This window comes from Pseudomonas cannabina (genome assembly GCF_900100365.1).
GTDB classification, from domain to species: Bacteria; Pseudomonadota; Gammaproteobacteria; order Pseudomonadales; family Pseudomonadaceae; genus Aquipseudomonas; species Aquipseudomonas cannabina.
On record NZ_FNKU01000001.1, the window covers coordinates 5,354,215 to 5,408,252 of the forward strand.

A 54,038-nucleotide genomic window follows, 5' to 3' on the forward strand; every position below is an offset into this window, starting at 1 on the left:
TGGTGGGCGCAGCGTGGCCGTCCGGCGCCGCTGATGCTCAATCAGCCGCAGGTCATGGCCCAGGCGACGCCGCCAGCGCTGTCCACGTCGACCGGCACCGTCGAACAGTACACGCCGCCGCCCCAGCAGCACGCAGCACCGGTCGTGCCGTTGCAGGTTGACGCAAAAAAAAACGCTTCAGGACAAGCCGCTGGGCTGTTTCTCCAGGTGGGAGCCTTCGCCAACCCGGACGCTGCGGAGCTCCTGAGGTCGAAGTTGAGCGGGATGGTTCGAGCGCCGGTTTTCGTCAGCTCGATAGCACGCAATCAGCAAACGCTATATCGGGTGCGGATGGGACCGATCGACACGCAGGGTGAAGCCCAGCAGCTGCAAAACAGCGTCAGGTCGGCCAATCTGGGCCAGCCGAGCGTTGTGACATCGGATCAGTAAACGTTTTTGACAGTCGCCCTCCGGCAACAATGGAGGGCGAGATGCAGTTGCAGGCAGCGGGATTTGCCATCGGGCAAGCGTTGCAGGCAACTGTCCACAAGGTCGTGTGTCGAACAGGCGACTTTGTCAGCCAGGGCTACAGCCTGGCGCCACGAGCCGTACCGAAGCGCTTTCGCTTCGCCGGTCTGTTCAGCTTTGCCCGCAAGGGCATGTTTGCCCATTAGGATTCTCGAGAGACGGATGAACATCACCACCTTTGCAAAACGCTTATGCCTGCTTGTACCACTGATAATCACCCCGGCTGCCTGGGCTGCAGAGCAGATGACGCCTGCCGCACCGCAACTGGCGGCCAAGGCCTACGTGCTGATGGACGCCACCAGCGGCAATGTACTGGTCGAAAACAACGGTGATCAGCGTCTGGCTCCGGCCAGCCTGACCAAGTTGATGACGGCGTACATCGCGACTCTGGAAATCCGTCGCGGCCAGATCGGCGAGAACGATCCGGTGACCATCAGTGAAAACGCCTGGCGCACAGGCGGTTCGCGGATGTTCATCAAGGTCGGCAGCCAAGTGACCGTTAGCGACCTGCTGCACGGCATCATCATTCAATCGGGCAACGACGCCAGCGTCGCGATCTCCGAGCATATTGCCGGCAGCGAAGATGCTTTTGCCGACATGATGAACAAGACGGCCGCCGATCTGGGTATGACCAACAGTCACTTCATGAACCCGACCGGTCTGCCGAACCCGGAGCACTACTCGTCGGCGCACGACATGGCGATCCTGGCCCGTGCGATCATCCATGAAGACCCGGCTCACTACGCGATCTACTCGCAGAAAGAGTTTTTCTGGAACGGCATCAAGCAGCCTAACCGCAACCTGCTGCTGTGGCGTGACAAGACCGTTGACGGTCTGAAAACCGGTCACACCGACGAAGCGGGCTACTGCATGGTGTCCTCGGCTGTGCGTGATGGCATGCGTCTGATTGCCGTGGTGTTCGGCACCAACAGCGAGCAGGCCCGTGCCGCTGAAACCCAGAAGCTGCTGACGTACGGCTTCCGTTTCTTCGAAACCCAGAACTTCTATCAGAAGGGCACCGAACTGGCCCAGGCGACCGTCTGGAAAGGCACCGAGCGTCAGGTCAAGGCCGGTCTGGCTGAAGATCTGAACATGACCATGCCTAAAGGCGACATGAAAAAGTTGTCGGCCAGCATGACCATGAACCCGCAGCTGGTTGCGCCAATCGCCAAGGGCGACGTGATCGGCAAGGTTGAAGTCAAGAAGGACGATCAGGTGGTTCACACCGCTAATCTGATCGCGCTTGAAGCGGTCGAGGAAGGTGGCATTTTCCGCCGCGTGTGGGATAGCATCCGCCTGTTCTTCTACGGCTTGTTCAACTGACCCTCCAGTAACTACTGCCGACCTTCTCGCGGCCTGCTCATGATCTGAGCGGGCTGCGTGTCCGTCGTCACGGCTTGTGAGACCTTTACTGCCATGACCGATACCGACGTCAAGTCGCACAAAATCGAATTTCCCTGCAATGACTACCCGATCAAGATTATCGGCGACACCAGTGTGGGCTTTACGGCTGCCGTGATGAAAGTGCTTGAAAAGCACGCCACGGTCGACCTCAAGACGCTGGCAGAGCGTCAGAGCAGCAACGGTAAATACACCACCGTCCAGCTGCACATCATCGCCACCGGCGAAGACCAGTTGCGCGACATCAATAGTGCCCTTCGCGCTACGGGTTTCGTGCACATGGTGCTCTGATGAGCGGTGCCCTGGGCTTTCGTGATCTGGGTCTGATCGATTACGAAACCGCCTGGCACGCCATGCAGCGCTTCACCGACGTGCGTGGCCGGAATGCGGCTGACGAAGTCTGGCTGGTCCAGCACCCGCCGGTCTTCACCCAGGGGCAGTCAGGTAAACCCGAGCATTTGCTGCTGCCGGGCAATATTCCTGTCGTACAGGTCGATCGTGGCGGCCAAGTGACTTATCATGGCCCGGGCCAACTGGTCGCTTACCTGATGCTGGATGTCAGGCGCCTTGGCTTCGGTGTGCGCGATCTGGTCACCCGGATCGAGAACACGCTCATTGGCTTGCTGGCCGATTATGGCGTGACGGCAGCGGCCAAGGCCGATGCGCCGGGCGTGTACGTCAACGGCGCGAAAATCGCGTCGCTCGGCCTGCGTATCCGCAACGGCTGCTCGTTTCACGGTCTGGCGCTGAACGTCGACATGGACCTGGAGCCGTTCCGCCGCATCAACCCGTGCGGCTACGCCGGGCTGGCCATGACCCAACTGAGCGATCAGGCAGGGCAGATAGAATTTTCCGAGGTTAGTGCCCGACTGCGTGCGCAGCTCGTCAACCACCTCGACTACGCTGAGCAGGCTACCCTTACGGGCGGAATAAACCATTATGACTGACACCGTGCAAACCCTGATCCCGACGCTTGACGTTTCCGAGCGTGTGGCCCGTCCGAAAGTCGAAGCCGGCGTCAAGCTGCGCGGAGCGGAGAAGGTTGCGCGCATCCCGGTCAAGATCATTCCGACCGTCGATCTGCCGAAGAAGCCCGACTGGATTCGCGTGCGTATCCCGGTTTCCCCGGAAGTCGACCGTATCAAGCAACTGCTGCGCAAGCACAAGCTGCACAGCGTTTGCGAAGAGGCATCCTGCCCTAACCTGGGCGAATGCTTCTCCGGCGGCACTGCAACGTTCATGATCATGGGCGACATCTGTACCCGTCGTTGCCCGTTCTGCGACGTGGGCCATGGCCGTCCGAAAGCACTCGACGCCGACGAACCGAAGAGCCTCGCCATCGCCATCGCCGACCTGCGTCTGAAGTACGTGGTCATCACCTCGGTAGACCGCGATGACCTGCGTGACGGCGGTGCTCAGCACTTCGCTGACTGCATCCGCGAGATCCGTCTGCTGTCGCCGGGCGTCCAGCTCGAAACGCTGGTGCCCGATTACCGTGGGCGCATGGACGTTGCGCTGGAAATCACCGCAGCGGAGCCGCCGGATGTGTTCAACCACAATCTGGAAACCGTGCCACGCTTGTACAAGGCTGCGCGTCCGGGTTCGGATTACCAGTGGTCGCTGACTCTGCTGCAACGCTTCAAGCAGATGGTCCCGCACGTACCGACCAAATCCGGCTTGATGCTGGGGCTGGGCGAGACCGACGAGGAAGTCATCGAAGTCATGAGGCGCATGCGTGAGCACGACATCGACATGCTGACCCTGGGCCAGTACTTGCAGCCATCGCGTAACCACTTGGCGGTGCAGCGCTTCGTCCATCCGGACACCTTCGCCTGGTTCGCCGAGGAAGGGTACAAGATGGGCTTCAAGAACGTCGCTTCGGGCCCGCTGGTCCGTTCCTCGTACCACGCCGACGAGCAGGCCAAGATCGCCAAATCGATGCTTTGATATCGATGCTTGCCATAAAACACAAAGGCACCCGATGAGGGTGCCTTTGTGTTTGTGGCGATTGAAGATGTGCAGGTCAGAATTTGTAACCCACGCCGACCATGTACACCCACGGGTCGATATCCACATCGACTTTGGTCCGGCCGACCGCCAGGGCAGACGGGCCGTCCACGGTGGCCTGGGTGTCGATGTCGACGTACCAGACCGAAGCGTTGACCAGCACCTTGTCGGTGATCATGTAGTCCATGCCCAGCTGCGCGGCCAGACCCACCGAGTCCTTGAGTTTGAGGTTGCTGAAACCCTGATTCTTGCGGTCGCTGGTCAGGTCGTTGTCGAAGAACGTGGTGTAGTTGATACCCACGCCCGCATACGGCTGAAATCTGGACGAAGGCTCCATCGGGTAGTACTGCAACGACAGAGTCGGCGGCAGATGTTTGACATCGGCCAGCTTGCCGTCCAGCCCAGGGCCCAGGCCTTTGACGGACACGGTATGGTTGAACGGCGTGGCGGCCAGCAATTCGATGCCGACATGGTTGGTCAGCATGTAAGCGAAGGTCAAGCCGAGCTGGGTGTCGCCATTCAGGGTCGCCTTGGTGCCGGAAACCCTGGCACCATCGAGCCGGACTTCGCCGCTGTCTTCATTGGGCTGAACGTGCGCGGCGCCGGCGCGAACGATGAAATCGCCTTTTTCGTAGGCCTGTGCCGCAACCGGGGCGGTGATGGCAAGCGCGACAACAGACGCGCGTAGCAAATGCTTGTTCATGGAGGCTCCAGAGATCATTCAAAATTTATGGGCGTAATGTTAAAGCGCTGTCGAGCGGCGACTTTGACTCAGCTCAATGAAATCACTGGGAACCTCGTCATCCTCATGAATCCGGCAACTCGTAGACAAGAATCTTGTCTGCCTGCATCTGATAACCCGCTTCTGCCAGTTCGCTGCTTGACGACTTGGCCTGCATCGGTCCTTCGATCCAGTACGGCTGATACAGCTCATCGACCTTCACGCCCAGCTCACTCGTGACATGCACGATCTGGTTCGCTGGTGGCGGCGGCACATGGATGCAGGCGCCGAAATACGGCACCAGCAAAAACTCCGTCACTCTGCCTTCCTCACTGACCTGAAGCGGCACGATATAGCCCGGTAAACGCACCAGTTTGCCATCCAGCGCCTTGACCACCGGTGCGTGCGGGGCCAATTGATGGGCCGCAGGCGCCGCTTCCATGGCCAGTGCATCGGACAGCTTCGACAGGTCGTGCAGTGGCGCCGTGACCGGCTTCACCACAGGTGCGTCGGGTGGAATCATCTCATTCCAAGTCAGTTCACGCGGCTCGGCGGCCCACACATGAGTGGTAACCGAGAGCAGCAGAGTGAGTAGCATGCGCCGCATCATGAAGGTCCTCATAAACGAATTGACAGTCCATCGGCCAGTGACTGCCTGTAGGCTCGCCACGCTGGCACGGTTCCCATCAACAGCGCGCAACCGAGAATACCACCCAGTAATGTCCATTCATATTGGCCAGGTGGCATAGATGAGAGGTACAGGCCGTAGTTTTCGAGCACATAGTCGCGGGCCGCGAAAATGCCGATATAGAGCAGTGCAAGGCCGCTGACGACACCGGCCAGCGCTAGCGCGAAAGCCTCCAGTATAAGCAGGCTGGCGATATGCCAAGGGCGCGCGCCGACCGAGCGCAGAATCGCCATTTCCCGGCGGCGCTCGTTGAGGCTGGTGAGAATCGCGGTAAGCATGCCGATCAGGCCGGTCAGCACCACGAACAGCGAAATCACGAACAAGGCCTTTTCGGCGGTGCCCATCAAACCCCACAGTTCCTGCAAGGCCACGCCCGGCAGAATCGCCAGCATCGGCTCGCCCCGGTATTCATTGATCTCGCGTTGCAGGCTGAACGTCGAAATCTTGCTGTTCAGGCCCAGCATGAAGGCGGTAATCGCACTGGGTGTCAGGTCCATGTTGCGTGCCTGATCGGCGGAAATGCGTTCATTGCCGCGTGCCGGCGCGCCGTTATGCCAATCGATATGAATGGCCTCCATGCCGCCCAGGCTGATGTGCAGCGTGCGGTCCACCGGCGTACCGGTCGGTTTGAGAATGCCGACCACGGTGAACGGTTTGTCGTCGTGCTTGACCAGGCTGATCGCCGCAACGCCGTGCGCCAGCACCAGCTTGTCGCCCAGCGTGTAATGCAGCGCCTTGGCGACTTCAGAGCCCAGCACCACTTCGAACGGGTCGGTCTGGAACTCGCGGCCCTCGGCCATTTCCAGGTGTAGCTGACGACCGAACTGGTAATGCTCGAAATACGCTTCGTTGGTGCCCATCACCCGATAGCCACGGTGCGAGTCGCCCAGCGAAATCGGGATCGCCCATTTGACCTGTTTGCTTTGCGCGAAATGCTCGAAGCTGTCCCAGCGTATGTTGTTGGTGGCATTGCCGATGCGGAACACCGAATACAGCAACAGGTTGATCGAGCCGGAGCGCGCGCCGACGATCAGGTCGGTGCCGCTGATGGTACTGGCGAAACTGGCACGGGCTTCGGTGCGCACGCGTTCCACGGCCAGCAGCAGGCAAACCGACAGGGCAATGGCGAAGGCGGTGAGAAAGGCGGTGAAGCGGCGGTTGGCCAGGCTGGCGATGGCCAGACGAAACAGATACATCTCAACTCTCCACAGCGACGGCAGCGCGATTCAGGTCGCTCAGCGACAGATTGCGATCAAACAAGGGGGCCAGGCTCTGGTCATGGCTGACGAACAGCAGGCTGGCCCCGGCCTCGCGGCATTCGGCGAACAGCAGGCGAATGAACGCTTCGCGCGAATCGGCATCCAGCGCGGATGTCGGCTCGTCGGCAATCACCAGTTCCGGCTGACCGATCAACGCTCTGGCGGCAGCCACGCGCTGCTGCTGGCCGATGGACAACGAGTCGGCGCGACGGGCGAGCATCGCCGGATCTTTCAGGCCCAGGTGGGCGAGCAGGGTGGTCGTAGCGTTTTCCACACTGCCATGGCGTTGCTTGGCACGCTCGGCGCGCACCTTGGAAAAGTGACAGGGCAGCTCGATGTTTTCTCGCACCGACAGGAACGGCAACAGGTTGAACTGCTGGAAGATGTAGCCGGTGTGATCGACACGAAAACGGTCACGCGCCGCTGACGACAGGCTCGATAGCTCCTGATTCAGCAGACGAATACTGCCGCTGACCGGCTTCTGCACGCCGCCGAGCAAGCCCAGCAGCGTGGTTTTGCCGCTGCCGCTGGGGCCTTTGAGGAACAGGGCCTCGCCGGTTTGCAGGCGGAAGCTGGGGATGTCCAGCAGTTGAGGATGGCCGGGCCAGTTGAAGCTCAGGTCCGATAGCTCGATCAGTGCTTGGGTCATGGCGTGACTCATGCTCGGTTGGAAATTAAAAGACAGGGCCAGGCCCGGTCATGGTGCCGCAGGGTGCGATCAGAATTTCAGGGTCGGATTCGCTGCAATCACTTCTGCGCCCGACTGGCCGCTCGGCGAAATCAGTTGTACCTGAAGCTTCTTGGTGTCGGGAAAGGTTTTGAAGATTTGCGACAGGTCGAGCTTGCGCAGTACCGCCGGTGCGTCGCAGACAAATTTGTAGTGGCCGTGGATTTCACTGTGCTCATGATGATCGGCGTCGCCTGCTTTGGCGTGCTCTTCGTGATCGTCATCCTTGTCGCCAAACAGCGGGCTTTCCAGCTTCACCGACGTGGCCGAGCAGTTGGCGGCATCGGCAATGCTGAACAGCGCATTAGGCTTGAGCAGCAATTCACGCGCCTTGGCGACCTTGGCCTTGTCTTCGTCTGACGTCGCAACGTGTTCGAAGCCCACAATGTTCATGGCCGGACTGTCGAATTCGAACTCCAGTGTCTTGCCTTCCAGCACCACATCCAGACGCCCGACACCGTGCTCGTGCGCGCCAAGGCTGCCGTGTTCGTCGCCATGATCATGATCGTGTTCTTCAGCCGCGTGGGCGGCAACCAGTGGCAACAGGGCAAAGGGCAGGGCAAGTAGCAGACGGCGCATAGCGAACTCCGGAGTATCATTCAAAAAACTGTTATGTGATCTTATAACAATCATGTCAGTGCGTGGACGTGTTTTTTACTCGTTGTGCGGATCATCGCGCCTCTGCGCATCGGCATTCGAACGTGTAATTCGGAATACCAGACCCGATGCTTATGCCGAACGGGTCTCACACTGTGCATCACCAAGTCCTACTCTGGAAAATGAAAATTGCTACGCCAGCGCCGGATGCGCCGGATGCGCCGGAAGGATTTTCATCGCCAGCCGGGACCTGCACTCGACCTGGATCGAGTGCACTATCAAGGAAGATACCCATGAACAAGCTCCATCCGAACAGGGAAATACTGCGTGCGGTGTACAAGGATCTGACACGCATCACCGAATTTGCCGATCCCGACATCGTGCTGCACAAAGCGGATCAGGGGGCGGGAGGCGGGTTATCCATCGCCATCGGTAAAGATGCGGTGCTTTCCCACGAGATCAATCTGCTCAGACGCACCCGTCAGACCTTGTACATGGACGTCCACGATATTGTCGCCAACGATCACTTCGGCTCGGTGGTGGGCGAGATGCGCGCCAGTTGCGAGGGGCGGAAAATCATCATGCCGTTCTGCGGCCTGTGGCGGTTTCGTGATGGCAGGATTGTCGAGCACTGGGAACACGTCTACAACGTGCGGGCGCTGGGCGACTTCATGAACGGCAAGGAACCGACCATCAGCCAGTGGCGTTACGCCTGAGCGATGGGCAGCGCGGTCAGCCTGTGGGAGCATGTACGCCTGATTGTCAGCAGGTACACATCATGTTGCGTATTCGTGGAAGCATAGGCCTGTGGCCGGTGGATTTGACCCTTGAACTGGACGAAGGCGACTGGGCCCGGCTGGGGGCGCAGCTCAAAGCGGTCGCGCCCGAGGTGTCGGCAGCGGTGGTCGAAAGCAAGCCGGTCAATCCGGACGACAGGCTGTGGCAGGTCGCTCAGGAATTGCTGCACAAGGCCGGCCACATGAGCGGGCCGGATCTGTTGGCGCAACTGGAAGGGCTGACCGGCAGCACGGCAGCCGGCAAGCATTTGCTGGTGCGCTTGCGTCATTCGGCCAACGTGAAAGTCGAGAGCGGCGGGGATGCGCCTTTGTACAGCTGGATCGAGACAGTCTGATCGGACGACCCGCGACAGGCACCGCTGTGATGCCTGTCGCCGGAGAGGTCAGTACAGCGCAGCGAACAGCTTGCGGCGGTAAGCGGTAACCAGCGGGTGATCATTGCCCAGCAGGTCGAACACTTGCAGCAACGTTTTGTGCGGCAGGCCTTCAGCGTAATTGCGGTTGCGGATGAACAGCTTGAGCAGTCCGTCGAGTGCGGCTTCGTACTGCTGACGCGACAGGTGCTGGATCGCCAGTTGGTGCGCGGCTTCGTCATCCTGTGGGTTCTGCGCCAGGCGGCTTTTCAGCTCGGCGGCATCCGGCAGGGTGGCAGCTTCAGCGAGAAAGGTCAGTTGCGCCTTGGCGCCGGCCAGCTCGGCTTTGTGCGCATCGCCCGTCACGGCGTCCAGCACCGCGTTGGCTTCGCTCAGCTCGCCACGCTCCGCCAGGCAGCGTGCGTACAGAATCAGCGCGGCCGCGTTGCTGTTGTCTTCGCCCAGCAGCACCTTGAGCACCGCCTCGGCCTCGGAGAAGCGGCTTTCGGCGAACAGCGTTTGCGCCTGCTTGAGCGGGTCGGCGGCTGGCGGTGGCGGCATGACGACGTGCTGCTCGAGAATCTTGCGGATCTCCGATTCCGGCTGGGCCCCGGCGAAACCATCCACCGGCTGGCCGTCCTTGAACAGCACCACGGTTGGCAGGCTGCGAATACCGAAGCGTGCGACGACATCCGGCTCTGCGTCGCAATCGACCTTGGCCAGCAACAGTTCGCCCTGATAGCTTTCGGTGATCTGCTGCAAGAGGGGCATCAAAACCTTGCAGGGCGCACACCACTCGGCCCAGAAATCGACCAGTACGGGCTGATCGAATGACTTGTCGATGACTAACTGATCGAAGGTCGCGGTGGTCGCGTCGAAGATGTAAGCAGTGTCCTGGCTCATTGCGCGTCTCGAAGATTCTGAATGCCGCCAACTATAAAGCCCGCAGGGCAATGCTGAAAGCGGCGTAACAGAGTCTCGCTCCGATGCTCTGCTTTGGCACGCCTGCTGGAGCGTGCGTAAGCAACTATCGTATGACGGGAAACGCATTCGCGTGCGGAACGATCACTTCAACTGTCGATCATGGCGCCTTGACGAACTGCAACTGCCCCAATGCCTGCGTGGTTGGCTGGTCGATACGCATCGACGGCAGGTGCAGGATCAACTGCCCGGACTGGCTGGCGCGGCCACGCAGTTCCACGCGTCCGCCCACCGGAAACGCTTCCGGATTGAAACGCAGCTGGAACGGCAGCGATTGGCCGTTGCCCTTGAGCAGGGTGTTGGTCAGCAGTTTCTGTGGACGACCCCGGTCGTCGATCACCAGCATCGCCAGCTCGACTTCGGCCCCGGCCGGTACACCCAGCAGTTGCCCGCTGATTTCACGCTGAAAAGGTTGCAGCGGACCTGGCCCGGCGGGCAGCTTGATCGACGGAGCAACCGGTGGCGGTGCAGCAGGTTTCGGGGCGTCATTGCTGCTGCATGCGGCCAGCAAACCGACGAGGCCTAGCAAAAACAGGGTTCGTAGCGTCATCAAAAGCTCCACAAGGCAAAAATCAAAAGGCTGCGCGACGCCAGAGCTGCAGTATTACCGAGTGCGGGCAATTTAACATCGCTTTAATGCGCGTCTATCTATATACCGTAAAGGCCCAGCCTTGTCTTGCCGACAGGATGCGCTAACATGGCGCTCCTCATTCTTTCGTTGCCAGCCACCATGCATTGTCCCTTCTGCGGTGCCAATGACACCAAAGTCATCGACTCCCGCCTCGTCGCCGAAGGCGAGCAAGTACGCCGCCGCCGCGAATGCCTGGCCTGTGTCGAGCGTTTCACCACGTTCGAGACTGCCGAGCTGGTCTTGCCGCGTCTGATCAAGCAGGACGGCAGCCGCCAGCCTTTCGATGAAGAAAAACTGCGCGCCGGCATGCAGCGCGCCCTTGAAAAGCGTCCGGTGAGTGTCGAGCGACTTGAAGCCGCGCTGGCGCATATCAAGCACAAGCTGCGGGCGACCGGCGAACGTGAAGTCAAATCGCTGGTCGTCGGCGAACTGGTCATGGCCGAACTGCAAAAACTCGACGAAGTGGCCTATATCCGTTTCGCGTCGGTGTACCGCCGTTTTCAGGATCTCAACGAATTTCGTGAAGAAATCGACCGTCTGGCCCGCGAGCCGGGTAAGGAATGAGTGCATTGTTGACTGAGCAGGCTGCCCTCGACGTTCATTACATGGCGCGTGCGCTGGAACTGGCGCGCAAAGGTCTGTATTCCACGCACCCCAACCCGCGAGTCGGCTGCGTCATCGTGCGTGATGGCCAGATCGTCGGCGAGGGCTGGCATGCGCGAGCAGGCGAGCCCCATGCTGAAGTGCATGCCTTGCGTCAGGCAGGAGAGCTGGCCAGAGGCGCGACCGCCTACGTCACGCTTGAGCCGTGCAGCCATCAGGGGCGTACGCCGCCCTGTGCCGATGCGCTGGTGGATGCCGGGCTGGCGCGCGTGGTTGCCGCGATGCAGGACCCCAATCCGGACGTTTCCGGTCGCGGCCTGCTGCGCCTGATGAATGCCGGCATCGGCGTTCAGTGCGGCGTGCTGGAAAGCGAAGCGCGGGCGCTGAACAAAGGCTTTCTCAAGCGCATGGAGACCGGTCGGCCCTATGTCCGGGTCAAACTTGCCATGAGTCTGGATGGTCGAACGGCCATGGCCAGCGGTGAAAGCCAGTGGATCACCGGCCCCGAAGCACGCTCTGCGGTGCAACGTCTGCGCGCGCAGTCAAGCGTGGTACTGACGGGCGCGGATACCGTGCTGGCAGACAACGCCCGCCTGACCGTGCGTCCTGATGAACTGGGGCTCAATGCCGAAATGAGCGCCTTGGCCGCCACGTGTCCACCCTTGCGCGTCCTGATTGACGGCCGCCTGCGTGTGCCGCTGGATGCGCCGTTCTTTCAGGCCGGCAGCGCGCTGGTGGTGACCTGTGCCGCCGCGTCGGCACGGGGCCGTTATCAGGAAGAAGGCCATGAAATGCTGGCGCTGGCCGACAGCGCGGGTCATGTGGACTTGCGCAAGCTTATGGGTGAACTGGCAAACCGTGGCGTCAACGAGGTGCTGGTCGAGGCCGGTCCGCGTCTGGCGGGTGCGTTTGCGCGTCTCGGGCTGGTCGACGAATTTCAGATTTTCATCGCCGGCAAGTTTCTCGGCTCATCGGCCCGGCCGCTGCTCGATCTGCCGCTGGCGCAGATGAGTGAAGCGCTGGAACTGCAGATCGTCGAAATGCGAGCCGTCGGCAATGACTGGCGAGTCATTGCTCTCCCTGTCTCTGCACCCGGCGTATAATTCCCGGCTTCGCCTAGCGCAGCCCTTGTTCTCCCGGAGGACCCATGTTTACCGGCATTATCGAATCAATCGGCAGCATCCGCGCCCTGACCCCCAAGGGTGGCGTCGTCCGCGTGTACGTGGAAACCGGCAAGCTCGACCTGAGTGACGTCAAACTCGGCGACAGCATCGCCGTGAATGGTGTGTGCCTGACCGCTGTCGAGTTGCCTGGCGACGGCTTCTGGGCTGACGTCAGCCGCGAAACCCTGACGGTTACCGCGTTCGTCGATCTCAAGAGCGGCAGCCGGGTCAATCTGGAGAAGGCCCTGACACCGACGACGCGTCTGGGCGGTCATCTGGTCAGCGGGCACGTCGACGGTGTCGGCGAAATCGTCTCCCGCGCCGAGAACGCCCGCGCCATTCAGTTTACGGTGCGTGCGCCGCGTGAACTGGCCAAATACATCGCTCACAAAGGCTCGATCACGGTCGACGGCACCAGCCTGACCGTCAACTCGGTCAATGGCGCCGAGTTCGAACTGACCATCGTGCCTCACACCTGGAGCGAAACCATCATGGCTGACTACCAGCCTGGCCGTAAGGTCAATCTGGAAGTGGATCTGCTGGCGCGCTATCTGGAGCGTCTGTTGCTGGGCGACAAGGCCGCCGAGCCGGGTCACGGCACGATCACCGAAAGCTTTCTGGCCGAGAACGGCTACCTGAAATCCTGAATCATGGGGGTGCCGCGTGGCGCTCAACAGTATCGAAGAACTGGTTGAAGACATTCGCCAAGGCAAGATGGTCATCCTCATGGATGACGAAGACCGCGAGAACGAAGGCGACCTGATCATGGCCGCCGAGTGTGTAAAACCCGAGCACATCAACTTCATGGCGCGTTTCGCCCGTGGTCTGATTTGCATGCCGATGACTCGCGAGCGTTGCGAAACCCTCAAGCTGCCGTTGATGGCGCCGCGTAATGGCTCCGGTTTCGGCACCAAGTTCACCGTTTCCATCGAAGCCGCCGAAGGCGTGACCACCGGTATTTCCGCCGCCGACCGCGCACGCACCGTGCAGGCTGCCGCAGCCAGGGAAGCCAAGGCCGAAGACATCGTCAGCCCGGGGCACATCTTCCCGCTGATGGCTCAGGCTGGTGGCACCCTGGCGCGCGCCGGTCATACCGAAGCGGCCTGTGATCTGGCGCGCATGGCCGGTTTCGAGCCGACCGGCCTGATCTGCGAAGTCATGAACGACGACGGCACCATGTCGCGTCGCGCCGAACTCGAAGCATTTGCACAGGAACACGACATCAAGATCGGCACCATCGCCGACCTGATTCACTACCGGATGATCCACGAACGTACCGTTCAGCGGATTGCCGAGCAGCCGATGGACAGCGAACTGGGCAGTTTCAACCTGGTGACTTACCGCGATTCGGTCGAGGGCGATGTGCATCTGGCGCTGACCCTGGGCAAAATTTGCGCAGAAGAACCGACGCTGGTTCGCGTCCACAATATGGACCCGCTGCGTGACCTGCTGATGGTCAAACAGCCCGGCCGCTGGAGTCTGCGCGCCGCCATGCGTGCGGTTAACGAGGCCGGCAGTGGCGTGGTGCTGTTGCTCGGTCACCCGCTGGATGGCGATGTGTTGCTGGCGCATATCCGGGAAACCGCCGGGCAACAACCGATCAAGATACCGACCACGTACAGCACGGTCGGTGCCGGTTCGCAGATCCTGCGTGACCTCGGTGTGCGCAAAATGCGCCTGATGAGTTCACCCATGAAGTTCAATGCGATATCCGGTTTCGATCTGGAAGTTGTAGAATACGTGCCCTCCGAATAAATATCGGCAGGTCGAGGCATGCGGAAGGCGGTTTTTTCGCGGGTTCCGGCCTGACGGTTGCGATTCGTGGCCTAATATCCCTCAAAGTTCGCCCCAAGGCGGGCTTGCTCTTTAATACGAGACTCACCGAATGACCTTGAAGACCATCGAAGGTACTTTCATCGCTCCCCAGGGCCGTTACGCTCTGGTGGTTGGCCGTTTCAACAGCTTCGTCGTGGAAAGCCTGGTTAGCGGTGCCGTTGATGCGCTGGTACGCCACGGCGTCAGCGAAAGCGACATCACCATCATCCGCGCGCCGGGTGCGTTCGAAATTCCGCTGGTCGTGCAGAAAGTTGCCCAGCGCAGCGAGTTCTCGGCCATCGTCGCGCTGGGCGCGGTGATTCGTGGCGGTACGCCGCACTTCGAATACGTGGCAGGCGAATGCGTCAAGGGCTTGTCTCAGGTGTCCATGGAATTCGGCATTCCGGTTGCCTTCGGTGTGTTGACGGTCGATTCGATCGAGCAGGCCATCGAGCGTTCCGGCACCAAGGCCGGCAACAAAGGCGCCGAAGCTGCGCTGTCCGCCATCGAAATGGTCAGTCTGCTGTCGCAGTTGGAGGCCAAGTGATTTCCGACGATACCGACCAGTTCAACCCGCGCGACGCCAAATCGCCGGAAATCGCCAAAGGCAAGAGCGCCAAACGTCGGGAAGCGCGTCAGATGGCAACCCAGGCCTTGTATCAACGGCACATGGCTGGCCACGCGCTGAACGAAATCGAAGCACAGTTTCGCGTCGACAACGACTTCAGCAATGTTGACGGCACCTACTTCCGTGAGCTGCTGCACGGTGTGGCGACCAACCAGACCGAGATCGACGCTGCGCTGGCGCCTTGTCTCGATCTGACTATCGAAGAGCTCGATCCGATTGAACTGGCGGTCTTGCGCCTGTCCACGTTCGAATTGCTCAAGCGCATCGACGTGCCTTATCGCGTGGTGATCAATGAAGGCATCGAGCTGGCCAAAGTCTACGGCTCCACTGACGGGCACAAGTTCGTCAACGGTGTGCTGGACAAGCTGGCACCGCGCCTGCGTGAAGTCGAAGTGAAGGCCTACAAGCGCTGATTTGCGCCTGACCTCATGGGAGAGTTCGAGCTGATCCGCAATTACTTCGCTGCCGCGCCCTGTGCGCAGGTGGGCGAGGACGTTGCACTGGGGATTGGCGACGACTGCGCGCTGCTGGCGGTGCCGCCCGGCGAACAGTTGGCGATCTCCACCGACACCCTGGTGGCCGGGGTGCACTTTCCTGATAGCTGCGACCCTTTTCTGCTTGGCCAGCGTGCTCTCGCAGTGTCTGCCAGTGATCTGGCGGCCATGGGCGCTCGTCCCGTTGCCTTTACCCTGGCCTTGACCCTGCCGCAGGTCGATGCCGACTGGTTGCAGGCGTTCGCGCGTGGTTTGAACCTGATGGCGCAAGGCTGCACGCTGCGCCTGATCGGGGGCGACACCACGCGTGGCCCCTTGAGCCTGACGCTGACGGTGTTCGGCGCTGTACCGGCCGGGCTTGCCCTGACGCGCAGCGGCGCTCGCGCAGGCGACCTGTTGTGTGTCGGCGGCCCACTTGGCGATGGCGCAGGGGCGTTGCCGCTGGTACTGAATCAGCGCTGCGCCGAGGTTTCGATTGCCGAGCCGCTGCTGGCGCGGTACTGGTCGCCGCAACCGCAATTGGCGCTGGGTCAGGCATTGCGCGGCAGGGCAACGTCGGCGCTGGACATCTCCGACGGTCTGCTCGCAGATTGCGGGCACATCGCCCGTGCGTCGGGCGTCCGGTTGTTGATCGAGCGCGACAGGTTGCCGATATCGCAGCCTCTGCTGGCATTGCTCGGCTTGCCCGCCGCGCGACACGCCGCGCTGAGCGGCGGTGACGATTACGTTCTGGCGTTCACCCTGCCGCCCGCGCGACTCCCCGATTTACAGGCGGCCGGCTGGCCCGTGCAGGTGATCGGGCGGGTTGAGGTCGGGCAGGGCGTGGTCCTGATCGACAGTGCCGGTGCAGATATCACCCCCGGCATTCGTGGCTACCAGCATTTCGGCGACGCGCAGTGAAGGGGGCGATTCACGTCTATCCATCGAACTTTATGATCTAAATGCTCGAGAATTCAGCCTGAGCGCCTGTAGGAACTTGCTGTTACAATGCAAATCTTGCGAATTTCCAGTCTTCATACTGATCAGGAGCACCCGATGCCCGTCGTATTTGTCGCCGCTTCCAAACTGCCTACACCTTTTGCAGAATTTGCCATGCACGGCTTTGTCGAGTCGGCAACTGGCCGTGAGCACGTTGTCCTGAGTCTGGGTGACGTCGCGGATGGCGCCCCGGTGCTTGGCCGCGTGCACTCCGAATGCCTGACGGGCGACGCCCTGTTCAGTCAGCGTTGCGATTGTGGCTCTCAGCTTGAGGCCGCTCTGCGCGCGATCGCCGCTGAAGGGCGTGGTGTATTGCTGTATCTGCGCCAGGAAGGGCGCGGTATCGGCCTGATGAACAAGATCCGCGCTTACGAGTTGCAGGACGGCGGCGCTGATACGGTCGAAGCCAACGAGCGTCTGGGCTTTGCGGCCGACCAGCGTGATTATGCGATTTGCCTGCCGATGCTTCAGCATCTGGGCGTCCAGTCATTGCGTTTGATGACCAACAACCCGCGCAAGGTCAAAGCACTGACCGACATGGGCATCAAGGTTGCCGAGCGAGTGCCGCTGCACACCGGGCAGAACCCGCATAATCGCCTTTATCTGGCGACCAAGGCCGGCAAGCTGGGACACATGATGGGCAATGAGCATCAAAGCGAGGTCGGCCCGGCGTGACACGCAGCGAGGTTCGCCAAAAGCTGGAAATGGCCTGGTGGCGTCAATTGGGTCTGACCCTGGCGCCGCTGCTGGTGGTCTGTCTGTTTTTCGGCTCCAGTGAACCGCTCATTCCGGTGCTGGCGATACCGCTGTTCATCGCAGGCATCGGCTCGATGTTTGTCAGTGTGAAGCCGTTCGGGGCTCACAGGCGTGCGTTGGCCGCCACCCAGGCCGCGATTGACACGCCCGAAGAGCCCGCCGCCTGGATCAAACTCGCCGCTGTGCGTCGCGTTGCATTTCTCGCTGCCGGGCTTCCCGCCTGGATTGCTGCAATCGCCGTACTGTTCGGCCTGCATCCGCTACCCGTTTGCCTGTTGGCGTTTTCCAGCGTGGTGCTGCTTTACCTGTATCGGCTGCCGACAGCCTGATACTGAGCATGCCTTGGGAATTCCGGAGAACGGCGCTTCTACAAAAACCGACGCATCAAGAACCCGAAGCGTCGTTCTGTGAGCTATCCACAGCAGCCTGGCGTGCCCCTTAATCGGGCTTCTGTCCGCAGGGCGTGGGAGCGGACTTGTCCGCGATAGGGTGCGTAGCGGCCCTGAAATCGGTTACCTCTGATGTACCTTGTGTACCGGTTCTGCTGCCGGTTCCCGGCAGTTCGCGGACAAGCGAAGCGTCGCCCGGTCTGCTCCCACACAAGCGAAGCGTCTGCCGGTCTGCTCCCACCCAGGCGAAGCGTCGCCCGGTCCGCTCTCACACAGCGAAGGGCTGCCCTGTCCGCTATCCATAGCAGCCTCGAGTGCCCATAAATCAGGCTTCTGCCCGAAGGGCGTAGGAGCGGACTTGTCCGCGATGGGCTGCGTAGCGGGCCCAAAGCCGGTGACCTTGGTTGTGTCTGATGTACCGTGTGTACCGGTTCTGCTGCCGGTTCCCGGCAGTTCGCGGACAAGCGAAGCGTCGCCCGGTCCGCTCCCACACAAGCGCGGCGGCACCTGTCCGCTTCACGGTTTGAGTCGGGAGCGGACTTGTATAGCCGTCAGCCCATCAAAACCAGTCGCTTATTGATCGCTGCTTCAATCCCTTCGGCATTCAGCCCGCATTCGGCGAGCATCTGCGCGGGTTTGGCGTGTTCGACGTAAACGTCCGGCAAGCCCAGGTGCAGCACTGACTTGAGGATGTTGGCGCGGGCCAGGAATTCGCTGACCGCCGCACCGGCACCGCCCATGACTGCGTTTTCTTCCAGTGTGACCAGCAGTTCGTGATGAGCGGCAGCTTCACGCACCAGCGTCTCGTCCAGCGGTTTGACGAAGCGCATGTCGATGACCGTCGCATCCAGTTTCTCGGCCACCACCAACGCCTCGGTAAGTTGCACGCCAAAGACCAGTATCGCAACGCCCTGGCCTTGTCGATGCACAACGCCCTTGCCGATTTCAACCGGCTCGAGGTCGGCTTCGATCACTGCGTTCGGGCCGGTGCCGCGCGGGTAGCGCACGGCCGCCGGTCCGTTGTGCAGATAACCGGTGCTGAGCAATTTGCGCAGTTCGTTTTCATCACTTGGCGTCATGACGACGATGCCGGGGATACAGCGCAGGTACGACAAATCGAAGCTGCCTGCGTGAGTCGGGCCGTCTTCGCCGACCAGTCCGGCGCGATCGATGGCGAACAGGACGTCGAGGTTCTGCACCGCAACGTCATGCACCAGTTGGTCATAGCCGCGTTGCAGGAAAGTCGAGTAAATCGCCACAACCGGCTTGCTGCCTTCGCAGGCCATACCCGCCGCCAGGGTCACGGCATGCTGTTCGGCAATGGCTACGTCAAAGTAACGTTCAGGAAAACGTTCGCTGAATTCAACCAGGTCCGAACCTTCCTTCATGGCTGGCGTAATGCCTACCAGACGGGAATCGGCAGCCGCCATGTCGCAGATCCACTGGCCGAACACGCCGGAATACTTCGGCGCGCTGACTTTTTTCTGGATGCTGACCGGCGCATTCGCCGGTTCGAGCTTGGTGATCGCATGGTAGCCAATCGGGTCGACCTCGGCTGGCGCGAAGCCTTTGCCTTTCTTGGTCACGACATGCAGAAACTGCGGGCCTTTCAGATCCCGCATGTTGCGCAGCGTGGCGATCAGGGTTGGCAGGTCGTGGCCGTCGATCGGGCCGATGTAATTCCAGCCCAGCTCTTCGAACAATGTGCCTGGGACCAGCATGCCCTTGGCGTACTCTTCGGTGCGCCGCGCGATTTCCCAGGCGCCGGGCAGGCGCGAAAGCACTTTCTTGCTGCCTTCACGCATGCTGGTGTAAGTGCGACTGGAGAGAATCTTCGCCAGATAATTCGACAGCCCGCCGACGTTGCGCGAGATCGACATGTCGTTGTCATTGAGAATGACCAGCATGTCTGCCGCGACTTCCGGCGCGTGGTTCAACGCTTCGAACGCCATGCCTGCCGTCAACGCGCCGTCGCCGATTACCGCGATGGATTTGCGCTCGCTGCCTTGCAGACGCGAGGCAATCGCCATGCCCAGCGCGGCACTGATCGAGGTACTGGAGTGGCCGACGCCAAAGGTGTCGTACTCACTTTCGCTGCGGCGCGGAAAGGCAGCAACACCGTCCTTCTGGCGCAGCGTGGACATACGCGCACGACGGCCGGTCAGAATTTTGTGCGGATAGGCTTGATGGCCCACGTCCCACACCAGACGGTCGTCCGGCGTGTCGAACACGTAATGCAGGGCAATGGTCAGCTCGATGACCCCAAGACCGGCACCGAAATGCCCGCCGGTCTGGCCAACGGAGTACAGCAGCTCCAGGCGCAGTTCATCGGCCAGGGTTTCCAGCTCGGCTTCACCCAGACGGCGCAGGCCTTCCGGTGTATCAGCACGGTCGAGCAGCGGAGTAACTGGGCGCTCGCGGGGGATGTCTTTGAACGTCGTGGGCATCAGGCGAATCGTTATAAGTAAAAGAGGCGGCAGTTTACCTTATGCATCGCAAGCTGCCCATGAAGTGAGTCGGCGGATAGTCCGTCTACTCACAAGCTTAGTGACTGTGACCTGATGAACTCCGGTTGATTCATCGAAATTCGGTCTGGCTGATCGCCCTCAGTGGCGACGTTCCACGATGTAGCGTGCCAGCTCGCGCAACGGCTCGGCCTGAGGGCCGAAATCAGCCAGTGCGCCCAGCGCCTGATCGCGCAATTCCAGGGCATAACCCTTGGCTGCCTGCAGCCCGATCAGCGCCGGGTAGGTCGGCTTGTCGCGCGCGATATCGGCACCCTGGCGCTTGCCGAGGGTGGCGGTATCGCTTTCGACATCGAGGATGTCGTCCTGCACCTGAAAAGCCAGGCCGACCGCGCGTGCATACACCTGCAAGGCAGCGAGCCGTGATTGATCGGCATGGCCGCTGGCGAGTGCGCCGAGCCTGACGCTGGCTTCGATCAACGCGCCGGTCTTGTGCCGATGCATATATTCCAGCGCAGCCTGATCCAGCTTCAGCCCGACCGAACCCAGGTCGATCGCCTGTCCGCCGACCATTCCGGCCGGCCCTGCGGCAGCGGCCAGTGTGCTGACCATCTGCAAACGGGTTTCGGCATCGCGTGAGCTGAGGTGTGGTGCGAGCAGCGCGGTGAACGCCAGACTCTGCAAGCCGTCACCGGCAAGGATCGCACAGGCCTCATCGAATGCCTTGTGCGTGGTGGGCTGGCCACGGCGCAGATCGTCATCGTCCATCGCCGGCAAGTCATCGTGTACCAGCGAATAAGCATGGATCAGCTCAACCGCGCAGGCCGCACCGTTGGCATCTTCGGCGACACCGCCCAGCGCTTCGCAGGCTGCGTAGGCGAGCAATGGGCGCACGCGCTTGCCACCGTTCATCACGCTGTAGCGCATGGCGTCGTAGAGGCGTGTCAGTTCAGGGCTCGGAGCCTGAAACAGGCCCTCGAGCGCGGCATTCACACGCGTCTGGCTTTGCGCCTGATAGCTCGCAATCATTCGGGGAGTTCCGCGTCGTCGAACGGCTCTTCGGTCAGCTCACCGTCGCGTTCCAGCAAGACCTGAACCTTCTGCTCGGCCTGGGTGAGGGCGCTCTGGCAGTCGCGGGTCAGACGCACACCCTGCTCGAAGGCGGTCAGAGAGTCTTCCAGAGACAGTTCGCCATTCTCCAGCCGCTCTACCAGCGCTTGCAGATCAGCGAGGGACTGTTCGAAATCCAGTGCAGCTTTCTTGCGGGCCATGGGGGCATTTCCGGTAGAGGTTAAACCGCGCGACACTAGCAGAGCGACGGCGTCGGGGCAAATCACGGCGACGGGTCTGTGCCATTGCCGTGGCTGGGAGGATCAACCCGCTGCAAACCCGTTGTGCAGATCAGCGATCAGATCGTCCGGGCTTTCCAGACCGATCTGCAAGCGCAACATCGGCCCGGTGCCTCGGTCGGGCCCGTGCTGTTCGATCTCGGTGATCAGGCTTTCGAAACCGCCCCAGGAATAGCCGATCCCGAACAGCTGCAAGGCACTGACGAAGCGATCCAGCACCTGACGATCAGCGGTTTTGAACTCGAAGCTGAGCAAACCGTTGCAACCGTGGAAATCGCGCTTCCAGATAGCGTGGCCCGGATCATCCGGTAATGCGGGGTAGAGCACGCGCGCGACCTGAGGCTGGCGCTGTAACCACTGCGCCACGTGCAGCGCATGTCGTTCATGCATTTCCATGCGCGCGGCCAGGCTTCGTGCGCCGCGCAGCACCAGATAGGCATCGTCGGGGCTGACGGTGTTGCCTACTGCGGTATTCATGGTTTTGAGGGCTGGCCAGTGGGCTTCGGTGGTGCTGACGCTGCCCATCATCACGTCCGAATGGCCGGCCACGTACTTGGTCAGCGCCATCAGCGATATATCTGCGCCCAGTTCCAGCGGCTTGTACAGCACCCCCGAACCCCAGGAGTTATCCACCGCCAGCAGCAGGTTCTTTGCTTTGCACAGCCGCGACAGGGCGGGCAGGTCACACATGTCGAAGGTCAGCGAGCCCGGCACTTCCGCGTAGATCATCCGCGTATTGGTTTTGATCAGGGATTCCACATCGCTGCCGTCGGCGCTGTAAAAATCGAATTGAATGTCGAACGCTTTTAGCAACGTGTTCGCCAGTCGCCGCACCGGACCATAGACCGACTCGGTGATCAGCACGTGATCGCCCGGATGCATAAAGGATTGAAACATCTGCGCCACTGCGGCGAGCCCGGTCGGGTACAGGCAGGTGCCGTGGGCGCCTTCAAGCTCGGAGACCAGATCCTGCAGGGCGAAGGCCGTCGGATTGCCATTGGCGCCGTAAGTCAGCGAACGTTCCGGCCCCGCCGTGCGGATCTCTGCGTCCCGCAAACTTTGCAGGCTGTCGAACAGCACGGTGCTGACGCGCACCACCGGTGGATTGACCGCCAGCCCCGGCCCGCTGCTTGCGCTACGGCCGCGTTGCGACAGGGCAGTGTGAGCTCGAGGGTCTTTGCTGTGCGGCATCTGGGGCTCCGGAACGAATGACGTTAGCGGGCAAGCGTAATGCATCCGTGCGGTTGTCAGGTATTACTGATCGTCCCTGGCGCTGTCCAGTGCGTAAAACTCGTGGAGTTTGGCCTGTAACCATTGTCGATCCGGCAATCGCGTCTGGTATTCGGCAATCAGTGCGGGTGACAACGAGCGGTTCAGGGCGTACTCCACCACTTCATCGTTTTTGCTGGCGCACAGCAGCACGCCAATGGCGGGGTTTTCATGAGGTTTGCGCTCCGTCTGGTCCAGTGCTTCCAGATAGAAATTCACCTTACCCAGGTACTCTGGCTCAAAGCGCCCCACCTTGAGTTCGATGGCCACCAGGCAGTTGAGGCCGCGATGGAAAAACAGCAGGTCCAGCGCGAAATCCTGGCCACCCACCTGCACCGGATATTCTGAGCCGACGAAGCAGAAGTCTCGGCCCAGTTCGATCAGAAAATCCCTCAGACGCTGCAGCAACCCGCGATGCAGATCCGCTTCGGCATGGCCCGGAGGCAGCTCCAGAAATTCCACCATGTAGGCATCACGAAACACATCCAGCGCGGCTGGCCGGGTCTCCTTGAGCATGGCTGAGGCTTTGGCCGGCTGGGTGACACTGCGTTCAAACAGGGCTGTCTTGAATTGGCGTTCCAGTTCGCGGCTGGACCACTTCTCCTTGATTGCCATGCGCATGTAAAACTCACGCTCTTCCGGGCGTTTACTCTGGCTGAAAATGGTCAGGTGGTGAGTCCATGGCAATTGTGTCAGCACTGCTGACACTTTTTCATCGTCACGGTAAACCTCGTAGAACTGGCGCATGCGGAACAGATTTCGACGCGTAAACCCGCGTAGCCCCGGTTGGGTGGTGGCCAGATGATCGGCAAGCTGGCTGACCACCGCGTCACCCCACTCGGCGCTTTCAATCTTGCGGCTGATGTGCGCGCCGACTTGCCAGTAAAGCTCGATCAGGCGAGTGTTGACCGCTTGTGCAGCCTGCTGCCGAGCGCTTTGAATCATCGCGAGCACTTCATCAAAGCGATCGGCGGCCGGTGTCTGCGGTGCGTTTGGAGTACTCATGCGGCAACTACTCCGTTACGCGGCCGACGGACAGGCAGTTGCAAGGTCTGAGTAAGGTGGATGATTCCCGGATTCATGGCAGGTGCGTCCTTGGACAGTCTTTAAGGCCGGCTACTTTACGTCCGGATCACACCTGCTCGATTCAGATTTTCCGATGGGTTTGTCACATCAGGTTTCCGTTGCCGAAGACCTTGATTCGCCCCTTATTTTTCCAGGTCAGATGCGGCATGCCGCTCGGGAACCTGATCAGCTTCTTCGCCCCAGGTGCGGTTGACCTTCTGGCCTTTTACCACTGCCGGGCGCGCTGCAATTTCCTCAGTCCAGCGGATGAGGTTCGGGTATTCATGCACCGACAGGAACTCGGCAGCCGAATAAACCTTGTTGCGCACCAGCGCGCCATACCACGGCCACACGGCGATATCGGCAATCGTATACGTGTCGCCCGCCAGGTAGCGGTGTTCCGCCAGGCGACGGTCCAGCACGTCGAGCTGACGTTTGGCCTCCATCGCAAACCGGTTGATGGGGTACTCGAGCTTCTCGGGCGCATACGCATAGAAATGCCCGAACCCGCCGCCCAGATAAGGCGCAGCGCCCATCTGCCAGAACAGCCAGTTCAGGGTCTCGGTACGTCCTGCCGGATCGGCAGGCAGGAACGCGGAAAACTTCTCCGCCAGATACAGCAGAATCGATCCGGATTCGAACACCCGCACAGGCGTCTCATGGCTTCGGTCCAGCAGCGCAGGGATTTTCGAGTTGGGATTGATCTCGACAAAGCCGCTGGAAAACTGCTCACCCTCGGAGATGCGAATCAGCCACGCGTCGTATTCCGCTCCACTGTGTCCCAGCGCCAGCAACTCCTCCAGCATGATCGTGACCTTCATCCCATTGGGCGTCGCCAGCGAATACAGCTGCAGCGGATGCTTGCCGACGGGCAATTCCTTTTCATGTGTAGGACCGGCGACAGGGCGGTTAATGCTGGCAAATGTACCGCCTGAGGACGTGTCCTGTTGCCAGACCTTTGGCGGAGTGTAAGGAGTATCAGTCATCGGTAGCCTCGCTTGTTCAAAGGGGGATCGTTGTCGGATGTTTTTTCCTGATTCAGGAGTTTGTGGAATATTCCCACAACAAGCAAGGCACGGTCCTATAGCTGCCTTTCACCCAAAAGGAGGAGCATGTGCTTGCAGCAGAAAGTTGCGAGATTCTCTTCCCACCGGCTGGACTAAAACATGTCGTTATTATGCAGTACTGGCATCATCAAGTGGCGCGATCTAGTGATTAATCTTGTCTCCAAAGAAATCAAGATTCGTTACATGGGCGCAACATTGGGTTTTGTGTGGTCGTTGGGTAATCCGCTGGTCGTTACGCTCACTTATTACACCGTCTTCACTTATATCCTGCCAAGCAGCCAGGATCGCTTTGCACTTCATCTGGTAACAGGCATCGTGCACTGGATGCTTCTGACACAAATAGTGTCGCAGAGCGGCGAGTGGCTCATCAATAACGGCAATCTCATTCGCAAGTTACGTTTTCCCCGCCTGTTGTTACCGGTCTCGGGGGCGCTGGCGATTGTCGTATTCTGGATCGGTTGCATGCTCGTCTATGCCTCGTTGTTTACGGTGTTGGGTGGTGAGTTCACACGCGCCTTGCTGTTCTACCCGATTGTGCTGCTTGCGTTCATGTCACTGATCATGGGCGTCGGCCTGGCGCTCAGTGTCATCCAGATCACCGTGCGGGATGCCAGGCACTTCATCGATGTGTTCCTGCCCTTGCTGTTCTGGTTGACGCCAATCGTATGGGTCACCTCGTCGTTGCCTGAAGGCATCGCCAGCATCGTTGCCTATAACCCGGTTGCCCTGTACTTCAACAGTTTCAGCAGCATTCTGCATGCCGGAGTCGTTCCGGATACTCGAGATCTTGTGCTTTGCGTATTGCTGGGCGCTGCATCGCTGCTTATCGGGCTCTTCATGTTCAGGAAAGTGGACCGCGTGGTGGAGTACTTATGAGCACTGTCGTCATCAAGGCAGAAAACCTCACCAAGCAGTTCGTTCTGCGCCACAACCGGGGTGGTTTGAAGCAAAAGTTCCTGAGCCTGTTTGACGTCAGGCACCGTGAGCGCGTCGAAGATTTTACCGCCGTTCGCGATGTTTCGTTCACCTTGTGCAAGGGGGAGTCGCTGGCATTGGTGGGGCACAACGGCTCAGGTAAAAGCACGCTGCTGCAATTGGTTTCACGCATTCTTGTTCCTACCAGCGGCCGTTTGACGACGGTGGGCCGCGTCGCTCCGCTGATTGAAATAGGTGTGGGTTTTCACCCTGAACTGACGGGTGAAGAAAATATTTACCTGAACGCCAGCCTGTTCGGATTGAGCAACAAGGAAATACGTTCACGCTTCAATGAGATCGTTGATTTTTCCGGTCTTGGAGACTTTATTGATACGCCGGTAAAAAACTATTCATCCGGCATGTATATGCGTCTGGGGTTTTCTGTCGCTGTCCATGTAGAGCCACAGACGTTATTGGCTGATGAAGTACTTGCTGTGGGTGACGAAGCCTTCAAGCGCAAATGTCACGAGCGCATCCGCGGTATGCAGGAAGACGGAATGGCCTTGATTCTTGTCACTCACGCAGTAGAAGAAGGCAAAGAGTTTTGCCAGCGATACCTGACCCTCGAACGTGGCCAGATGATTGAGCACGGTCATTATTAACACCGCCGCTCTTATACCCTGAAGCTTTATCAACACACCTGTAACGCTATTTCATGAAGGTATTTCCATGCTGCAAATTATTGTTCCCATGGCAGGGGCCGGCAGTCGCTTTGCGGTAGCGGGATATACCGACCCCAAGCCTCTGATCCCTGTACACGGCGTACCGATGATCAAAGTCGTGATCGACAACCTGACGCCGGATTGCCCGCACACATTCATCTTCATCTGTCAGGCGGAGCACGTTGCGAGATACGGGCTTGAGGAAAAACTCAATGACTGGGCGCCGGGATGCAAAGTCGTCGAGCTGGAAGGGGTCACCGATGGCGCGGCCTGTACGGTGTATGCGGCGAAACACCTGATCGACCCTGCTCACCCGGTGATGATTGCCAACAGCGACCAGTACGTTGACGTGGACATCGATGCCTATCTGCGTGCCATGCAGGAAGCTGATGCCGATGGCCTGATCATGACGATGAAGGCCAATGACCCGAAGTGGTCATTCGTCGGCTTCAATCCGCAAGGCCTGATCGATCGGGTGGTGGAGAAACAGGTCATCTCCGACGAAGCGACCGTCGGTATCTATAACTTCCGCAGCGCCAGTCAGTTGCTATCCGCCATTGAGGCCATGTTCGAGAAAGACTTGCGGGTCAACGGTGAGTTCTACATTGCCCCGGCCTACAACGAGCTCATTGAACACGGCGCCACAGTCGTTCATTACAACGTTGGTTCCGAAGGCTTTGGCATGTATGGCCTGGGTATTCCTGCCGACCTGAATCTGTTCCTGTCATTGCCCGTGAGCAGGCAAGCAACATCGGGCGAGGCCTGCTGACATGCAGATCATCAGTCACCGCGGTTATTGGCTGGAGAAAGACGAGCGCAACCTGGCCGTCGCATTTAATCGTTCCTTCGACCTCGGTTTTGGTACTGAAACCGATGTCCGCGATGTGGCGGGGCAGCTGGTTATTTCTCATGACATGCCAGTAGGCGGCGAACTGACGCTCGATGCCTTGCTCGACATCATGGCCGGTCGCAACCTGCCTTTGGCGATCAACGTCAAGGCCGACGGTATGGCACTGGCTCTCCGGGAAACCTTCGCTCGCCATGGCCATACCAACTGGTTCGCCTTCGACATGGCCGTCCCCGACATGCGCAGCTATCTGCTGGAAAAGGTGCTCACTTACACGCGGCTCAGCGACGTAGAGCCGTCGCCAGCCTGGATCGATCAGGCCGCAGGTATCTGGCTTGACGGTTTCGATAGCGAATGGTTTTCCAATCAGGTCATCGATGACCTTCTGGCCCGCGGCAAGCGCGTGTGTATGGTGTCGCCGGAGCTGCATGGCCGCAATGGTCTTGCGCTTTGGCAGCAGTTGCGCGAGCTCAAGTCACAGAACCGCTTGACGCTGTGTACAGATACCCCCGTGGATGCGGTCAATTTCTTCAAGTGAGGCAGTCATGATCAAGGCAGTAATTTTCGATATGGATGGTGTCCTTATCGAGGCCAAGGAATGGCATTACGATGCACTGAACAAGGCACTCGGCCTGTTTGGTTACAACATCAGTCGCCACGAACACCTGACTGCCTACGACGGCCTGCCCACCTCGCGCAAGCTCGACATGCTGAGTGTCGAGCGCGACCTGCCGGTGGCTTTGCATGCATTCATCAATGAGATGAAGCAGCAGTACACCATGGAAATCGTCTATGCCCAGTGCAAGCCGACTTTCGTGCATCAGTACGCGCTGTCATCCTTGAAAGCGCTGGGCTACAAGCTGGCGGTTGCGTCCAACTCCATTCGTAACACCGTGGAGGTGATGATGGACCGGGCCGATCTCAGCCGTTATCTCGACCTGCAACTCTCCAATGAAGATGTGACGCACGCCAAACCAGCGCCTGATATTTACACCAAGGCCATCCGCCAGTTGGGCCTGCTGCCGGAGGAATGCCTGATCGTCGAGGACAACGAGAACGGCATCAAGGCTGCGAGGGCCTCGGGCGCGCATGTTCTGGTCGTGGCGGAAACCTGTGACGTGAATCTCAACAACATCATGGGCAGGCTGGACTCCATCAACCTCGACAAGGTGGTCAGCCTGTGAGCGCACTCAACATAGTTATTCTGTCCGGCAAAAAGGGATACGCCCGGCGCAGCGACGGTGAATACCCGGAATACCTTTGCGAGCACAACGGCAAACCGCTGATTCAAACCCTGATCGACAACTGCGCAGCGCTGGAGCCGGGCAGAATGATCTGCACGTTTGCAAACGATGATGTCGTCAGGCTGCACCTCCGTAACATGGTGCAGCAGATGCATCCGAGTGCCGCAGTTCTTCCCATTCACAACCTCACTCAGGGTGCTGCCTGTACGGCTCTTCTGGCAAGCGAGCAAATCGACAGTGACGATGAATTACTGATTCTCAGTGTCAGCGATTTTCTGGATACAGACCTGCACGCGGTGGTCCATTCGTTCCGCGAAAAAAATGAGGATGCCGGAGTGGTGATCTTCAACTCGCTACACCCGCGTTACTCGTTTGCACGCTTGAACAGCGAAGGTCGGGTCATTGAAGCTGCAGAGAAAAACCCGATCAGCCCGCACGCCATTGCGGGCATGTACTGGTTCAAATCAGGTGCGTTGTTTGTCTCGGCGGCAAAAGAAATGATCCGCAAGGACGCCCGCGTCAATGGCAACTTCTACCTCGCGCCCGCCCTTAACGAACTGGTGTTGATGCAAAAGAACATCGGCTCTTTCCGCATTGAACCGAGTTAGTATCGACCGCTGAAAACCCAAAGCCAGTTGCATGCGTTTGAAGCAGGAGACCTGCGATGAAAACTGCAAAACTGGCGGACATGGTCAAAGGCTGGTTCGTGGGCGGTTTCGAGCCAGCCGTGTTCAGCACCGATTCCTGTGAGGTCGGCGTCAAAAGTTACAAGGCGGGGGACAAGGAAGACGCTCATTATCACAAGGTTGCCACCGAGATAACCGTGCTGATTTCCGGCACCGTGAGCATGCGCGATCAGGTCTGGCAGGCGGGCGACATCATTGTTCTGGAGCCTGGTGATATCACGGCTTTCGAAGCGCTTACCGATGCGACGACGGTTGTCGTGAAAGTGCCGGGTGTGCTTGCTGACAAATACGTCGTCTGACTCATGAAAACGACCCTTCTTCAACATCACCCACAGCTTGGCTATGTATCGACGAGCAGCCTGCGCGATCTTCCTGCCGAGCTGCCTCTGGCCCATGAATGTTCAAGCCTGATCTCGTTTCGCAAACACGCGGTTCGCAAGCCCGACAAGGTGATTAAAAAACTGCATGCGGCACAACGACCCATTTGCATGTACGGGGAGGGTGCCTATTGCTTTTATGGCGTCCAGAGTGATTCGCCGCTGGCGCCGCTACTGTTGTGGGACGCCGCGCATTTTCTGAACGTTGGCGAGAAGATCACGGTTATCGAAGACACACCTGTCGGGTGTTATCTGGATCGCGACTACTTCACCAAATCGCTTATAGCGGTCGAGCGTTCGGCTACTTCTATTACGTATGAAAAGCGATCGAAGCTGGCCGCCGAAGCGGATGACGACCTGGATAGCTGGAGCTTCTGTCTCCCTGTAAGGCCGGGCGACGCCACGGTTCTGAATGCCGTGGTGAAACGCATTCTGGAAATCGACGTCGCTCGCAAAGAAATACTTTTGTGCGGCACCCCCGGTAGCAACTTCGCCTATTTCAACCAGGTGCATATTGTTGGTGAAGACATCACCGCGCCGCCTGTACAGATCTGCAAGAAGAATCGCCTCGCGCAGGAGGCCCGTTACAGTAACCTGGTGATCCTGCATGACCGGGTCTTTCTGCCCCGGCATTTCGGCGAGATCGTGCGCCGCTTCGGGCCGCGTTATCCGTTGATGACACTGCAAAGTCTTTTTTTTGACAATCGAATCAGTATGCATCCACGCCGCTACTCGGATTACGGCATGGCGATGGGCGAAATTGCAGAAGGTTTGCAAGGGCTGAACCGCAATTGTAGCGATGCAGCCATTATTGCCCCATCAATATTTTCCGAGATCGAGCGGACCGGGTTCTGTTGTGCCAGCCCGATGCGTCATAACAATGATTCTAGGGAAGGTCTGAAAAAGCCTTTTCTTCAAAAGTCGAAGCCAGTAAATACAGGCGCTCCAGCCCGGTTCCTCTCCAAAAAAATGGGCTTTTTCAGAGGATACCTAGCTACCCGACCGGGAGTCTCTATATTTGCCGCAAGGACGTGTGGAACGCCTACCCGCTGGATGAATCCCTTTATTGGGTAGAGTTTGAAGACATCGAACATGGAATACGCCTCTCCAAAGCTGGCGTGCCGGGCAGAGTCAATCCATTCGGTATCACTCAATCAGTTACCTCACGCGCACTCTTGGGTGCAGAAACCGTTGTTCAGTCCGTGAGTGGCAAGCTGGAGCGCGTCGGCCCGCGTTATTTTTCGCTCCTTCGAAAAAAACCTCTCATCAACCTCTACGCCGAGACGGCTCTATCCAAACTGCATCAGTTTGGAAGAAAGTACCTTGCCAGCCCTACGACGGTGACAATTCCCACAGGCCTTGGCCGAGTCAGTGTGCGGAGCTGGATTGAACTGATTGATCATGTTGTCCAGCAGGCTACTTTCAGAAATGATATCGAGGCGGTAAAAGAGTTTATTGCCGACTTCGAAAAGCTGGTGCTGTTTGACCAGTTACCCAACACTCGGCAAGAGTTTCTAATCAATCGATTCCTTGCCAACCCCATCCACACCAAACAAACGCTGATCATTCAAAGTAGCGAAATACGCAACATGCTGCGGCAACGCAGCTCACGTACCTGGTTTGTCGGCAGCCATGATGAGTATTTTCATCATCACCTGTTGTCGCTTCCGGGGATTGTGATTTCAGCGGTTCGCGCTTACCGGAACAACGGAAAGATTTTCTATTTCGAGAGCCTGTGGGACGCAGTAAAAGCCATCTACAACTCCACGCCGTTCAAGTATTACGCCAGGAGCTCAAAGTGAAGATATTCGTCGTTTCGCATTTGAGCTCTGGCCCTTCAGGTGAGGCGCTTGCAGGGCAGCTTTCCCGCATCCGGCACGAGCAAGGAAAAACCGTCCCGGTCCTGGTCATCGATGAGCGCCACAACCTGCGCGAACCTTCTACCGATGATCGGACTGTAGGCAGCGCCGAGTTTAGTCTGGATGACTTTCTGCACGAGAACGGTATCAGCGGCATCGTCGCCAACCGGATTGCGTTGCTGATGGATAAAGTCGATAGCGACTGGATAATGATTGATTTCGGGCAGCATGACTTGCCCACCTGCATGGACTTCATCCAGAAAGTCGCCCGTTATAACTATCTGGCCCCGACGTTACGGAACCGCAACCTGGTAATCCTCGTGCCTGCGATGTACCTCGGCGTCTGTTCGCGGGCCTTCAATGCGTCGTTCAACAATTTGCCGTCAAGTGCCTCTGAATCGATTCGATCTGCACGAGTCGGCAGGCTATTCAGGATCACCCGCATCGAGAAAGTATTGATTAGCCTGCCACTGCTGTACGGGCTATTGCGGCGTGTGCGGCACCTTTTACGACGGCTGTTCCGACGGGCGTCGATCACCGCCTGACTGCTCTTTACGGCAGCACCGAACAGGCCGCGACGTTCTGTGGCAGTTGTTCTTTCCGATTACAAGGTTGAAAAGCATGCATCATCTTTCGGCTGTTGATTCCAGAAAAATCAGCGTAGTTATTCAAGGCCCGCTCTACCGCAACCTGAGCCCCGAACGGAATATCTTCGCCTGCATCGCATCGATCAGAGCGCACCTGCCGCAGGCGGAAATCATCGTGTCGACCTGGCGCAGTGAAGACATTTCGGCCATCGAGGTCGATCAGATTGTCGTGTCAGATGACCCTGGTTCTTTCATCGATGATGCCGACAACCAGATCAACACCAACCGCATGCTGCGATCAACGTTGTGCGGGATTCAGGCTGCGACAAGGCCCTACGTCATGAAGATGCGCGCCGATCACAACCTGACCAGCGCAGCCCTCGCCGTTGCGGGGCAGTACGACGAGACCGAGTCAGCCGAGCTGCGCCTTTTCGATACGCCCATCACTGCTACAACGCTCTACATCCGTGACCCGGCGCGCTTCCCTCTACTGTTCCACATCTCCGATCTGGTTCAGTTCGGCAGCCGCGACGCCATGCTTTTCATGTGGGAACAGCCGCTGTTCGAAAGGGCAGACCTCTTCAACCCGAAACCTTCACGCAACCCCTTCGGAAACTTCGTCGGCTACACGTCTGCACGTATGGTCAGCGAACAGGCGATCATGCTCGGCGCCATGCGCAGGCGTGGCATAGACGCCAAACTGACGAGACCGTGCCAGGTGGGGCTAAGCAATCTGAAATTGTGGGACGAAGTTCTGAGGTGCAACTTCAGGGTACTGGACCATGGCGTCGCCGGTGTCGATTTCCCCGAACGTTTCGTGGCAAATAATTACGTGCTGAAAACGCTCTACAGCGCCGCAGATATAGAGCAACTGCGGCATCTCGGAACCGAAGCCTACACGGTCAGGATCATGCGCATCTGGCTCAATCAGTACGTGCTGAACTGCCTGCGACCTGGCTGGTGGGTATCCTCCATCACCATCGCGCTATTCACGATCTCGCCAACACTGGCCAAGGCCGTGCGCTCGTACTGGCGCAAGTCGAGGAAGCTGGTGCATGCGGAGGCGTATCGGGTTTAGAAACCATGATATTTGCGCAGGTGTGTGTGCCACAAAGTAATCATGTGCAGAGAATCGTACGCGGGGTCATCGTACATTTGCCTTGATGGGGCAGCTCGGGTTCATGGCGTACAGCTCACGGAGCAACATATACCGATCGGTCCCGAGCCCCGGCAGACCCCATGGACCCAATCACATCGAGCCTTTTCTCGTCGTCCTTGGTTTTCAAAACCAGGGACTACAGTCGCCCGAGTTTGGTGGCCAACTTCTTTCGTTATTTCGGCGACTTCGCGTGCTTCCAGGAAAAGATCAAGCAGCATCGGGTAGTGAACGTCAGGTCAGGCGATGCTGCGCATCGCGTCGGTCAGATCTCTCTGGCATTTGATCAACGCCGCCTTGATGGTGTCGATGGCTTTTTCTATTCGCCAAACGGGTCCGACTACGTCAATCGCGTACTGACCTTGTGGCGTCTGCAGGCCGACTGCGATTGCGCCAACACCTGGTGTGTGCTCATCGAAGTCCGTTGCAAATCCGCTCTGCCGAATCTCTTCGAGCTGCCCAAATAACTGTTCGAGGGTTGGTGTCTGGGCAGTCAGCTGCTTGACCTTGGAGCCCAGAATATTTCTCACTGCCTTATCACTCATGGCAGACAACAGGATTTTGCCACCCGCTGTTGCGTAGATACTCAGGAAGTTACCCGCTACTGGCGCGACACGTAGCGCACTGGGTGAGACCACCGTGTGCAGAATCAACAATTCGGCTCCGCTGGCACCTATCAGAACCGCTGTTTCGCCTGTTGCCCGCGACAACTCTTCAAGGTACGGCCGCGCCTTCTGTGTGATGTCGACATGGCTGTGCGAGGCCAGACGCATCAATGCCGGACCCAGACAAACCCCACCTGGACCATTTACTTCCAGAAGTTCCTCTTGAGCCAACGCATCCACCATCCGCTGAACGGTGGAGCGTGGCAGTCCACTTTTTTTAGCGATGGCTCCGAGGCTTAAACCCTTGGGTTCGTCTTCCAGAGTCCGCAGGATTGCTGCCGCCCGCGCGATGACGCCGACACTGCCCCGATCAGATTCCGTAACCGTCATGGTCTTGCTCCAAGTATCATTGGTTGGTATAGTGTATCGAATAAATGATTTGTCATCGTCTCCCCGCAACAGGAATTTTCTTTTGTCAGCACCTATTAAGCCCCCTGTTCCGGCACCATTCGGTTGGCGACTGGCTATCGGCTTGGTGGGCGTATTGCTCGCTGCTCTCACCGCCGGTATCAACGACCGGGTCACCGAAACGGTTCTGGCAGATATTCTAGGTGTTTTTGGTTTGAGTCACGACCACGGTACCTGGATTGGCACCGCCTATGCTGCGGCGGAAGTGAGCGCCATGCTGCTATCGCCATGGCTGGCCATGACGTTCTCAATTCGCCGCTATGCCATTGTGATGACGTGCTCTTTTACCCTGTTCGGCATCCTCACACCTTTCGCACCCAACTATGAAAGCCTGGTCATGCTGCGCGTGTTGCAGGGGCTGGCAGGGGGCGCGTTGCCACCGCTGTTGATGACCGCCGCCCTGCGCTTCTTGCCATGGCACATCAAATTGTATGGACTTTCTGCATATGCCCTGACGGCAACGTTCGGCCCTAACCTTGCTACACCGCTAGCCGCGCTGTGGACGGATGGCGGCGATTGGAGAATGGTGTTCTGGCAGGTCGTGCCTACAAGTTTGATAGGTGCTGGCTTAATTGCCTATGGCCTGCCTCAGGATCCGATTCGGCTGGAACGCTTCAAGCAGGCCGACTGGCGTGGCGCATTGCTAGGCGTGTCTGGCATTTCCATGCTGATAGTGGCCCTTACTCAGGGAGAGCGACTCGATTGGCTGAACTCGCCGCTGATTGCATTCATGCTCCTGGGCGCTGCAACGACATTGCCTCTGTTTCTGCTTAACGAATGGTTCCACCCCCTGCCGTTGTTTAAGTTACAGCTGCTGGAGCGTCGCAATTTCGCCTTCGGTATCGTGACTCTTTGCCTGTTCCTGATGCTGACGATGGCTGGCGGTTCCATTCCTTCGGCGTACCTGACAGAGATTCAGGGATATCGTTATCTGCAGACTATGCCAACGGCCCTGATGATTGCTCTCCCGCAATTGCTACTGACGCCCTTGGTGGCCTTCGTGGTCAATCGCAATTGGGTGGACTCCCGGTATGTCATCGGTGCGGGACTCGTCTTGATGGCTATCGCCTGCATCGGTGGTTCACTTTTGACCAGTGAGTGGGTTCGCGAAGACTTTTATGCGCTGCAGATCATCCATGCATTTGCACAGCCCATGATCGTGGTGCCGTTGTTGATGAACGCCACAGGCGTGATCCAGCCCATGGAAGGCCCATTTGCGTCCTCCATGGTCAACACCCTGCGAGGCCTGTTTTCAGTCGTCGGTGCTTCTGCACTGGAAAACCTGATCACTCATCGGGAGCACCTGCACTCCAACACGCTGCTGGATGGTCTGTACGCGAGCCATAAGCTATTTGATCCGCTCCAGACTTCAAATCTCGCAGCCATCGCTGAGCGTGTTCAGCGGCAAGCATACGTGCTGAGCTTCAGCGACGCCTATCTCGCGTTGCTGGTGGTTGTCGCCGTCTTGCTTATCGTCTTGCTGACCCTGCCCCGACGCGCCTATCCACCGCAACCTCCGGTATCGCAATGAAACAACACAGAACCGCCATCAGCCTGGTCTGCTCCGCTGTCGTCCTATGCGCCGTGTATAGCGCTTATCACGTTCTTTCCACCGATGCTGTACAGAGCACCGACGATGCCTACGTCAGAGCAGACTCGGTGCTGATTTCTGCACGTCTTCCGGGACAGGTTACGAAGGTACTGGTGGATGACAACCAGGCGGTCAAAGCCGGCCAGATACTTGCCGAACTCGATGATCGTGATTTTCTGGTCGCTCGAGCATCGGCGGCAGCGACCGTATCGGCTGCCAAGGCACAATTATTAAACCTGCAGGCGAGTATCGAGCGTCAGGCAGCAGTTATTGATCAAGCTGCGGCCACTACCCGTGCAACCGCAGCATCGCTGAAATTCGCTCAGGTCAACCAGCAGCGCTATCTGAACCTTTCGAATGCTGGGGCGGGAACGCAGCAAGAACGTCAGAGAGCTGAATCGGAACTGCAAAGCTGGCAAGCGTCGCGCGACCGCGATGAGGCGTCCCGGGTTGCCGCAACCAAAACCCTCGATGTGCTAAAGGCCCAGCTCGAAGCCGCGAAGGCCGAACTTGCCAAGGATCAGGCCGCGTTGAGTCAGGCTGAGCTGAACGTTTCCTACACCAGAATTACCGCTCCACAGGACGGCATGGTAGGCCTGCGCTCGGTTCGCGTCGGCGCCTATGTTTCACAAGGGCAGCCCCTGATGGCTGTTGTGCCGCTACACGAAGCCTTTGTAGTGGCCAATTTTCGAGAAACTCAGCTGGCACGTATGGTCATGAATCAGGCAGTCGAATTGCACGTCGACAGTATTCCGGATCACAGCTTTCGAGGGCATATCGAAAGTGTCGCGCCGGCGACCGGCGTGTCCTTTTCGGAGATCGCACCGGATAACGCGACTGGCAACTTCACGAAAGTCGTTCAGCGAATTCCAGTGAAAATTATGTTTGAGCCGAATCAGGCTGATCTTGATCGGTTGCGTATCGGTATGTCGGTCGTCGCCAGTGTCGACACTACCAAGGGGCAGAGATGAAGCGCACTTTGCTGTTCATGGCGTTGGCGTGTCTGGGGGCATGCTCGGTCGGCCCGGACTTTCATGCCCCGCGTTCTGAGCTTCCAGAGACCTGGCAAGCTAACATCCAGCCGGGCTCAACCCTCACCGGGAAAGCTGATAGCCAGTGGTGGCAGCAACTAGGGGATTCTCAGCTCACCACTTTGGTCGAACGTGCGGCGAAAGCCAACTTTGACGTGCGTATGGCCAGCAATCGCCTGGAACAGAGCAGGCTGATGCGCCAGGTAACCGGCAGTGAGCAGCTCCCGGGCGTCAGTGCCAACGGCGCGTACGAGCGGGCGCGGAACAGCTCTGTGGGTAATCTTGACGAGTCTGGCCTGGAAGGCCAGGCGTCTTTCGAACTTTGGAGCGGCGCTATCGACGCCAGCTGGGAGCTCGACCTCTGGGGGCATGTGCGCCGCAATATCGAGGCGGCTGATGCCGACGTCGCGTTGACTCAAGCGCAGCGTGACGGCGTCCTGCTGAGCATTGTTGCTGAAACCGCCAGCAACTATATACGCCTCAGGGGTGTTCAAGCCCGTCTTGGGGTCGCCCGGCAAAACCTGGAGATCGCCCGGCAAAGTTACCAACTGACCAAGACTCGCTTTGACAATGGTGTAACTACCAATCTGGACACTGCCAACTCGGCGGCCCAAGTGGCGACCATTGAAGCCCAGCTTCCTGTGCTTGGCGCTCAGCAAGACCGCTTGATCAACGTCTTGAGCTTGTTAATGGGCGAGGCGCCGCGGGCGCTGCGTGCCGACTTGATTGAGCCGAAGGCCATCCCGAATCCGGCACCGGATGTGCCGGTCGGCCTGCCATCCGAGCTTGCTCAGCGTCGCCCCGACATTCAACAAAGCGAGGCGGCTTTGCACCGCGCAACGGCAGCTATTGGCGTGGCACAGGCCGACTTCTACCCCCGCATCAGCTTAGGCGCCAGTATCGGTTCCCAGGCCTTGAACGGTTCCAGCTTCGGGGACTGGGGATCTCGGATGTGGTCCTACGGACCAAGTTTGTACCTTCCCGTTTTTCAGGGTGGCCGCCTTACCGGCACTTTGGAGTTGCGAAAGCGTCAGGAGCAGGAAGCCGCAATCGACTATCAGCGCGTGGTGCTTAACGCATGGCATGAAGTCGACAATGCCATGACTGATTACTCGGCCGAACAGCAACATCACATAGCCTTGGCCGAAGCTGTGCGTCAGAACATGATAGCGCTGAGTACGGCGCGCGACCGCTACAGCCAAGGCGCAGCAGATTTCATTAACGTGCTGGGTGTACAGCGCGCGCTATTGGCCACTCAAAGCGAGCTGGTCGACAGCGCTACGCAGGCGGCACTTGACCGGGTGCAGCTGTATCGAGTTCTCGGTGGCAGTTGGCCCAAGGAGTGACAGCCCAGTGCTCCATCTCTACTCGCCCTATGTGTCTATCTCAACGGTGCCCAGAAGCAAGGCAAACCGCGTGCTATAGACTTGACGCTATTGAGACCTGCAAGACATTTAGTGCGGTGAATGTCGGTTGTGGTAGCACATGCCGGTCAGTAGCTGAGTATCGAGACATTAAAAAGCCGGCTTGTGGCCGGCTTCTCGTAGGCGGTTCCGGTCTATTTTTGATAAACCGCAATCGCCTTCAACAGGTGCGCTCCTGAAGAAGCGCGAATAAATAACAGAGCAAACGGATCATCCGCCCCATTCCAGCCCCCACCGCTCAACAGCGCGCTGGGTGCTTTGGATGGGGCACAGGATACTAAACCTCGCCGTCAATGCCCAGCCCGAAGACCTCTCAAATCCTAAACCGGGTCACAACAGCAACATCGCATTGCGCCGGCTGTTCAGTGTCGACCACCAGAATATCCAGCCCAGAATCCGGATTTTCTCCTGATCGATATCTTCGGCGCTGAACACTTCGTCCGGGTACTCGGCGTCGTTGTGGCTGCGCAGGCGCAGGCCGCCGTTGGGGAGGCGGTAGAGGTAGCGGACGCGCAGGATGCCGCCGTGTTCCAGGGCGTAGATTTCGCCGTCGATGACCTGGGTCAGTTCACGGTCGACGCCGAGGATCGAGCCGTCCTGGATCTTGTCGGCCATGCTATTGCCGACCATGGCCACGCAGATGCAGTTTTTCGGGTCGATGCCCATGGTTTGCAAGACTTGCAGGGGCAGGCGGATTCGTTGTCCGGGCGCTTCGGCCAGGACGGTTTTGCCGACGCCATTAGTGGATTCGACTTCGGTGAAGATCTGAATTTCCACGTCTCCGCGCAGGACGTTTCTGGTTTGCTGGATGATCATTCGGGTATCGCCGCCGGTGTTTTCGTTGGCGGGTTCGTTGGGGTGTTTGGGGCCTTCGCCGGTGCGCAGCCAGCGGGCGTTCACGGTTAATAGTTCAGCCACCTCGTCGATGCGCGCCATGGGCACGCCGCGTTTGAACCAGTTGTTGACGTGCTGCGGCGTGATTTTGCGGTTGGCGGCAAAATCAGTCGCGGTGAGGTGGCACTCCCGAAGGAGGATGCGGAGTCGATCGCCTGATGTATTCATAGGGCGAATTCTACGGGCGTGGTCCGGGCGTTTAAATGAACAGGGTGTTGACGTCGACGTTATCCCAAGGGGTGGGCGGCTATCCGGACTACGGACGGAATGAATTTCGCGTAGGCATATTCCGTAATAGCGATTTTCTGGTTAAACACAGCACTGGGCGTTTAGCTCGGCTATACGGGCATTAACGGACTGTTTACCAAGTGGTTAAAGGTCGAGCGCATTTTTAAACGGGCGATTGGTAAAAAAATGTTTCGAAGGGGTTTCAGAAGCGGCTTTGCGCGGGGAGCAAGGAGGGGAGCATGTTTCAGGGCGCTTGCGCGCAAGCACCCTGAACACCGGGTTGGTGATCAGCCTTTGAAAGCTTCAACCGATTTCATGATTTCGGCACGGGCGGCGTCAGCGTTGCCCCAACCTTCGATCTTCACCCATTTGCCTTTTTCGAGATCCTTGTAGTTCTCGAAGAAGTGCTTGATCTGCTCAAGCAGCAGAGGTGGCAGGTCGGTGTACTCTTTCACGTCGACGTACAGCTGGGACAGCTTGTCGTGGGGCACTGCGATGACTTTGGCATCGCCGCCGCCGTCGTCCGTCATGTGCAGGATGCCGACCGGGCGCGCGCGGATGACCGAACCCGGGGTAACCGGGTAAGGGGTCACTACCAGCACGTCCAGCGGGTCGCCGTCGTCCGCCAGGGTGTTGGGGATGAAACCGTAGTTGGCCGGGTAGAACATCGGGGTGGCCATGAAACGGTCAACGAACAGGCAATCGGTGTCTTTATCGATTTCGTACTTGATCGGCGCGTGGTTGGCCGGGATTTCGATGGCGACGTAGATGTCGTTCGGCAGGTCTTTACCTGCTGGAATCTTGCTGTAGCTCATGGGTCATTGTCCCCTGGTTAACCAGACAGATTGTGGCGCAAACCGCCATAAAGTGGTCCGGATTATAGGCATATTCTGTTTTGGTTGCTACGCATGGCCTCGGCAGCGTTCAGGTGTCCTGATAAGCCGGGTTTTGTTGGCGTAACTGATTCAGCCGCGCCAGGGTGTCCTGCCGGTAGAACGCTTTGAGCTGTTCGTAGACTGCCGGGTAGCTGTCGTGCAGCAGGTCAGGGGCGCTGAAAAAGTACTCGCTGTTCACCGCGAAGAACTCGGCCGGGTCTTGTGCGGCGTAGGGATCTATGGCGGTTTCTGCGTCCGGGTCCTGATCCGGTTGCCGGTTGAGATCATCGAACGCGCTCTGCATGACCGCGGCCCATTCGGTCACCCGCATGTCGCTGTGCAGCGGCGGCAGGCCGTTGGCGTCGCCGTTGAGCATGTCGAGTTTGTGCGCCAGTTCGTGGATCACCAGGTTGTAGCCGTCCCAGTCGCCGCTGCTCAGCACGCCCGGCCAAGCCAGAATCACCGGGCCTTGCAGCCACGCTTCGCCACTGTGTTCGCCGTCCCACTCGTGCTCGACGCCGCTGGCATCGCGATGGCGCTGCGGGCTGAAGAAGTCGTCGGGGTACAGCACGATTTCATGAAAACCCTGATACCAGTTCAGTTCGCCGAGGCTCAGCAGCGGCAGTTGTGCCTGAGCGGCGAGAAACAGCCGTTGCTCGTCATCCAGCTCGACGCCCGGTAGCGCACTGAGGTATTTGTCGTTCAGAAACAGCACGCAGGCGTCACGCAATTGCGCGTCCTGCTCGGTGCTCAGGCCGTCAAGGATGGGCAGACGCTCGCGCACCGTCTGCCACAGCTCGGCAGCAACCGGGTGTCGGGCGAGGGTTCGCCGCCTGCGCCAGTTGCTGAGTGACCACATGGCTTAGCGAGCGTCGACCGGCGGCGCGCTGCGGCTGCGCACCACGCCAATGATCATCGGCACCAGCGAGAGCAGGATGATGGCGAGCACCAACAGCGTCAGGTTTTGCTTGATGAACGGCACGTTGCCGAAGAAGAACCCCAGCGTCACCAGGCTGCCGACCCACAGCACCGAGCCCAGCACACTGAAGCCGACGAAGCGCGGATAGGACATTCTGCCAACGCCGGCCACGAACGGCGCGAAGGTGCGGATGATTGGCAGAAAGCGCGCCAGCGTCACGGTTTTGCCGCCATGGCGAGCGTAAAAATCCTGCGTACGCAACAGGTAGTCGCGGCGGAAGATGCGCGATTTGGGATTACTGAACAGCCTTTCGCCAACCGTGCGGCCGATGACGTAATTGGTGCTGTCACCTATGATCGCCGCGAGCATCAGCAGCCCGGCCAGTAGAACCGGGTCCATGCCACCTCCGGCAGCCACAGCGCCAGCGATGAACAGCAGCGAATCGCCCGGCAGGAACGGCATCACCACCAGCCCGGTCTCGCAGAAAATCACCAGAAACAGGATCGCGTAGACCCAAGGGCCGTAGTTGGTTACCAGCAGGTCGAGGTAGACGTCGAGATGCAGGATAAGGTCGAGCGGGTTGAATTCCATTAAAACACCTGAGGCGAGCACCCTGTCCGGGGTCGCATGCGGAAGAAGCGACTGCGCGGCATTATAGAAGCAGAATGCCTGAAAGAGGTTCCGTAATAATTCGTGAGGGTGTGTGCGGCACGGCCAGATGTGTCTGCCAGTGCCGCGCGTGCCGAGCCGCATAGTCAGTCTGAACTGATCGGCAACACGTAGTTCTTGAACTGAGTGTCTTCCTTGAAACTGATGGACTCATAGACCTTGTGCGCCACCTCGTTGTTGCTGCTGGTGGACACCCGCAGTCGGACGGCATGGGTCTCCCTGGCCATCTTTTTCGCCTGTTTCATCAGGTGATCGGCGACCAGTTGGCGGCGGGCATCTTCGGCTACGTAAATATCGTTGAGAATCCACACCCGTTTCAGCGACAGCGACGAGTAGCTCGGATACAACTGGCAGAAACCCAGCAGCCTGCCTTCGTCATCATTGGCCAGCGCCAGATAGATGACCGACTCATCGCGACGCAGGCGCTTTTCGAGGAACTCTCGTGAAGAGTCCGGGAACGGCGATTCGCCATAGAACTCCCGGTATTTGATGAACAGCGGGCAGAGCAGGTCCAGGTGTTCAAGAGTCGCTTGGATGATCCGCATGGTGTGGCCTCGATTTCCTTATGGGGCTGATGTAGCGCGCCGGATTGTGACGATCCTGCCCGGCGGTGTTAGAAAGTACAATCTACTGCGGGTCTACCGGGCCGTCGAGCAGGAAGTTGCCGATGTGCTTGTCTGAATGATCAGCAGCACTGTCGGATTCTATGCTGTTCAGCTCGGCCTCGTCCTTCAGGCTGACCCCGGAAATCTGCCGGCGACAGGCTTCGCGCATCAGGTAAAGCAGGCGGTGCGCGGCCATAGCGTAGCTCAAGCCTTCAAGGCGCACGTTTGAAATACAATTACGGTGCGCGTCGTTCAGGCCGACTTTAGGGCCATAGGTGAAGTACAGGCCGAGGCTGTCCGGGGAGCTGAGACCGGGGCGTTCGCCGATCAGAATCACCACCATCTTCGCACCGAGCAGTTCGCCGACTTCATCCGCCACGGCCACGCGGCCCTGTTCGACCATGATCACTGGCGACAGCGTCCAGCCTTCGGCGCGGGCCTGTTCTTCCAGCCGCGTCAGGAATGGCACGGCATGCCGATGGACGGCGAGCGCAGACAGCCCGTCAGCCACGACCACTGCCAGATCGAGCCCGCCCGGATGAGCGGCGGCGTACTCGCGTAATGCCTGCGCCGACTCTTCGTTCAGACGTCTGCCCAGATCCGGGCGCTGCAAATAGCTGTGCCGGTCGGCGGCTGCACTGTGCAGCAGCATGCTTTCGCGGCCTTTTTCCGCCAGTTGCGCGCTGATCGCTGCGTGATCGAACTCAAGGTGTACGGCGTCGCGCGCTTGCGCATGAGCCGCCTGGAAGTCGAGTTGCGCGGCGGTCGGCAGGCTGGTGCCGGTGCGGCCCAATGCGATACGCGCGGACGTCAGGCGGCGCAGTTCCAGCCAAGGATTGGCGGGCTGGGAGTTGTCTTGTACTTCGTTCATCGGCTGATCACTCATGCAAGATGCGCCAGTGCCTGACGGAAGGCGGGCGGCAGGCTGTCACCGAAGCGCACATGGCCGTCGGCCTGAGTGAAGATGCCCATTTTTTCCAGCCAGGCCTCGTATTCCGGTGCCGGGCGCAGGCCCAGGGTTTGCCGGGCGTACAGCGCGTCGTGGAACGAGGTGGTCTGGTAATTGAGCATGATGTCGTCGGAACCGGGGATGCCCATGATGAAGTTGATCCCGGCGACGCCCAACAGCGTCAGCAGGGTGTCCATGTCGTCTTGGTCGGCTTCGGCATGATTGGTGTAGCAGATGTCACAGCCCATCGGCACGCCCAGCAACTTGCCGCAAAAGTGATCCTCCAGACCGGCGCGGATAATCTGCTTGCCGTTGTACAGGTACTCCGGGCCGATGAAGCCGACCACGGTGTTGACCAGAAACGGATTGAAATGCCGGGCGACAGCGTAGGCGCGGGTTTCGCAGGTCTGCTGGTCGACGCCGTGGTGCGCATTGGCCGATAGCGCGCTGCCTTGCCCGGTTTCGAAGTACATGAGGTTTTTCCCCAGGGTGCCCCGGTTCAGGCTCAAGCCTGCTTCGTAACCTTCCTGCAGCAACTTGAGGCTGATGCCGAAGCTGGCGTTGGCGGCCTCTGTGCCGGTAATCGACTGGAACACCAGATCGACCGGCACGCCGCGATTGATGACTTCGATGGAGGTGGTGACATGGGTCAGCACGCAGGATTGGGTCGGGATTTCGTAGCGTTGGACGATGGCGTCGAGCATTTCCAGCAGGGCGACGATGCTTGAAGTGCTGTCGGTGGCCGGGTTGATGCCGATCATGGCATCGCCGTTACCGTACAGCAGGCCATCGAGCACGCTAGCGGCGATGCCGGACGGGTCGTCGGTCGGATGGTTGGGTTGCAGGCGGGTCGACAGGCGACCGCGCAGGCCCATAGTGTTGCGAAAGCGCGTGACGACGCGGATCTTCTGCGCTACGAGGATCAGATCCTGCACGCGCATGATCTTCGACACTGCGGCGGCCATTTCCGGCGTCAGGCCGGGGGCCAGTGCGCGCAGGGCTGTTTCGTCGGCCTGGTCGCTGAGCAGCCAGTCCCGGAAACCGCCGACGGTCAGGTGGCTGACCGGTGCGAAAGCCAGTTTGTCGTGGGTGTCGATGATCAGGCGGGTGACTTCGTCCTGTTCGTAAGGGATCAGTACTTCTTCGAGAAAGTGCTTGAGCGGAATATTCGCCAGCGCCATCTGCGCGGCAACCCGCTCTGCATCGTTTTGCGCCGCGACTTCGGCCAGATAATCGCCGGAGCGTGCAGGGCTGGCCTTGGCCATGACTTCTTTGAGGCTGTCGAAGCGGTATGTCTGCGCACCGACAGAATGGGAAAAGCTCGCCATACAGATTCTCCATGACGTCGCGCTGTTCGCGTCGGACGTAGTCTTTCGGCCAAACCGGTGACGTCTCGGTTCAAACGACTGTGGGAAGCGATGTAAGCAATTAATACTCCATCCCGACCGGGAGTGCGAGTTTGCAGGCGTAAGCAGATGAGTGCTGGGCGGGATGCATCACGCCAGAGCGTTAAGCCGGGGCGTGATGCACAGGGTTGGTGCGTGGTGTGTTTCTAGTGTGGGAGCGAACTTGTTCGCGAAAGGGCCGGTACATTCTCCGAAAAGTATCGTCTGAACTACCGTCTTCGCGGACAAGTCCGCTCCCACAGGGGGGGCGTGTTCCAACTTGAGCAGGGGACCTGAATACCTAGAAAAAACCCAACGGATTCGTGTCGTAGCTCACCAGCAGGTTTTTGGTCTGTTGGTAATGCTCCAGCGCGATTTTGTGGGTTTCGCGGCCGACGCCGGATTTCTTGTAACCACCGAACGCAGCATGCGCCGGGTACAGGTGGTAGCAGTTGGTCCAGACTCGCCCGGCCTTGATCGCCCGGCCCACGCGGTAGGCGCGGTTGATGTCGCGGGTCCACAGGCCTGCGCCCAGGCCGAACTCGGTGTCATTGGCAATCGCCACGGCTTCGGCTTCGTCCTTGAAGGTCGTGACGCTGACCACCGGGCCGAAGATTTCTTCCTGAAACACGCGCATCTTGTTGTTGCCTTTGAGCAGCGTCGGCTGGATGTAGTAGCCCGTCGACAGATCGCCTTCCAGCTTCTCGACCTTGCCGCCGGTCAGCAGTTCGGCGCCTTCGCCCTTGGCGATGTCGAGATACGAGAGAATCTTGTCGAACTGTTGCTCGGACGCCTGAGCGCCGACCATGGTGTCGGTGTCCAGCGGGTCGCCGCGCTTGATCTTCTCGACCTTGCGCAGCACTGCTTCCATGAATTGTGGGTAAATCGATTCCTGCACCAGCGCGCGGGACGGGCAGGTGCAGACTTCGCCCTGATTGAAGAATGCCAGCACCAGGCCTTCGGCAGCTTTGTCGATAAACTCCGGCTCGGCGCTCATGATGTCTTCGAAGAAGATATTCGGCGACTTGCCGCCCAGCTCCACGGTAGACGGAATGATGTTGTCCGCCGCCAGTTTCATGATGTGCGAGCCAACCGGTGTCGAGCCGGTGAACGCGATTTTGGCGATGCGCTTGCTGCTGGCCAGCGCTTCACCGGCTTCGCGGCCGTAACCTTGCACGATGTTCAGCACGCCGGCAGGCAACAGGTCGCCGATCAGTTCGATCAGCACGCTGATCCCCAGCGGCGTCTGCTCGGCAGGTTTGAGCACGATGCAGTTACCGGCAGCCAGCGCCGGGGCGAGCTTCCAGGCGGCCATCAGGATCGGGAAGTTCCACGGGATGATCTGTCCGACCACGCCCAGCGGCTCGTGAATGTGATACGCCACGGTGTTGCCGTCGATCTCGGCAGCGCTGCCTTCCTGGGCGCGCAACACGCCAGCGAAGTAGCGGAAGTGGTCAGCGGCCAGCGGGATGTCGGCGTTCAGGGTTTCGCGAATCGCCTTGCCGTTGTCCCAGGTTTCAGTGACGGCCAGCACTTCCAGATTGGCTTCGATGCGGTCGGCGATTTTCAGCAGGACCAGCGAGCGCGCCTGCACCGAGGTCGAGCCCCAGGCAGCAGCGGCTGCGTGGGCAGCGTCGAGCGCTTTTTCGATGTCTTCGGCGGTAGAACGCGGGAATTCGGCGATGGCCTTGCCGTTGACCGGTGAGGTGTTGGTGAAATACTGGCCTTTGACCGGAGCGACGAACTCGCCGCCAATATAGTTACCGTAGCGTTCCTTGAAGTTGACGATAGCGCCTTCGGTACCGGGATGAGCGTAACGCATGGTATGTCTCCTGGTTCTTGTTGTGAGGGAGTCTGTGTCGATTCTGCAGTCGGGTATTGGCAGGAAGCTTTCAAGAGTAGGCTATTTGCAGGATGCCGTGGCTAGGACTTTAGGCTTATCTGCCGGGCATTGAAATGCTTCGCGCGCGCGACGTGTCGGACAAACTCAGGGTGCCATTTCAGCGTCCCTACGTTAACCTGCGTGGACGTTCTGAGAGGTTGGTCATGCACATTCATATCCTTGGTATCTGCGGCACGTTCATGGGTTCGCTGGCGGTGCTCGCCAAAGAGTTGGGGCATCGGGTCACGGGTTCTGATGCCAATGTCTATCCGCCAATGAGCACCCAGTTGCAGGCGCAGGGCATCGAGCTGACCCAAGGCTACGACCCTGTGCAACTGATCCCTGCGCCGGATCTGGTCGTGGTCGGCAACGCGTTGTCGCGTGGCAACCCGGCGGTTGAATATGTCCTGAACAATGGTTTGCCGTATGTGTCCGGCCCGCAGTGGCTGGCAGACCACGTGCTGCAAGGTCGCTGGGTGTTAGCGGTGGCCGGTACGCACGGCAAGACCACCAGCAGCAGCATGCTGGCCTGGGTACTGGAACACGCTGGCATGAGCCCCGGTTTTCTGATCGGCGGCATCCCGCAGAATTTCGCCGTGTCGGCGCGTCTGGGTGAGACTCCGTTCTTTGTGGTGGAAGCCGACGAATACGACAGCGCCTTCTTCGACAAACGCTCCAAGTTCGTCCACTACCGCCCGCGCACCGCGATTCTCAATAACCTTGAGTTCGATCACGCCGACATCTTCCCCGATCTGCCCGCCATCGAACGCCAGTTTCACCATCTGGTGCGCACCATTCCGAGCGAAGGCCTGGTGATTCATCCGACCACCGAGCCGGCGCTCACGCGCGTGATCAAAATGGGCTGCTGGACGCCTGTGCAAACCACCGGGCAGGGCGGCCAGTGGCAGGCGCGGTTGTTGAGTGAAGACGGTTCGCGCTTTGAAGTGCTGTTCGAGGGCGAGCTTCAAGGCGCGGTCGAGTGGGACATGACCGGTCAGCATAACGTCGCCAACGCACTGGCCACATTGGCGGCGGCGCGCCACGTTGGCGTTGTGCCGTTGCTGGGCGTGCAGGCCTTGAGCGCCTTCAAGAGCGTCAAGCGGCGCATGGAGAAGGTTGCCGAGGTGCGCGGCATCACCCTTTATGACGATTTCGCTCACCACCCGACGGCGATTGCCACCACGTTGGATGGCTTGCGCAAAAAGGTCGGTGATGCGCCGATCATTGCCGTGGTCGAACCGCGCTCCAACTCCATGAAGCTCGGCGCACACCGCGACGGTCTGCGGGAAAGCGTGAAGGATGCCGATCAGGTGGTCTGGTACGCGCCGCCCAACCTGGGCTGGGACCTTGCTGCGACCGTGGCCGGAGGTTCGGTGCCGTTGGCGGTGTGCGACTCGCTCGAGGCCATCATCGCCCATGTTCAACACCTGGCGCAGCCCGGCACGCACATCGTCATCATGAGCAACGGTGGTTTCGGCGGTCTGCATGGCAAGCTGGCGGAGGCACTGAAATGAGCGGTCCAGATCGCGTTACGGTGGCGATGACCGGTGCATCAGGCGCGCAATATGGCCTGCGGCTGCTGGATTGTCTGGTGCGTGAAGAGCGCGAGGTGCATTTTCTGATCTCCAAGGCCGCGCAACTGGTGATGGCTACCGAGACCGATGTGCGGCTGCCGCCCAAGCCAATGATGATGCAGGCCTTTCTGACGGAATACACTGGCGCGTCGGCCGGGCAGATTCGGGTCTACGGCCGCGACGACTGGATGTCGCCGGTGGCCTCGGGCTCGGGCTCGCCGAGTGCGATGGTTGTGGTGCCGTGTTCCACTGGCTCGCTGTCGGCGATTGCCACCGGCGCCTGTAATAACCTGATCGAACGCGCTGCCGACGTGACGTTGAAAGAGCGCCGGCAGTTGATTCTGGTGCCCCGCGAGGCGCCGTTTTCCAGTATTCATCTGGAGAACATGCTCAAGCTGTCGAACATGGGAGCGGTAATTCTGCCGGCGTCGCCGGGCTTTTATCATCAGCCGCAGACCATCGACGACCTCGTGGATTTTGTGGTTGCGCGAATTCTCAATCTGCTGAACATCCCTCAGGACATGCTGCCGCGTTGGGGCGAGCATCACATTGGTGGCGATGAATAAGCTGATGGTGATAGCGCTGGCGCTGGTCATGACCGGCTGCGCGACCGCGCGTACGCTTGACGCGGCTAAGCCCGGCGCGCCCGTGGTGTATGCCGGCACACGGCTGAATATGTACGCCTTGCAGGGCGGTTGCTGTGCCGCAGACCGGTTTGGCGCAGAAGCCCCAAGCTATCCTGGCCTTGACCTGCCGGGCAGCGCGCTGCTCGACACCTTGTTGTTGCCGCTGTCGTTGCTGACCGCGGCTGGGGTGGGGGTTCGGGCTACGGGCGGTCTTTAGGGGTATTGAAGATCGTGCCAATGCTCCGCGTCATAGATAAGTCCCGATGACCGCCGAGAGCGGGGCTTCTGCCCGGAGGGCGTAGGAGCTTTCGGAGTTTACGACGGCTGCGATGGGCTGCGAAGCGGGCCTGAAACTGGTGGATTTGGTGGTGTCTGGTGGACCGAGGCGACCGGCTTTGCTGCCGGTTCCCGGCAGTTCGCGGACAAGCGAAGCGTCGCTCGGCCCGTGTCCTTCGGGCGTTTGCCGCTCGTTTACTTCCCCAACTTGCGCAATTCATCCGATTCGACGATCCGGTCGCCATTCTGCTCTTCCAGCGCCAGGCGCCACAGGGCGCGGGCCAGTTGGCAGGCTTCGATGGCGCCGTATTTGCCGGGGATCAGTTTGGCGATCGGCGCAGCCAGTTGTTCGACCCAACGGGTTTCAGTGCGGCTGCCGACCAGCAGGGAAGGGCGGGCGATGGTCAGTTGTGGCCAGCCTTGCGCACGCAGCGCCAGCTCCATTTCGCCCTTGATGCGATTGTAGAAGGTGCTGGACTTGGGGTCTGCACCGATGGCGCTGATGACCAGCAAATGACGAGCGCCCAGTTCACGGGCACGGCGGGCGAAGGCGAGCACCATGTCCAGATCGACGGCCTTGAAGGCGTCCTGCGAACCGGCCTGCTTGATTGTGGTGCCCAAGCAGCAGAACGCGATGTCCACCCGGCCCTCCAGCGTTGGCAGCAGGGTGAGCAAATCGCCAATCGGATTTTCAAGGTGCGGGTGTTCCGCTAGCGGCCTGCGGGTCGGCGCGAGCACGCGGTTGACGGTCGGCTCATTGAGCAGGCGGTCCAGCAAATGCTCGCCCGTCAGGCCAGTGGCTCCTGCAAGCAGGATGTGTTGCGGCGTTAAATACATAATCCTTCTCCTTGATACTTACTTAGCCTAGCGGCTAGTCGAGGTCTTCGCTTCCGTGCGAGTCAACGCCGTACACAAAGCGCGTTCGGCCTGGCTTTTGCGCAATTGCTGCCAGCGCGCCAAGACTCCTTTCGGGGCCCATATCTGTGGTTCCGAGGCTTCGAAGTTATCCTCGTTCTCGCGTCGGGCCACGTAGTTTTTTGCATCATTGAAGGCTTGTTGCAGGTCATCGGTTTCGACCAGTGCCCTGGCAAACAGCGCATCGCCGAAATAGGTGAAATCGGCTTCTTCCGAGCAGCCGAAGGATACCCTGTCCGCGCGGGAGGCGGTCATGATCAGGGTGCGTTCGTCCTTGAGGTCCGGAGTGAACCCCCCGGAATAGCAGGCTGAAATCACCACCACCTTGTCGCGGTTTTTCAGCGGGGCGAGGGCGGCAGCCAGCGCATCGGCGGGCAGGTCGGCCAGCGACAGGCGCGGTTGATCGAGCACCAGTTCGTGATCCTGCGTGCCGTGGCTGGTCAGGTAGATGAATACCAGGTCTTCCGGGCCGGTGCGTTGGGCGAGCGTCTGCACCGCGCGGGTGATGGTTTCGCGAGTGGCCATCGGCCGGTCATCCATGTGGTCGCGATGGTTGACCAGGCTGACCTGCCCGACAGCGCCAAATCGGGATTTCAGCAGGTTGCTGACGTAGTCCGCCTCGCGCATGAACACGCTCTGCTTGCCGTCGCCACCCACCACCAGCGTGTACAGCTCGGTGGCGGGCGTGGAGGCCGGAACGGCGGCTAGCGCCTTGTCCAGCAGCGAGCCCTGTGCGAGCAGCCCGGCTTCAAGGGTGTCGGGCAGCAATTTGCCCTTGGCGTCGCGCACGCGCTGGCCGTTGGCCCAGATGCCGCGCTGCTCTTTGCCATCCGGGGAAATCAGCACGCCGTTGCCCTGATAAGTGTCATCGGCAAACTGACCGACATAGCGGCTGCCGTCAGCCAGTTGCAATTGACCCTGGCCCATGAATCGCCAGTTATCGAAGTCGCCCTGATAGCGGCTGCCGTCGGAGCCAATCAGTTCGCCCTTGCCGGTCAGGGCACCTTCCTTGAATTCGCCGCTCCAGACATCGCCATCGCTGTTTTCATAGCGGCCTTTGCCGTCAATCTGGCTGTTGCGGAAATGACCGACATATTGATCGCCATCAGCACTGGTGAAGCTGCCGATGCCCTGCAACTGACCGTTGACGAAGTTGCCGCTGTACTGATTGTCGCTGGCGTCACTGCGCGAGCCTTCGCCGTTGGCCTTGCCTTTGGCGAACATGCCCTGATGCTGGCTGCCGTCTTCCAGTTCCAGGCGACCGGGGCCATCGTACTGGCCTGCCTTGAACTGACCGCGATAGAGCACGCCCTTGTCTTTCTGCGTACCTTCGCCCTCACGCAGGCCGAGTTTGAAACTGCCGACGTAGCTCGCGCCGTTGTGGCTGGTCAGCCGCCCCTGGCCATGAAACAGGCCCTGCTCGAAGCCGCCTTTATAAACGTCGCCGTTAGCGGCGTGCCACTCGCCCTGACCTTGCCACAGACCGTTGGCGAAATGCCCGGCGTACCAGCTGCCGTTGGGATAGTCGATCCGGCCTTCGCCCTGCAATACGCCATTGACCAGATCGCCGCGATAGCGTCCGCCGTCGGGCAGACGGCCGTCAGGGGGCAGCAGTGATTCGCCATCACCGCAGCCTGCGATCAGAAGTGTCAAAGCCAGTGGAGCGAGCGCGCGCATGAGAGATCCCGGAAGATTGGTTCAGTGGCGAGCCTGGCTCTGCTGAGCAGATGTTATAGGTCACGACCGCGTAGGTGTAACGACCTGCAATCGAAATGGCCCGGACCTGCAATCATCGCGTTTTTCGACCGGGATTAATTGCGTCTATCCGGCACCGCGAACCAGCATTGACTGCAAACGAACCTGCATCCACCCACTTCGACCTGCAATCGAGAGCGGCCGACCAGGATTAAATGCGACTGAAAACCGATGATTTTAGCGGGGTTTACGCGGATGCACTCGGCTTAGTGCACTTTCTGTTTCATTGCTCCGCACCCTGTACTGCGATCACACGATTCAGTCCGGTAGCCCGGTAGCGCTGCTGTTGGAAGCTCCAACCTCTTACCTCCGTAAGGTGCCATCGTCAAGTTTGTCTCTTTAGACTCTAGAATTTGTGAACGTACTGTATCAAAAATTAAAAACCGCCCTATTGAGACGCAAAAAGCGTCTCGGCCATACGTCTCACAAGGGTGTGCTCAAATGAGACATAAGCGGCGAGCGATCACTCGCAAATAATTCCGGTTCATGACAATCGATTGCAGGTCGAACCAGATGAACGCAGGTTCATTCGCAAATAATCCCGGTTTGCTGGCTCGGATAGATGCAATCAATCCTGGTCGAAAAACGCGATGATTGCAGGTCCGGGCCATTTCGATTGCAGGCCGCTACACGTAGGAGTATGCCGCAGCCAGTAAGGGGGATGAAACAGTCTGTTACGACTGTTTCATATTTTAAACGTGTTACACGAAACACAGCGTCAACGGTTCGGCCACGAAAGCGGGTTTTTCCTGGCCTTCGATTTCCAGCGTGGCCGTGGCTTTGAGCAACCACTGGCCGGGCTTCTTCTCGGTGGCGTCGGTTAACTGGACCTTCAGGCGCACCCGCGAGTTGACCAGCACCGGCTGCACGAAACGCACGCTGTCCATGCCATAGTTGACTGCCATCTTGAGGCCTTCGGGCAGCACCATGATGCCTTCCATGAGTTTGGGGATCAGCGACAGCGAGAGAAAGCCATGAGCGATGGTCGCCCCAAACGGGGTTTGTGCCGCTTTGACCGGGTCGACGTGAATGAACTGAAAATCCCCGGTCGCTTCGGCGAACAGGTTGATACGCTCCTGGTCAATGGTCAGCCAGTCTGAACATTCCGGCTCCTTGCCTACGTGATTCTGGAGTTCTGTCACAGGAACAAAAAGGCATGTCGCTTTCCTTGTCTGGTGGTGGAGTGGTTGCTCGTCGCCGCGCCTGGCAATCAGGGCGCAATCAGGGCCTGCGAGCAAACCACAAGATCAGCAGAGGGTTGGCGGTTGGTCAAGCAACCGCCGTGATGCGAATACCCGCTGATAGCCTTTGTCACAGCATGTTTATAATGGCGCTGTGAATGCGCCGGATTCTTTTCTTTGCTGGAGTTCTCATGTTGTTACGGGGTTTGACGTGGCTGGTGCTGTTCCAATTGCTCGGGACGGCGCTCAACCACCTGTTTCTGTCGATATTGCCCGGCCCGATCATCGGGCTGGTGTTGCTGATGGCTTATCTGATGACGCGCGGTGAAGTCAGCGAACCGCTCAGCGTCGCCGCCAGCAGCCTGCTGCGCTATCTGCCGCTGTTGCTGGTGCCGCCAGCTGTAGGGGTGATGGTCTACGCGGCGGCGATTGCCGAGGACTTCTGGGCGATCTTCGGCACGTTGACCCTGTCGTTGATGATTTCGCTGACCTTCGCTGGCTGGCTGATGCAGCAACTGATCAGGCGCCAGACGCGCCGTCAGGAACGGCCATGAGCCTGGACTGGCATGGCGCGTGGCTGTCAGTGATTCACCACCCGCTGTTCGGTATCGCCATCACGCTGGGCGCCTATCAACTGGCGATGGCCGCCTACGAGAAAACCCGCTGGCTGTTCCTGCAACCGGTGCTGGTCTCGATGGTGGTAGTTATCGGGATCGTGCTGTTCTGTGACCTGCAATACGCGGAGTACCGCAAAAGCACCGAGATACTGGGGATTCTGCTCGGCCCGGCGACGGTTGCCCTGGCCGTGCCGCTTTATCTGAATATGCGGCGTATCCGGCAGTTGCTCTGGCCGACCTTGACTACGCTGGTGGTTGGCGGGGTCTTTGCCACCGGGCTGTGTGTCGGGCTGGGCGTATTGTTCGGTGCCGACCACATGATCCTGATGACCATGGCGCCCAAGTCAGTGACCTCGCCCATCGCCATGCTGGTCGCTGAACAGATCGGCGGTGTTGCGGCGCTGGCGGCGGTTTTTGTGTTGATTACCGGCGTGTTCGGTGCCATTTTCGGCCCGGGCCTGTTGAC

Annotated in this window: 59 protein-coding genes and 2 pseudogenes (2 of these 61 only partly in view); 36 read left to right on the forward strand and 25 right to left on the reverse strand. The window is 59.3% G+C overall.

All coding sequences use genetic code 11. The features are described 5' to 3' along the window. The 6 genes from BLT55_RS25105 to lipA all read left to right on the forward strand — a co-directional run. Positions 1 to 429, forward strand: the 3' end of a protein-coding gene (locus BLT55_RS25105; RefSeq protein ID WP_007250891.1) for a septal ring lytic transglycosylase RlpA family protein. It extends 603 nt beyond the left edge of the window; the window shows 429 of its 1,032 coding nt (coding positions 604–1,032); its start codon lies off the left edge, out of view; the stop codon is at positions 427 to 429. A gap of 41 nt (positions 430 to 470) precedes the next feature. Then, on the forward strand, positions 471 to 653 hold the full coding sequence (locus BLT55_RS33760; protein WP_055000263.1) for a hypothetical protein: 183 nt from the start codon (positions 471 to 473) through the stop codon (positions 651 to 653). 16 nt (positions 654 to 669) lie between these two features. Then, positions 670 to 1,830, forward strand: coding sequence for a D-alanyl-D-alanine carboxypeptidase family protein (locus BLT55_RS25115; protein WP_055000262.1), 1,161 nt, complete (start codon positions 670 to 672; stop codon positions 1,828 to 1,830). 93 nt (positions 1,831 to 1,923) lie between these two features. Then, positions 1,924 to 2,199, forward strand: coding sequence for a DUF493 domain-containing protein (locus BLT55_RS25120; RefSeq protein WP_007250888.1), 276 nt, complete (start codon positions 1,924 to 1,926; stop codon positions 2,197 to 2,199). Continuing rightward, positions 2,199 to 2,855: a lipoyl(octanoyl) transferase LipB gene (gene lipB / locus BLT55_RS25125; RefSeq protein WP_055000261.1), complete on the forward strand. Its 657-nt coding sequence runs from the start codon at positions 2,199 to 2,201 to the stop codon at positions 2,853 to 2,855. The genes BLT55_RS25120 and lipB overlap by 1 nt, the downstream gene beginning before the upstream one ends. Continuing rightward, a complete protein-coding gene (lipA, locus tag BLT55_RS25130) occupies positions 2,848 to 3,855 on the forward strand; it encodes a lipoyl synthase (RefSeq protein ID WP_055000260.1) in 1,008 nt (335 codons plus the stop codon). The genes lipB and lipA overlap by 8 nt, the downstream gene beginning before the upstream one ends. A gap of 76 nt (positions 3,856 to 3,931) precedes the next feature. On the opposite strand, the gene BLT55_RS25135 is transcribed toward lipA, so the two are convergent. The 5 genes from BLT55_RS25135 to BLT55_RS25155 form a co-directional block, all read right to left on the reverse strand. Then, complete coding sequence (locus BLT55_RS25135; protein WP_055000259.1) at positions 3,932 to 4,618, reverse strand: OmpW/AlkL family protein; 687 nt, start codon at positions 4,616 to 4,618, stop codon at positions 3,932 to 3,934. A gap of 103 nt (positions 4,619 to 4,721) precedes the next feature. Further along, positions 4,722 to 5,246, reverse strand: coding sequence for a DUF3299 domain-containing protein (locus tag BLT55_RS25140; protein WP_055000258.1), 525 nt, complete (start codon positions 5,244 to 5,246; stop codon positions 4,722 to 4,724). 8 nt (positions 5,247 to 5,254) lie between these two features. Next, a complete protein-coding gene (locus tag BLT55_RS25145) occupies positions 5,255 to 6,520 on the reverse strand; it encodes an ABC transporter permease (RefSeq protein WP_055000257.1) in 1,266 nt (421 codons plus the stop codon). 1 nt (position 6,521) lies between these two features. Continuing rightward, entirely contained in the window at positions 6,522 to 7,232 is a 711-nt protein-coding gene (locus tag BLT55_RS25150) for an ABC transporter ATP-binding protein (RefSeq protein WP_055000256.1), read from the reverse strand. 69 nt (positions 7,233 to 7,301) lie between these two features. Further along, the gene (locus tag BLT55_RS25155; protein ID WP_055000255.1) at positions 7,302 to 7,889 is read right to left on the reverse strand and encodes a DUF2796 domain-containing protein; all 588 of its coding nucleotides are present in this window, start codon (positions 7,887 to 7,889) and stop codon (positions 7,302 to 7,304) included. A 311-nt stretch (positions 7,890 to 8,200) separates the two neighbouring features. Between BLT55_RS25155 and BLT55_RS25160 the strand changes: the two genes are divergently transcribed. Beyond that, positions 8,201 to 8,623 carry a nuclear transport factor 2 family protein gene (locus BLT55_RS25160; protein WP_007250880.1) on the forward strand — a complete coding sequence of 141 codons (423 nt, stop codon included), beginning with the start codon at positions 8,201 to 8,203 and terminating at the stop codon, positions 8,621 to 8,623. Between the two features lie 62 nt (positions 8,624 to 8,685). Next, complete coding sequence (locus BLT55_RS25165) at positions 8,686 to 9,039, forward strand: hypothetical protein (protein WP_055000254.1); 354 nt, start codon at positions 8,686 to 8,688, stop codon at positions 9,037 to 9,039. A 48-nt stretch (positions 9,040 to 9,087) separates the two neighbouring features. Here BLT55_RS25165 and trxA read toward each other — a convergent pair whose 3' ends face one another. Together trxA and BLT55_RS25175 are read right to left on the reverse strand one after the other, a co-directional pair. After that, entirely contained in the window at positions 9,088 to 9,960 is an 873-nt protein-coding gene (gene trxA / locus BLT55_RS25170) for a thioredoxin (RefSeq protein WP_055000253.1), read from the reverse strand. A 178-nt stretch (positions 9,961 to 10,138) separates the two neighbouring features. Then, positions 10,139 to 10,588: a hypothetical protein gene (locus BLT55_RS25175; RefSeq protein WP_007250877.1), complete on the reverse strand. Its 450-nt coding sequence runs from the start codon at positions 10,586 to 10,588 to the stop codon at positions 10,139 to 10,141. Positions 10,589 to 10,768: 180 nt separating this feature from the next. On the opposite strand from BLT55_RS25175, the gene nrdR reads away from it, so the two are divergent. The 9 genes from nrdR (at position 10,769) to BLT55_RS25220 (ending at position 17,435) form a co-directional block, all read left to right on the forward strand. Beyond that, the gene (nrdR, locus tag BLT55_RS25180; RefSeq protein ID WP_007250876.1) at positions 10,769 to 11,233 is read left to right on the forward strand and encodes a transcriptional regulator NrdR; all 465 of its coding nucleotides are present in this window, start codon (positions 10,769 to 10,771) and stop codon (positions 11,231 to 11,233) included. Then, a complete protein-coding gene (ribD, locus tag BLT55_RS25185) occupies positions 11,230 to 12,375 on the forward strand; it encodes a bifunctional diaminohydroxyphosphoribosylaminopyrimidine deaminase/5-amino-6-(5-phosphoribosylamino)uracil reductase RibD (protein WP_074801074.1) in 1,146 nt (381 codons plus the stop codon). The genes nrdR and ribD overlap by 4 nt, the downstream gene beginning before the upstream one ends. Positions 12,376 to 12,419: 44 nt before the next feature. Next, positions 12,420 to 13,082: a riboflavin synthase gene (locus tag BLT55_RS25190; protein ID WP_055000251.1), complete on the forward strand. Its 663-nt coding sequence runs from the start codon at positions 12,420 to 12,422 to the stop codon at positions 13,080 to 13,082. Positions 13,083 to 13,098: 16 nt separating this feature from the next. Beyond that, positions 13,099 to 14,190, forward strand: a complete 1,092-nt coding sequence (gene ribBA, locus BLT55_RS25195; protein WP_054080185.1) for a bifunctional 3,4-dihydroxy-2-butanone-4-phosphate synthase/GTP cyclohydrolase II — start codon at positions 13,099 to 13,101, stop codon at positions 14,188 to 14,190. Positions 14,191 to 14,320: 130 nt separating this feature from the next. Continuing rightward, entirely contained in the window at positions 14,321 to 14,797 is a 477-nt protein-coding gene (gene ribH, locus BLT55_RS25200) for a 6,7-dimethyl-8-ribityllumazine synthase (RefSeq protein WP_024646173.1), read from the forward strand. Then, a complete protein-coding gene (nusB, locus tag BLT55_RS25205; RefSeq protein ID WP_055000250.1) occupies positions 14,794 to 15,291 on the forward strand; it encodes a transcription antitermination factor NusB in 498 nt (165 codons plus the stop codon). The genes ribH and nusB overlap by 4 nt, the downstream gene beginning before the upstream one ends. A 15-nt stretch (positions 15,292 to 15,306) precedes the next feature. Then, positions 15,307 to 16,272: a thiamine-phosphate kinase gene (thiL, locus tag BLT55_RS25210; RefSeq protein ID WP_055000249.1), complete on the forward strand. Its 966-nt coding sequence runs from the start codon at positions 15,307 to 15,309 to the stop codon at positions 16,270 to 16,272. Positions 16,273 to 16,407: 135 nt separating this feature from the next. Continuing rightward, positions 16,408 to 17,025, forward strand: a complete 618-nt coding sequence (gene ribA, locus BLT55_RS25215) for a GTP cyclohydrolase II (RefSeq protein ID WP_007250870.1) — start codon at positions 16,408 to 16,410, stop codon at positions 17,023 to 17,025. Further along, a complete protein-coding gene (locus BLT55_RS25220; protein ID WP_055000248.1) occupies positions 17,022 to 17,435 on the forward strand; it encodes a hypothetical protein in 414 nt (137 codons plus the stop codon). The genes ribA and BLT55_RS25220 overlap by 4 nt, the downstream gene beginning before the upstream one ends. A 611-nt stretch (positions 17,436 to 18,046) precedes the next feature. Here BLT55_RS25220 and dxs read toward each other — a convergent pair. From dxs to yghU, 6 genes are all read right to left on the reverse strand, one after another. After that, positions 18,047 to 19,942 (reverse strand): 1-deoxy-D-xylulose-5-phosphate synthase, encoded by a 1,896-nt coding sequence (gene dxs, locus BLT55_RS25230; RefSeq protein WP_055000247.1) that lies wholly within the window; start codon positions 19,940 to 19,942, stop codon positions 18,047 to 18,049. A 159-nt stretch (positions 19,943 to 20,101) separates the two neighbouring features. Next, on the reverse strand, positions 20,102 to 20,989 hold the full coding sequence (locus tag BLT55_RS25235; RefSeq protein WP_055000246.1) for a polyprenyl synthetase family protein: 888 nt from the start codon (positions 20,987 to 20,989) through the stop codon (positions 20,102 to 20,104). Continuing rightward, positions 20,986 to 21,231: an exodeoxyribonuclease VII small subunit gene (locus BLT55_RS25240; RefSeq protein WP_003379121.1), complete on the reverse strand. Its 246-nt coding sequence runs from the start codon at positions 21,229 to 21,231 to the stop codon at positions 20,986 to 20,988. Before BLT55_RS25240 ends, BLT55_RS25235 begins: the two co-directional genes overlap by 4 nt. A 102-nt stretch (positions 21,232 to 21,333) precedes the next feature. Further along, the gene (metC, locus tag BLT55_RS25245) at positions 21,334 to 22,500 is read right to left on the reverse strand and encodes a cystathionine beta-lyase (RefSeq protein WP_055000245.1); all 1,167 of its coding nucleotides are present in this window, start codon (positions 22,498 to 22,500) and stop codon (positions 21,334 to 21,336) included. A gap of 63 nt (positions 22,501 to 22,563) precedes the next feature. After that, complete coding sequence (locus BLT55_RS25250) at positions 22,564 to 23,583, reverse strand: PDDEXK nuclease domain-containing protein (RefSeq protein ID WP_055000244.1); 1,020 nt, start codon at positions 23,581 to 23,583, stop codon at positions 22,564 to 22,566. Between the two features lie 203 nt (positions 23,584 to 23,786). Next, positions 23,787 to 24,629 carry a glutathione-dependent disulfide-bond oxidoreductase gene (gene yghU / locus BLT55_RS25255; RefSeq protein WP_055000243.1) on the reverse strand — a complete coding sequence of 281 codons (843 nt, stop codon included), beginning with the start codon at positions 24,627 to 24,629 and terminating at the stop codon, positions 23,787 to 23,789. A gap of 180 nt (positions 24,630 to 24,809) precedes the next feature. Between yghU and BLT55_RS25260 the strand changes: the two genes are divergently transcribed. From BLT55_RS25260 to BLT55_RS25305, 11 genes and pseudogenes are all read left to right on the forward strand, one after another. Continuing rightward, positions 24,810 to 25,586 (forward strand): ABC transporter permease, encoded by a 777-nt coding sequence (locus tag BLT55_RS25260; protein WP_055000242.1) that lies wholly within the window; start codon positions 24,810 to 24,812, stop codon positions 25,584 to 25,586. Further along, positions 25,583 to 26,287, forward strand: coding sequence for an ABC transporter ATP-binding protein (locus BLT55_RS25265; RefSeq protein WP_055000241.1), 705 nt, complete (start codon positions 25,583 to 25,585; stop codon positions 26,285 to 26,287). The genes BLT55_RS25260 and BLT55_RS25265 overlap by 4 nt, the downstream gene beginning before the upstream one ends. A 67-nt stretch (positions 26,288 to 26,354) precedes the next feature. Further along, positions 26,355 to 27,116 carry a glycosyltransferase family 2 protein gene (locus BLT55_RS25270; protein ID WP_055000240.1) on the forward strand — a complete coding sequence of 254 codons (762 nt, stop codon included), beginning with the start codon at positions 26,355 to 26,357 and terminating at the stop codon, positions 27,114 to 27,116. Between the two features lies 1 nt (position 27,117). Continuing rightward, complete coding sequence (locus tag BLT55_RS25275) at positions 27,118 to 27,732, forward strand: PI-PLC domain-containing protein (protein WP_055000239.1); 615 nt, start codon at positions 27,118 to 27,120, stop codon at positions 27,730 to 27,732. Positions 27,733 to 27,739: 7 nt separating this feature from the next. Continuing rightward, positions 27,740 to 28,378, forward strand: coding sequence for an HAD family hydrolase (locus tag BLT55_RS25280; RefSeq protein WP_007250858.1), 639 nt, complete (start codon positions 27,740 to 27,742; stop codon positions 28,376 to 28,378). Further along, positions 28,375 to 29,046, forward strand: a complete 672-nt coding sequence (locus BLT55_RS25285) for a glycosyltransferase family 2 protein (protein ID WP_055000238.1) — start codon at positions 28,375 to 28,377, stop codon at positions 29,044 to 29,046. Before BLT55_RS25280 ends, BLT55_RS25285 begins: the two co-directional genes overlap by 4 nt. 56 nt (positions 29,047 to 29,102) lie before the next feature. Continuing rightward, a complete protein-coding gene (locus BLT55_RS25290; protein ID WP_055000237.1) occupies positions 29,103 to 29,423 on the forward strand; it encodes a cupin domain-containing protein in 321 nt (106 codons plus the stop codon). Between the two features lie 3 nt (positions 29,424 to 29,426). Further along, a pseudogene (locus BLT55_RS34930) lies at positions 29,427 to 30,389 on the forward strand (hypothetical protein); the annotation flags it as partial. Between the two features lie 104 nt (positions 30,390 to 30,493). Beyond that, positions 30,494 to 31,303: pseudogene (locus tag BLT55_RS34935) on the forward strand (hypothetical protein); the annotation flags it as partial. After that, entirely contained in the window at positions 31,300 to 31,905 is a 606-nt protein-coding gene (locus tag BLT55_RS25300; protein ID WP_055000236.1) for a hypothetical protein, read from the forward strand. The pseudogene BLT55_RS34935 and the gene BLT55_RS25300, both read left to right, overlap by 4 nt. A 76-nt stretch (positions 31,906 to 31,981) precedes the next feature. Beyond that, positions 31,982 to 33,025 (forward strand): WavE lipopolysaccharide synthesis family protein, encoded by a 1,044-nt coding sequence (locus tag BLT55_RS25305; RefSeq protein WP_055000235.1) that lies wholly within the window; start codon positions 31,982 to 31,984, stop codon positions 33,023 to 33,025. A gap of 317 nt (positions 33,026 to 33,342) precedes the next feature. Here BLT55_RS25305 and BLT55_RS25310 read toward each other — a convergent pair whose 3' ends face one another. After that, a complete protein-coding gene (locus BLT55_RS25310) occupies positions 33,343 to 34,098 on the reverse strand; it encodes an IclR family transcriptional regulator (protein WP_055000234.1) in 756 nt (251 codons plus the stop codon). On the opposite strand from BLT55_RS25310, the gene BLT55_RS25315 reads away from it, so the two are divergent. From BLT55_RS25315 to BLT55_RS25325, 3 genes are read left to right on the forward strand one after another with little or no spacing between them, the layout of a single operon-like run. Beyond that, positions 34,097 to 35,707 (forward strand): MFS transporter, encoded by a 1,611-nt coding sequence (locus BLT55_RS25315; protein WP_208601286.1) that lies wholly within the window; start codon positions 34,097 to 34,099, stop codon positions 35,705 to 35,707. The genes BLT55_RS25310 and BLT55_RS25315 overlap by 2 nt on opposite strands. Further along, positions 35,704 to 36,738 (forward strand): HlyD family secretion protein, encoded by a 1,035-nt coding sequence (locus BLT55_RS25320; protein WP_055000233.1) that lies wholly within the window; start codon positions 35,704 to 35,706, stop codon positions 36,736 to 36,738. The genes BLT55_RS25315 and BLT55_RS25320 overlap by 4 nt, the downstream gene beginning before the upstream one ends. Beyond that, positions 36,735 to 38,144: an efflux transporter outer membrane subunit gene (locus BLT55_RS25325; protein ID WP_055000232.1), complete on the forward strand. Its 1,410-nt coding sequence runs from the start codon at positions 36,735 to 36,737 to the stop codon at positions 38,142 to 38,144. Before BLT55_RS25320 ends, BLT55_RS25325 begins: the two co-directional genes overlap by 4 nt. A gap of 408 nt (positions 38,145 to 38,552) precedes the next feature. On the opposite strand, the gene BLT55_RS25330 is transcribed toward BLT55_RS25325, so the two are convergent. From BLT55_RS25330 to exaC, 8 genes are all read right to left on the reverse strand, one after another. Then, positions 38,553 to 39,284, reverse strand: coding sequence for a LexA family transcriptional regulator (locus BLT55_RS25330; RefSeq protein WP_055000231.1), 732 nt, complete (start codon positions 39,282 to 39,284; stop codon positions 38,553 to 38,555). A gap of 347 nt (positions 39,285 to 39,631) precedes the next feature. Then, positions 39,632 to 40,159, reverse strand: a complete 528-nt coding sequence (ppa, locus tag BLT55_RS25335) for an inorganic diphosphatase (protein ID WP_003379107.1) — start codon at positions 40,157 to 40,159, stop codon at positions 39,632 to 39,634. A gap of 109 nt (positions 40,160 to 40,268) precedes the next feature. Then, the gene (locus tag BLT55_RS25340; protein ID WP_055000230.1) at positions 40,269 to 41,078 is read right to left on the reverse strand and encodes a M90 family metallopeptidase; all 810 of its coding nucleotides are present in this window, start codon (positions 41,076 to 41,078) and stop codon (positions 40,269 to 40,271) included. Positions 41,079 to 41,081: 3 nt separating this feature from the next. Next, positions 41,082 to 41,729 (reverse strand): DedA family protein, encoded by a 648-nt coding sequence (locus BLT55_RS25345; RefSeq protein ID WP_007250846.1) that lies wholly within the window; start codon positions 41,727 to 41,729, stop codon positions 41,082 to 41,084. Positions 41,730 to 41,893: 164 nt separating this feature from the next. Next, positions 41,894 to 42,352 (reverse strand): GNAT family N-acetyltransferase, encoded by a 459-nt coding sequence (locus BLT55_RS25350; RefSeq protein ID WP_055000229.1) that lies wholly within the window; start codon positions 42,350 to 42,352, stop codon positions 41,894 to 41,896. Positions 42,353 to 42,434: 82 nt separating this feature from the next. Further along, positions 42,435 to 43,298 (reverse strand): ethanolamine ammonia-lyase subunit EutC, encoded by an 864-nt coding sequence (gene eutC / locus BLT55_RS25355; protein WP_055000228.1) that lies wholly within the window; start codon positions 43,296 to 43,298, stop codon positions 42,435 to 42,437. Next, a complete protein-coding gene (locus BLT55_RS25360) occupies positions 43,295 to 44,689 on the reverse strand; it encodes an ethanolamine ammonia-lyase subunit EutB (protein WP_055000227.1) in 1,395 nt (464 codons plus the stop codon). Before BLT55_RS25360 ends, eutC begins: the two co-directional genes overlap by 4 nt. Positions 44,690 to 45,047: 358 nt before the next feature. Next, a complete protein-coding gene (exaC, locus tag BLT55_RS25365) occupies positions 45,048 to 46,568 on the reverse strand; it encodes an acetaldehyde dehydrogenase ExaC (protein ID WP_055000226.1) in 1,521 nt (506 codons plus the stop codon). 224 nt (positions 46,569 to 46,792) lie between these two features. Here exaC and mpl point away from each other — a divergent pair, with 224 nt between their 5' ends. From mpl to BLT55_RS25380, 3 genes are read left to right on the forward strand one after another with little or no spacing between them, the layout of a single operon-like run. Next, the gene (gene mpl, locus BLT55_RS25370; protein ID WP_055000266.1) at positions 46,793 to 48,142 is read left to right on the forward strand and encodes a UDP-N-acetylmuramate:L-alanyl-gamma-D-glutamyl-meso-diaminopimelate ligase; all 1,350 of its coding nucleotides are present in this window, start codon (positions 46,793 to 46,795) and stop codon (positions 48,140 to 48,142) included. Beyond that, entirely contained in the window at positions 48,139 to 48,768 is a 630-nt protein-coding gene (ubiX, locus tag BLT55_RS25375; protein WP_007250840.1) for a flavin prenyltransferase UbiX, read from the forward strand. Before mpl ends, ubiX begins: the two co-directional genes overlap by 4 nt. After that, complete coding sequence (locus BLT55_RS25380; protein WP_054080204.1) at positions 48,761 to 49,045, forward strand: YceK/YidQ family lipoprotein; 285 nt, start codon at positions 48,761 to 48,763, stop codon at positions 49,043 to 49,045. Before ubiX ends, BLT55_RS25380 begins: the two co-directional genes overlap by 8 nt. Before the next feature lie 254 nt (positions 49,046 to 49,299). Here the strand turns inward: BLT55_RS25380 and BLT55_RS25390 are convergent, their stop codons facing one another. The 3 genes from BLT55_RS25390 to BLT55_RS25405 all read right to left on the reverse strand — a co-directional run bounded on the left by BLT55_RS25390 (position 49,300) and on the right by BLT55_RS25405 (position 52,916). Beyond that, entirely contained in the window at positions 49,300 to 49,941 is a 642-nt protein-coding gene (locus BLT55_RS25390; protein ID WP_055000225.1) for an oxidoreductase, read from the reverse strand. A 27-nt stretch (positions 49,942 to 49,968) separates the two neighbouring features. Next, a complete protein-coding gene (locus tag BLT55_RS25395; protein ID WP_055000224.1) occupies positions 49,969 to 51,696 on the reverse strand; it encodes a C13 family peptidase in 1,728 nt (575 codons plus the stop codon). Positions 51,697 to 52,475: 779 nt separating this feature from the next. Beyond that, complete coding sequence (locus BLT55_RS25405; RefSeq protein ID WP_054999719.1) at positions 52,476 to 52,916, reverse strand: MaoC family dehydratase; 441 nt, start codon at positions 52,914 to 52,916, stop codon at positions 52,476 to 52,478. Positions 52,917 to 53,146: 230 nt separating this feature from the next. Between BLT55_RS25405 and BLT55_RS25410 the strand changes: the two genes are divergently transcribed. Together BLT55_RS25410 and BLT55_RS25415 are read left to right on the forward strand one after the other, a co-directional pair. Further along, entirely contained in the window at positions 53,147 to 53,509 is a 363-nt protein-coding gene (locus tag BLT55_RS25410) for a CidA/LrgA family protein (RefSeq protein WP_007250835.1), read from the forward strand. After that, on the forward strand, positions 53,506 to 54,038 hold the 5' portion of the coding sequence (locus BLT55_RS25415; RefSeq protein WP_007250834.1) for an LrgB family protein. Its footprint extends 184 nt past the window's final position; only the first 533 of its 717 coding nucleotides appear in the window; the start codon lies at positions 53,506 to 53,508; its stop codon lies beyond the right edge, outside the window. Before BLT55_RS25410 ends, BLT55_RS25415 begins: the two co-directional genes overlap by 4 nt.

Excerpts from the sequence above, each read along its gene's own strand:
- ubiX (WP_007250840.1), top strand. The coding sequence starts at position 48,139 with ATGAGCGGTCCAGATCGCGTTACGGTGGCGATGACCGGTGCATCAGGC.
- nrdR (WP_007250876.1), top strand. The coding sequence starts at position 10,769 with ATGCATTGTCCCTTCTGCGGTGCCAATGACACCAAAGTCATCGACTCC.
- BLT55_RS25240 (WP_003379121.1), bottom strand. The coding sequence starts at position 21,231 with ATGGCCCGCAAGAAAGCTGCACTGGATTTCGAACAGTCCCTCGCTGAT.
- BLT55_RS25135 (WP_055000259.1), bottom strand. The coding sequence starts at position 4,618 with ATGAACAAGCATTTGCTACGCGCGTCTGTTGTCGCGCTTGCCATCACC.
- BLT55_RS25165 (WP_055000254.1), top strand. The coding sequence starts at position 8,686 with ATGTTGCGTATTCGTGGAAGCATAGGCCTGTGGCCGGTGGATTTGACC.
- ribA (WP_007250870.1), top strand. The coding sequence starts at position 16,408 with ATGCCCGTCGTATTTGTCGCCGCTTCCAAACTGCCTACACCTTTTGCA.
- yghU (WP_055000243.1), bottom strand. The coding sequence starts at position 24,629 with ATGACTGATACTCCTTACACTCCGCCAAAGGTCTGGCAACAGGACACG.
- BLT55_RS25395 (WP_055000224.1), bottom strand. The coding sequence starts at position 51,696 with ATGCGCGCGCTCGCTCCACTGGCTTTGACACTTCTGATCGCAGGCTGC.
- BLT55_RS25155 (WP_055000255.1), bottom strand. The coding sequence starts at position 7,889 with ATGCGCCGTCTGCTACTTGCCCTGCCCTTTGCCCTGTTGCCACTGGTT.
- BLT55_RS25330 (WP_055000231.1), bottom strand. The coding sequence starts at position 39,284 with ATGAATACATCAGGCGATCGACTCCGCATCCTCCTTCGGGAGTGCCAC.
- BLT55_RS25310 (WP_055000234.1), bottom strand. The coding sequence starts at position 34,098 with ATGACGGTTACGGAATCTGATCGGGGCAGTGTCGGCGTCATCGCGCGG.
- BLT55_RS25145 (WP_055000257.1), bottom strand. The coding sequence starts at position 6,520 with ATGTATCTGTTTCGTCTGGCCATCGCCAGCCTGGCCAACCGCCGCTTC.
- BLT55_RS25235 (WP_055000246.1), bottom strand. The coding sequence starts at position 20,989 with ATGATTGCGAGCTATCAGGCGCAAAGCCAGACGCGTGTGAATGCCGCG.
- BLT55_RS25410 (WP_007250835.1), top strand. The coding sequence starts at position 53,147 with ATGTTGTTACGGGGTTTGACGTGGCTGGTGCTGTTCCAATTGCTCGGG.
- BLT55_RS25340 (WP_055000230.1), bottom strand. The coding sequence starts at position 41,078 with ATGTGGTCACTCAGCAACTGGCGCAGGCGGCGAACCCTCGCCCGACAC.
- BLT55_RS25305 (WP_055000235.1), top strand. The coding sequence starts at position 31,982 with ATGCATCATCTTTCGGCTGTTGATTCCAGAAAAATCAGCGTAGTTATT.
- BLT55_RS25190 (WP_055000251.1), top strand. The coding sequence starts at position 12,420 with ATGTTTACCGGCATTATCGAATCAATCGGCAGCATCCGCGCCCTGACC.
- BLT55_RS25150 (WP_055000256.1), bottom strand. The coding sequence starts at position 7,232 with ATGACCCAAGCACTGATCGAGCTATCGGACCTGAGCTTCAACTGGCCC.
- BLT55_RS25290 (WP_055000237.1), top strand. The coding sequence starts at position 29,103 with ATGAAAACTGCAAAACTGGCGGACATGGTCAAAGGCTGGTTCGTGGGC.
- BLT55_RS25260 (WP_055000242.1), top strand. The coding sequence starts at position 24,810 with ATGTCGTTATTATGCAGTACTGGCATCATCAAGTGGCGCGATCTAGTG.
- metC (WP_055000245.1), bottom strand. The coding sequence starts at position 22,500 with ATGCCGCACAGCAAAGACCCTCGAGCTCACACTGCCCTGTCGCAACGC.
- BLT55_RS25350 (WP_055000229.1), bottom strand. The coding sequence starts at position 42,352 with ATGCGGATCATCCAAGCGACTCTTGAACACCTGGACCTGCTCTGCCCG.
- BLT55_RS25360 (WP_055000227.1), bottom strand. The coding sequence starts at position 44,689 with ATGGCGAGCTTTTCCCATTCTGTCGGTGCGCAGACATACCGCTTCGAC.
- BLT55_RS25315 (WP_208601286.1), top strand. The coding sequence starts at position 34,097 with ATGGTCTTGCTCCAAGTATCATTGGTTGGTATAGTGTATCGAATAAAT.
- BLT55_RS25175 (WP_007250877.1), bottom strand. The coding sequence starts at position 10,588 with ATGACGCTACGAACCCTGTTTTTGCTAGGCCTCGTCGGTTTGCTGGCC.
- BLT55_RS25320 (WP_055000233.1), top strand. The coding sequence starts at position 35,704 with ATGAAACAACACAGAACCGCCATCAGCCTGGTCTGCTCCGCTGTCGTC.
- BLT55_RS33760 (WP_055000263.1), top strand. The coding sequence starts at position 471 with ATGCAGTTGCAGGCAGCGGGATTTGCCATCGGGCAAGCGTTGCAGGCA.
- BLT55_RS25140 (WP_055000258.1), bottom strand. The coding sequence starts at position 5,246 with ATGATGCGGCGCATGCTACTCACTCTGCTGCTCTCGGTTACCACTCAT.
- ribH (WP_024646173.1), top strand. The coding sequence starts at position 14,321 with ATGACCTTGAAGACCATCGAAGGTACTTTCATCGCTCCCCAGGGCCGT.
- BLT55_RS25325 (WP_055000232.1), top strand. The coding sequence starts at position 36,735 with ATGAAGCGCACTTTGCTGTTCATGGCGTTGGCGTGTCTGGGGGCATGC.
- thiL (WP_055000249.1), top strand. The coding sequence starts at position 15,307 with ATGGGAGAGTTCGAGCTGATCCGCAATTACTTCGCTGCCGCGCCCTGT.
- lipB (WP_055000261.1), top strand. The coding sequence starts at position 2,199 with ATGAGCGGTGCCCTGGGCTTTCGTGATCTGGGTCTGATCGATTACGAA.
- BLT55_RS25280 (WP_007250858.1), top strand. The coding sequence starts at position 27,740 with ATGATCAAGGCAGTAATTTTCGATATGGATGGTGTCCTTATCGAGGCC.
- BLT55_RS25270 (WP_055000240.1), top strand. The coding sequence starts at position 26,355 with ATGCTGCAAATTATTGTTCCCATGGCAGGGGCCGGCAGTCGCTTTGCG.
- BLT55_RS25265 (WP_055000241.1), top strand. The coding sequence starts at position 25,583 with ATGAGCACTGTCGTCATCAAGGCAGAAAACCTCACCAAGCAGTTCGTT.
- ppa (WP_003379107.1), bottom strand. The coding sequence starts at position 40,159 with ATGAGCTACAGCAAGATTCCAGCAGGTAAAGACCTGCCGAACGACATC.
- trxA (WP_055000253.1), bottom strand. The coding sequence starts at position 9,960 with ATGAGCCAGGACACTGCTTACATCTTCGACGCGACCACCGCGACCTTC.
- BLT55_RS25120 (WP_007250888.1), top strand. The coding sequence starts at position 1,924 with ATGACCGATACCGACGTCAAGTCGCACAAAATCGAATTTCCCTGCAAT.
- lipA (WP_055000260.1), top strand. The coding sequence starts at position 2,848 with ATGACTGACACCGTGCAAACCCTGATCCCGACGCTTGACGTTTCCGAG.
- BLT55_RS25160 (WP_007250880.1), top strand. The coding sequence starts at position 8,201 with ATGAACAAGCTCCATCCGAACAGGGAAATACTGCGTGCGGTGTACAAG.
- BLT55_RS25250 (WP_055000244.1), bottom strand. The coding sequence starts at position 23,583 with ATGAGTACTCCAAACGCACCGCAGACACCGGCCGCCGATCGCTTTGAT.
- BLT55_RS25345 (WP_007250846.1), bottom strand. The coding sequence starts at position 41,729 with ATGGAATTCAACCCGCTCGACCTTATCCTGCATCTCGACGTCTACCTC.
- BLT55_RS25115 (WP_055000262.1), top strand. The coding sequence starts at position 670 with ATGAACATCACCACCTTTGCAAAACGCTTATGCCTGCTTGTACCACTG.
- BLT55_RS25275 (WP_055000239.1), top strand. The coding sequence starts at position 27,118 with ATGCAGATCATCAGTCACCGCGGTTATTGGCTGGAGAAAGACGAGCGC.
- BLT55_RS25390 (WP_055000225.1), bottom strand. The coding sequence starts at position 49,941 with ATGTATTTAACGCCGCAACACATCCTGCTTGCAGGAGCCACTGGCCTG.
- exaC (WP_055000226.1), bottom strand. The coding sequence starts at position 46,568 with ATGCGTTACGCTCATCCCGGTACCGAAGGCGCTATCGTCAACTTCAAG.
- dxs (WP_055000247.1), bottom strand. The coding sequence starts at position 19,942 with ATGCCCACGACGTTCAAAGACATCCCCCGCGAGCGCCCAGTTACTCCG.
- ribD (WP_074801074.1), top strand. The coding sequence starts at position 11,230 with ATGAGTGCATTGTTGACTGAGCAGGCTGCCCTCGACGTTCATTACATG.
- BLT55_RS25380 (WP_054080204.1), top strand. The coding sequence starts at position 48,761 with ATGAATAAGCTGATGGTGATAGCGCTGGCGCTGGTCATGACCGGCTGC.
- mpl (WP_055000266.1), top strand. The coding sequence starts at position 46,793 with ATGCACATTCATATCCTTGGTATCTGCGGCACGTTCATGGGTTCGCTG.
- eutC (WP_055000228.1), bottom strand. The coding sequence starts at position 43,298 with ATGAGTGATCAGCCGATGAACGAAGTACAAGACAACTCCCAGCCCGCC.